Below are 57,671 nucleotides of genomic sequence, written 5' to 3' on the forward strand. Positions count from 1 at the left end.
CGGATATCCGGAAGAGCTGGTGGAACTCGACACGAATCTGGAAGCAGACCTTGGCATTGACAGTATTCGCAAGGCGCAGTTGCTGGGTGAAATCGCTGAAAATTATGAAATGACAGGTCTGGCAGGTCAGATTACCGATCTGTCACTTGACGATTTTCCAACGTTGAATTCGATTGTGGACTTCTTCGTCGGCCAGGCGGGGTCCGGGGCCGCAGCGGAACCGCTCCCCGTTCCATCAGGCCATACGCCACCTTCCACGATGGCCCCTGTCGCTCCTGCGATTCAGGCACCGACTGCTCCGACTGTTGCTATGCCGGCGATTCCGGCAGTGGCAGTACCTGTGACTCCAATGGTCCCCGTAGTTGAGACTGCACCCAAACCGGTTCCGGCAATACCGGTGGCATCAACCGACGTGAGTGTGTCGAAAGATGAACTGATGACATTCGCAATTGCTTTTGTCGTCGAACAGACCGGCTACCCGGAAGAGCTGGTTGAACCGAATGCCGACCTGGAGGCCGACCTGGGTATCGACAGCATTCGCAAAGCGCAGCTGCTTGGCGAAATTGCAGAACACTATCAGATGACAGGTCTGGCAGGTCAGATCACCGATCTGTCACTGGATGATTTTCCGACGCTGGAGGCAATTACCGATTTTTTTTTCGCAGCTGCAGGACGCACAACTGAACACGGAGCAGACACAGTAATCGACGATGTTGCGGCACCCGGACTCGATACATCAACAACCAAAAATACCGTCCCCGCAGTTGCGGGTTCGGCGGATCTGACATCTGTCGATCGACTGCCGGAGAACGATCGGATCATGCAGCGGTATATTGTCCGCTCCATACCCGAATCCCTTCGTGAGGCTTCCGATGCCGTCGGGACCACGTTTGCCGGTAAGGTCGTGATTCTGGGAGAAGATCGTGATGCTCAGGCACTCGTCCAACGGTTGCAGTCTGCAGGCAGTCTGGTCGAGATCCTTCCGGCATCCATTCATGCTCAATCAGCGGTTGCAGCGTTTGAAACAAGCTGGAAACAACAGGCTGTTGATCATTTGATTGTAATGACTTCAAACGGTGATCAGCCGGCCGACTGGGATACACTGCGTGATCAACAACTTCTGGTTCCGTACTTTGTGATCCAGAAATGGGTGCAACTCCGAACACAACTTTACGGAAAAGATTCTCCACCGGCAGGAAATCTGGCGGCAATCACACGTCTGGGTGGCGATTTTGGCATTGGCGGTCGTATTGGCAACGTTTCGGGTGCAGGACTCGCCGGGCTATTCAAAGCAATTATTCGGGAGCACGCTGAGCTCAATGCAACGGTTCTCGACGTTCCGGCTGACGAACCCGTACGACTTGTGATCGATGCTTTGTGTCGGGAAGCGGCGGCCGCTGGACCGCACGTGGAAATCGGCTGCATTCGCGGCAAACGGCATCGCCTGCACATGATCCCGCAGCCCGCTTCCGGCATCTGTCCGTCCGACGTCAGTCTGGCCGGACCGTGGGTCGTCACGGGCGGGGCTCGTGGCATCACTGCGCGTATCGCAGCAGCACTCGGTCGTTCATCCGGTGTTCGCCTGCATTTGGTTGGTCGCAGTTCGGAATCGGAAGTGGATCCAGCCTGGGTTGCGTTGGATGAAACCGGACTGGGAGAACTGAAGAAGGACGTGATGAGAAAGGCGGCAGCTGAAAACCGTAAACCAATCGACGCCTGGAATTCATTAAACAGCAAAATTACTCTGGCAAAATCGCTCCGGAAACTTCGTGAACAGGGATTGGATGTAACATACCACGCATGTGATGTGAGTCAGCGTGACTCTGTTGGCAATATGCTGCAGGCTGTTCGGCAAATGCACGGGCCAATTACCGGAGTCATTCACGGTGCCGGTGTCGAAGCGGCTGCTCGTTTTGAACGCAAGCAGGCCGATTCGGTGCGTCTGACAGTGACATCGAAAGTTGACGGGGCTCGCTGGCTGTGGGAACACACTGCGAACGACGACCTGTCGTACTTTGTGTGCTTCGGTTCCACCAGTGGCCGATTCGGTGGACTTGGTCAGACTGATTATTCTATGGCGTCCGATCTGCTGTGTCGTATGGGTTGGCAGTTTGGGATTGAGCGACCTGCCTGCCGAACGGTTGGCTTCCACTGGCCGCCATGGGGTGAAGTGGGCATGGCTGCCCGACCGGAAAGTCGCTTTGCACTGGAATCTGCCGGGTTGAAATTCGTTGAACCGGATGAAGGTGTGTCACATTTACTGGATGAACTGGATATCCGGTCCAGTGAGGGCGAAGTGGCGGTGGTCGATCGAGTCTGGGGGATGTCCGAAGAAGACGAACTTCAGGACACGAAGTTCATTGAACTGGCACACAGCACGAAATCGCGGGTTAGAAACGCGGCATTTGTCGACGCAATCATCCGGCAGTCTGAAAATTCTCTGACGACGGAGGTCGTTTTTGATCCGCTGACCCATCCGATGCTTCGTGATCATAAAGTAGACGGCATTGCCGTGGTTCCCGGGACAGTGATGCTGGAAACATGCCAGCAGGCTGCGGGTTTGCTGGATCGCGAACGTCTGATTATCGGTGTACGAGATTATCAGATTCTCAACGGTGTGCGATGTCGCAGTGGTAAACAGCGACTGGTGGTTCATGTTGTTCGAGAGACCGATGGTGTGATCCGGTGTGAAGTTACGGGTGCATTTACGGACCAGGAGGGTTGCATCGTTGATCCTGCTCGTGTGTATGCATCAGCAACAATTCTGACGGGGGCTGCACCCGTTGCCGGAACTGTTTCCAAAGTACCGCTACCTGAGAAGTGGGAAATATTACAGCAAGCCGCCGGGCCGAATGACTTCAGGTCGAATCATGTCGGTACGGTATACCACGGACCATCACTCGGGCGTCTGCGAGGTATTGCCAACATCGAAGGCAGCAGCGGGTGGTTCCGGGTCGCCGATCCGGACGGGACCTGTACTCCGGAGGGAATGGCTCGACCGGCTGTCCTGGACGCTTTCCTGCAGGGCATCGACATTATCCTGCACAGGTCTCGCGGTACCAGCCAGTTACCAACTGTTATCGGTCAGGCAGATCTGCACACGGATCAGCTGGACCAGGATGAACTGATTGTCCGTGTTGCCATGACACATGAAGCCGACGATACCAGCTACTGGACGATCGACTGCTTTTCACCGGCCGGTATTCCCGTTGTCAGCATGAAGGACGTTGAGTTCCGCAGAATGAAGTCTTCGCCGGCGACCGTACCGGTCGGTGGTGTCCGACCGGTACCTGTCGCACCGCCAGGCACGCCCTCGGTGGAAAAGATCATTCGACCAATGATGCTGCGAGCCGGTATCAATGTTGACGGCAATGCGGCCGCAGTTGCAGTTCCCGTGAATCCGCTGACGGATCGATTTTTATCCGAACACAAACTGCACAACGTACCGCTTTTGCCGGCCGTCATGGCCATCGAAATCATGGCCGAGGCAGGTGAAGTTCTTGCTGAGCCTGGAGAACGAACAATTGCGATCCGTGACATGCAGATCCTGAGCGGAATCAAATGCACGGGGACGAATGTCCGGACACTGGTGGTTCGCTGTCTGCGATCGGGGAATGATGTCACCGTACAGATGTTCAAGTCTCCGGAAGCAGAAAAACCTTCGATGACCGCAACCATCGCACTGGGGATGGAGACGCTGCCGATGGAGTCCGGATTCTCTCAGCCGCATGGCGAATTCATGGATTATCCGTATCCGAAGGATGCGCCGATTCAGCACGGACCCTCGTTCCAGACACTCCGGAAGCTAGCACCGTGGAGATTCCTGGGCACAGCTCATCTGCAGATTGGCGAGTCCTGTCTGGCAGATGACTTCCCGGCAGAAGCACAGTGGGTGATCGATCCAGCGATTCTGGACGGGGCCCTCGTGGGATGTGGATCAGATGCCTGGTTGTATTATGGATTTACTCCGGAATTACCGCATTCCTTCGATGAAATTATCGTGGGAAAAATGATCAGACCCCGCGAAGTCTGTACGGCTGAATTCAAATGCTGCACAACATTTAAGGAAGACACCACAACCTACAACATTGTTATGCAGGATTCGAAGAATCGAACGTTTATGCAGGTGAAAGGATTCTCTCTGAAGCGACTTATGCCGGTGAAACCAGGCTGGTTAACCATGGGAGGGTACTAATTGCCGGTTTCAAACTTTTGCAGGTGAGAATTATCAGTCGCTGAAATCCGGGGATGACCGAACTCTGTTCGGACCGGCTGAAGGTCTGGAAATTTCCTGCCGTTGTGAATGAGAGTGTCAGTCCTGTCAATTCAATTGCTTTGCTTGTCTATTTTGTTATGTCATTTTCAATGTTCACCAGTCCAGCCGCAGTCGACGCCGTTCAGGTGTGGCTGTCTTACGGGTTTCAGGATGTCGATCATTCTGCGTCCGGTCTGACAGCATCGGAACGGGAACTGGCAGAACGATTGACGTCGAACCCGCGTCGCCGATCATTCGAAATGGGGCGCCGACTCGGTAAGCGGGCAGTACAGGAGTTCACAGAACCGTCTGGTATCGATGCTGAACGGGTTGAAATACTGTCTGAGGACCCGGCTGCCATTACCTCGCGACCGGTAATCTGCGAGGACGGCACTCCCGTGGATTTGAAGATCTCGATCACTCACCTGGATCAGACAGTTGCCGTAGCAGTTGCCGACGGCGAACACGTCATAGGTATTGACCTGGCACGTATTCAACGGCCGTCTTCCGCTTTCAGAGATATCTGGATGAAGACTCATGAGCAGTATCAGGTCTCTCAAAGTGAGGATGTGGCACTCACTGCAACCATGAACTGGTCTGCACGAGAGGCGGCTTTCAAGGCAACGGGTATTGACAGTCACTTTCGTCCTGCACACTGGTCCGTAGCGTTTGAAGGTGATCGAGCGACATGTTTCTACCGTGGACAGCAACAGCCGGTACAACTGAGCTTTTATCGAATTCATCAGGAAATGTTGCTGACTGTGGCCGGTGACGGAACCGATGTCACGTTTCGCACCAGGTAAACCCAAACACAATACAAATTCATTTTATCTAATCGGGAACTCTGACAATGATCGACCTGAACGGCCAGACGGCGCTCGTGACGGGCAGTTCACGTGGAATCGGAAAAGCAACAGCAATCCGACTGGCAGAAGCCGGCGCTGACCTTGTACTGAACTATGCGAAGTCAAGGGCCGCTGCAGAAATGGTTGCGGAATCAATCGCTCAAATGGGGCGGAACGTTCTCGTCGTCAAAGCAGATGTTTCGGCCCGCGACGACGTTGACAGTATGATTGAAGCGGTCGACAGCGAGTTCGGCAAGCTGGACATTATTGTCAGCAATGCGGCTTCCGGCGGGTTTCGTGACCTAATGAAATCCACTGAGACGCAGTTTGATCAGACCATGAGTACCAATGTGAAGCCACTGATTTCACTTGTCCAGGCCGCCCTGCCGCTGTTCAGCAGGAGCGCCGGCTTCTCGCGAGTGATCGGTTTGAGTAGTCACGGTTCACACAGGGCACTGCCCTCCTATGGACTCATCGGCGGATCAAAAGCGGCGCTGGAAAGCGTGGCTCGTCATCTGGCTCTGGAACTGGGTGACCATGATATTCGTGTGAACATTGTTCAGGCGGGCCTGGTAGAAACAGATTCGGCCCGAATGATTCCGGGTGTCGAGGAAATGTTTGCCCACGTGGAGTCCAGAACGTGTGTTGGTTCGCGTCGCCTTCAGCCCGAAGATGTGGCGAACGTGGTCACATATCTTGCCAGCCCGATGAGTAACATGATTCAGGGACAGACGATCATTGTCGATGGCGGCGCGACAGTGTTTGCATAGCCGGTATGAATGACCCGTCAGTGCGATTCCGATGGTGAGGCATGTGTCCGTTACGACTTCGGGATCGAATGAAACAATCATGTTTGACTGACAGATTTCGGCCGTACGAGACCAGGGACCTCAGTTCATGAGTTGTATTCTTTTGACCGGAGCCACGGGGCTGCTTGGTCGCTATATCATTCGCGATCTGGTTCTTCAGGGACATTCACTGGCTGTGCTGGTACGACCGGGCAGAACGCTTTCGGCGATCGAACGCGTTGAAGAAGTGATGAAGCACTGGGAGCCGACTACCGGTCGCCTGCCGACACCCAAAGTCCTTGAAGGGAATATCACGCAGCCGAATTTGGGCCTGTGTGAAGATGATCTTAAATGGGCGAGCGGCAACTGTTCGGCCGTCATACACTGCGCGGCCAGCCTGAAATTTCAGCTCGCGGGTGATGAACCATGGAATTCCAATCTCAACGGGACACGTAACGTTGTCGAATTTTGCGAAGGAATCGGGATACCACAACTGTTTTATATTTCCACAGCATATGTCTGCGGCAAGGTTAATACTGTTGCCTACGAAACACCCGTGCCCGGGGATACGGAACCTCGCAACGTTTACGAAGCAAGCAAGCGGCAGGCCGAACAACTGGTTCTGAGCGCTGATCTGCAGATGCCACCTACGATTTTGAGGCCCAGCATCATTGTCGGGGATTCAAAAACCGGTTACACGAGTACATTCCATGGTCCGTATCTGCCGCTGCGGCTGTCGATGTCGATGCTGGCTCCCGCTGCTGAAGCCACAGGCATTCGCATTGCTCCCGATGCTTTGAAAATTTTCAAGATGATGGGACTGGAAGGTGGAGAACGCAAGAATCTGGTTACTGTCGACTGGGTCAGTCGAGGAATCACTCATGTGATCAACTCAACTGAACTTCACGGTCAAATTTACCACCTGACAACAGACCATCCGATGTCTGTACTGTCGCTGACAAAGACAACTGTAGAGTTTCTGGATGAAATGTACGGCTTTGAGGATACGGATGTCGTAGAGTTTGATGACCAGATGGAACAGTTCTTTACCGCTCAAATGGGGGTCTATCGGGAATACTGGAGGGATGACCCGGACTTCGATGCCACGAACCGAACTCTGGCAATGCCCGATGATCCTCCACCGGTCATCGATGATGCGATGCTGCGAATTATGTTTCAGTACGTCTGGGACTACGATCAGCAGCAACGAGCCGTTCCGGCCGGCTGATTTCTGTCGTCACCACTTGTCGATCGGTCCTGAGGGGACGGGTATGTGTGCATCTGTCAGTACGCCCGTGCGATTGCCGTCCACCGGGCCTTCCTCACGAATCTGTCTCAGTGCATCATCAAATTCCGGACGAGTGCGCACAAACTGAAAGTTTCCTCGCAACCGCTTGCGTACACGCATGCCTTTAAGATACCAGTGAGCCATTTTACGAAACTGCACAATTGCCCGTTGGCTGCCATATCGTTCTTCAAGAAATTCAAATTGACCAACCATCAACTGCAGACGTTCGTCAAATGTTCCCGCCGGTGCATACTGACCAGTACGTTCCCACTCGTCCAGCTGACGAAAAATCCAGGGGTTGGCCAGTGCCGTCCTGCCGATGGAAACGGCATGGCAGCCGGTTTGTTCGATCATCCGGGCTGTGTCGCCAACAGAACGAATATCTCCATTGCCAATCACCGGGATTTTATCGACAGCCTTCACCACCTCCCGAATTCCCGCCAGCGAAACAGAACCACTGAATCCCTGTTCCCGTGTACGCCCGTGAACGGCAACAGCGCAGACGCCGACCTGTTCGAAGGCACGAGCGAAGCTCGGCGCTGTAAGCTGCGTTTCATCCCAGCCCAGTCGCATTTTAACGCTCACCGGAATTCCGACAGATTCCACCACCTGCTGTACAAGTGAGACGGTGCTGTCGATATCACACATCATTCCGGCTCCTGATCCTGTGCCGGCGATGCGGCTGACCGGACAGCCCATATTGATGTCAATGGCATCAACGCCGTGTTCCTCCAGAAACCGGGCTGCGTCCGTCATCGCCTCCGGATCACTGCCGAAAATCTGGACAGCAAACGGTTTGTCACGTGGATGCGATTCGATCATGGCCATCGTGCGTTCGTTCCGGGCAAGTAACGCACGGCAGTTCACCAGGTCGGTTGTCGCCAGCCCAACACCACCTAAAGTCCGCACGATCACACGAAACGGTAATGTTGTAAAACCGGCCAGAGGCGACAGCAGGTACCGTGTCGGCAGGATCAACGATCCGAACCGTACTTCACCGCGAAATTCAGGCCGTGGAATGACCACGTCGGCTGAGGAAGAATGTTCGTCAACCGATTGTCGAAAAGTATTGGGGATGGCACTTTTGATTACCCGTACTCCTGCACGTGGCGTCCGCAAGGACTCCTTGATAACGAACTTACAGGAGCGTTGTCCAGAGCGAAGCCCGGCCAAAGCACGGAGTACTGCATCTCGCATCACTGCCAGTGATCAGTAGAGTGACGTATGCGGATTTTGGTAACGAGTCGGCCAAGTCCGGTTTAAATTTTAAAACGACGCGGAGAAATATCGGCTGGAATGACTCGTCTCGACCATACTGGTGCAGCAGTTACGGATTGTCCAGCCAATCATGCTGCTCGACGTTAACGGACCACACAAACCAGGAGGATGAACGTTCACCGAGAACACAACCATGTCGTGGGACATTACCTGTTTGTATCCCCGGGAACCCGATGACGCTGTTTCACAGACTGTAACAAAGGAGTTAGTTGAGTTCTCTTCGCCGTCCCCTGCAGACGAAACAAGGACCATGCCCGCTCTCCGGAAATTCTCTGACTGCAACCCGGACGCTCTGTGAATAGCGGAATAGCTGCACTCAGCAGGACACGAGCACCCGGCTGATTCGAAATCACAGATCCTTTTGTACTACGCGGATATTCGTCGTTGGTGCTTTTTTCCGTCTAGGGTTGTTCCTGTGCGGCGTTGACTGCCGGAATTTCGGCGTCCTGACCTCTACAGCGCAGCATGGCATAACGCAGAAAATCAGAGACACTGTCGACGTTCTGATAGAGTCTTATGGTCACATCCCAGATTTTCTGAGCCTGTTCATCTTCACCGTCGGTGGCCAGTTGTTCGGCTTGTTTCATTCGAGTGGCAAACAGGCCACGCAGACGCAGGCGATCACTGTTGAGCAGTTGTGTCCGAGCCTCCTTGCGTCGTTTGGCAAAGATAACATTCCAGATCCTGAACTCATCCATCGTGAGTGCATACGGCGGACTTTCCGTCTCCAGTCGTTCCGGCGTGAATGCGTCCAGCTGCTGAATCACGTTGTCATAACGTTCAATGGCTGCCAGTGGGTTTGGATCGATGTCCTTTTCCAGTTTGTATGCCCTTACGTATTCCCGTTCGAAGGGGTTTTCCAGATCTCCGAATCCGTCAGCCTTCTTCTCCATCTGGTGTTCTTTGATTTCCAGATTGATTTCGTCGATCCAGATGCGGGCATCGGCTGCATATGGTCCGTCAGGAGCGCGCTCAACGATTGCCAAACAATCGCCGCGTGACTCTCTTCTGACGTTCCACTCCGTGGTGTCGGCGTTCATAACCACTTTTACTCTGGCGTGGATGGAAGCGACACTTTCCGGCCACAGCAACCAGGTCGTCACTCCGATGAGTGCGAGCAGACAGGTTGCAAGGAACCATGTTTGCTCATGCACCGGAACGTTTTCCCTCCTTTTCTTTTTCTTTTTGCGAGGATGAACCCTGTCGATGCGCGTGTCAACCTGTGAGGCAGGGACTGTGGCAGTCACGCTGTTTCCTGCAGCGATTTTTTCGCGAATCTCGCCAAGTTCGGTATGGACGGCAAGTGCATCAAACGGGCGGTTGTCAGGATCTTTAGACAGCATTCGATCTACAAGACGGTCCAGCCAGATCGGACAGTCCGGAGCAAATTCTGTCACATTGTGTGGATCGTCATTGATGTGCTGCATGAGCATCTCGGCCGGGTTATCCGATACAAACGGCGTCTCACCAACCAGTACCTCATACAGCAGACACCCAAGTGCATAGAGGTCCGTTTTGCCGCAGATCGGATGTGCCCCGTTGATCTGTTCCGGGGCCATATAAGCGTACGTTCCAACGGTTTTTCCGGCCGCCGTCAGTGCGGTGGCTTCGGTGTCACGTGCAATCCCAAAATCGCCCAGCATCAGGCGGCCTTTGCGTGACAGAAACAGGTTGGCCGGTTTGAGATCCCGATGAATGATACCGGCATTGTGCGCGTGTTCGAGAGCCGAACAGACCTGACGACCCACATGAATCGCCTGTTCCCAGGTGAGTCGTCCCCGCTGTTTAATCATTTCCTGCAGTGACCCGCCATCGATGAACTGCATGGCGTAGTACCGTTGATTATTTTCTGTGCCCCCTCCGTAGTACTTAACAATATTGGGATGACTGAGCCGTTTGAGAATTTTGATTTCTCGTTCGAAACGGCTGAGGAGTTTCGGATCTTCTATCAGGCCTGGTGACAGGATTTTGACAGCAACCTTCTTATTACTTTTCGGGTAGTTCGCCCGATACACCACCCCCATTCCTCCGATACCGATCTGCTCCTCCAGAATAAACGGTCCAATTTGTCGTTTGTCCATGATCAGGGATCACTAAGTGCAGCCTGCCCCGAACGAGGGCGAATCTGAAAAACACGACATGAATCAACAATTGCTGAATCAAATGTCCATACAGTAAATCTGGTATGATTTTGAAAAGTCGAGCCCCCCCGACGGGTATCTGCATCGCACCGAAACTGGTATCTCTTTCATAGTCGATCTCCGGTTTCTTTCTCAGGAATTTCATTCATAGACGGTGATGAACGCTGTGGTAACACAGATTGAGCTGCATCGTCAAAACCATAGTCAGCAGGGGCCACACGGCTCTATGATCAAAATCGCTGTTACCGCGGGCACTGGTGAATTTTAGATTGTTTAGTCACTGTGCAACTCTTCACCCGGCTGATTGGATCCTGAGCAGCCTTCAGGTACTGCACTTGCAGAACCTCAGGGCCATGGTCGGGCGAAAAAAATTCTTCCACCGTTGAATCGGCGTCACAAATGGATGCGAAATGTCATCGGTTACCTCCGGGGAGATAAGCACTATTCCTGCAAACCCTGCAGCAAAGCAATACAAACCCGGCCGCTTCATGCTGTTTCTGCTGCCGAATCACAGAGGTAATGCAAATTGAATGCCGGAACGTGCCATGTTTCCATGTTACTCTCCATGAGTCAGCATTGTCCAATCGGCAGTTCTCTGCTGACTGGCTCCTGCACCGAAGCGACCGTCACGGTATATCAGATCCACGTCTGATACCTGATTGAGGCCCACCCCAGGTGCCCTGACCGAAACGGAATTGCGATTTTACTTTAAACTCGTCACCATCCGACTGCGGCAATGTGACCTGTCTCCGATCTGCTCTGAACTGGGGGCCAGCTATGCTGACCATCAGCGGTAAATCGAACCGAAGTCTTTGTGATGGGATTGAACGTCGAAGATTCCTGCAGGTTGGCGGACTGAGCGTGTTTGGTCTTTCGCTGACTGACCTGTTACGGGCAGAACAGCATGTTTCGGATGGCCAACCAAAGCGATCTGTCATTCTGATCTGGATGCACGGCGGTCCTTCTCAGCTTGATACTTTTGATATGAAGCCGCTGGCCCCGGCGGAGGTGCGAGGTCCCTGGAAACCTGTTGCGTCCGCTTTGCCCGGGCTTGATGTGTGCGAGCTGATGCCGGAACACGCCAAAGTGATGCAGCACTGCACTGTCATACGAAGTCTTTCGCACGGAAACGGAGAGCATTGGGCGGCCGCACACTGGATGCTTACCGGACGACGTGGTTCTACCAGTACTGACCGCAAACCGCGTCAACCTTCAATGGGTGCCGTCATTTCTCACCTGCTGGGTCCGACTCAGTCAGGGTCGTTGCCGGCAGTCAACATGAACGACGGAGGATTCGGTTTTCACGGTGGTGCATGGCTGGGAGTCGATGCAAATCCTTTCCGCTGCGGGGAATTCAGTTACGGCAATGAGGCCGGCAGACTACCGGCCGGCGACCACAAAAGCTTTTCACTTGTTGACGGGCTCAGTAATCAGCGACTGATCAATCGCGTACAGCTCCAGCGACAGTTTGATGTTCTGAGACGTCGAGTGGATTGTCATACTGATTTTGATGCCGTTGATTCTGTCGGTCAGCAGGCTCTGGATATCGTGCTTTCCGGTCGTGTTCGCCAGGCCTTTGATCTGGCCGGTGAAGACCCCGGGCTCAAGGAACGTTACGGTCCTGGCTGGGGGGAACAGGCACTGCTGTCCCGAAGGCTTGTGGAAGCCGGTGTCCGTTTTGTCTCACTGAACACCGGTTATTTCGATGATCACAGCAACATAGAAAATGCACTCAATGATAAGTTGCCCCGACATGACAAATGCGTAGGGGTTCTGATCCAGGACCTTGCAGACCGCGGGATGCTTGAGGATACGCTGGTGGTAACGGCCGGTGAGTTCGGGCATACACCGCGGATCAACAAAAAAGCGGGTCGTGATCACTGGCCTCTGGCTCAGAGTATTCTGTTTGCGGGAGGTGGCTATCGCCATGGTCAGGTCATTGGGACTACCAACGACAAGGCAGAGCATCCCACGTCACGGAAGATCGGCGTTGAAGACTTTTGCGCTACAGTCTATCACGCCGTCGGTCTGAGAGCTGATGATACGATGAATGATCTGTCCGGGCGACCCGTTCATCTGGTTCCGGGGGGAGAGGTGCCCCGCGAGATGCTGCCGGCCGGAGTGTCGTGAAAGTATCGTGAAACAGATCCCGGTTCCCACCATTATGCCACCGATCTACAATCATCAGTCGCCGTTTTCTGCAGATTGTTACCGCGACTCACCGGACAGGATGTGATGGCCCCGCAACTGACAACGTCACGTGCTTCGCGCAATCGTCGGCTGGTTGCGACTTCGATCTGGCTTTGCCTGGTTCTGACGGCGATGCTTTTGTGGAACAGCCGGACTCAGAACACGGACATTATTGACCCGTCTGAACCGATTGCATTCCTGCTGGCCGCGTTTACCTCTTTTGTCAGCCTGTTTGCCTGGATGCTGTTCAATCCTGCTCGTGGTGTATCTGCCGAAACGACTACACTCATGGCTGCGGGGGCGGCCACGCTGTTTCCTCCGTGTATTATTGCCTTCTGTGCAATGCCACTTGGGTCTCCACTGAGCTGGTGGCTGACGGCCGGGTTGTTTGTACTGCTGGTCATTGCCGTAATGAGTCCGGTACCCGAAGAATTCTTTGGTATACCGCGAGATCGGCACAGTTATTTCCGGCAGGCCAGCATGGCCGGGTTGGGTGACCAGTCTCTACTGGAACTGAATTCGGACTGGTTGCGGTCCACAGACCTGACAATTGTGGTTCCGGAGTCGGATCGACCGTCTCTGGCTCCCAGTAGGTGGCGCGATCAGGAACAACTTCTTCCACGAAGTAAACGAAAACGCAGATTCGAATCCGCAGCGGTGCCCGACGAACCTGCTGTTGAACCTCAGCCGGCAACGAAGAAGGTTTCAGTTCCAGATCAATTGACCGGGCAACAGTCAACCGTTCAACACGATGTCTCTCGAACTAACCGGATTCCACCTGTTCCGTATGACGGGCCAGGCACGTCCGGCGTGACGCGTCAGAGTATTCCGCCGACAGTTTCGTTTAAAACTGAAAAACAGGGCCAGGTCGGTTCTCGTAAAAACAGTAACGATGTTCAGGATACGGATGCGCTGAGCCGGACCACCTTCGAGCGGGTTACCGACGAGTTCGGCGGGGAATTAATCGAAGGAGTTGTTGCCATTCGATTTGACCCGGGACAAAAACGAGCCAACGTTCATGTGCCGTTTTCGCCACCCCTTTCCGGCGTTCCCGAAGTTGAGTGCGATACTGTCATTGATGAGTCGGTCCGTGTCAAAGTTCCGGAACGGAGAGCCTGGGGGCTTCGTATTGAAGGTCGTCGTACAGACACCAGCGCAGCTCAGGAGTCCGATATTTCGTTTTCAGCCGTTTACGTTCCGTCTCCGTGAACGCACGCTTGCGTCCGAATCCGCAAACTGTACAGACGAATCCAGCTGTTCCAGTCGTACGCGTTTCAGTTGCCGTTCATCGGCTTCCAGAACTGTAAGCCGTAAATTGCGCCACTGGTAAGTTTCACCCTGCCCCGGAATTCGCCCAAAACGAGACAACAGAAACCCGTTGAGTGTGTCAAAGTCAGTACCTTCGGGCAGTCCCAGCAGAAAATGTTCATTAAGGTCATCAATATGAACTCGCGCATCGGCTTCGATCACACCATCCTTCTGATGCATGAGCGTTGGTTCGTCGCGGTCAAATTCATCAGAAATCTCGCCGACGATTTCTTCCATGATGTCTTCCATCGTGACGACGCCGGCAACCCCGCTGTATTCGTCAACTACGATCGCCAGCTGGATCTTCTTTTCCTGCATTTCATCGATGAGTGCGTCAATTCGCTGAGATTCGGGTACGTAAACTGCCGGCCGCGCCACGCTCTCCACGAACTCGTTCGCCATATTGGCTCCGTCCGCCACACTTCTGAGCAAATCCCGCGCGTAAAGAACCCCGATCACATCGTCAATTCCCGCACGAATAACTGGAAATCGGGAGTAGCCACATTGCATGATCAGATGAACTGCATCGTGCAGTGTGGTGTCGGCCGATATCGTGATCAGGTCAGTACGAGGAGTCATAATGGAGGAGACGTCCGTATCGTGCAGACTAAGCAAGCCGTGGATCATGCGGGAACCGCCGGTCCAGATCACGCCGTTCCGCTGCCCTTCATTAACAAGCGTTAGTATTTCGCCGGCAAGTTGGTGCCTCGGCTGTGCTCCAGGGTCCTCAAGACCTGCGGTGCGGTATACAAGTTGATCGATGCGGCCGGCGAGGTTCCAGACCGGACTCGTCAGCCGACGAGTCACTTCAAGAACTCCCCAGCAGCGGTACAGCAGTACTCCTCCAAGGGCCCCAGCGATGGAGCGGGGAAGTGCGATCCAAAACAGAAATACCAGCAGCGCGATGCCGGCCAGTCGTAATCCCCAGGCTACGACGACGAGTGGTTCCTGTGATGATGGCCATTGAAACGACTGAAATGCCGGCAGTTGAACGGCAAGCCAGCAGCCGCAGATGATGGTCAGAATCAAAAGGAACTCAAATATCAACAGCGACGACTGACGCATTGCCAGAATCTGTCCGACGCGGTTCGGGCGTTTACGATTCCGACACACCTGTTCCAGCTGATGCATTGAGTCAACTCGAAGAGCGAAACACATCAGAGACAGAAAAAAAATGAAAGCGACAAAAGAAAACGTCGGCAGTATCCTGAGCAGTCCGCTCACTCGAGAATATCCTGGGTTAATTCGGTAGACTGTATGGCCGTATCCGGATCTCGCGGGATTTTTGGGATTCCCAGTTGTTCGAGAATGAATGTTTCTCGTGCACGCATGATCTGTTGTTGCACGATTTCCTGGTCATCATAACCACAGACGTGCAGCATTCCATGAACGGAATACAGCGTTAACTCTGACTGCAGTTCCCATCCAAGTCGTGCGGCTTCCGATTCGGCGTATTCGACGCTCACCATAATTTCACCTTCAATGTGAGCCCCTGCTGCGCGTCTCTCCGCATCGCTTTTCGGAGAGTTGCGTGTCGGGTGTCTCCAGTCCAGCTGGAAGCTGATCACATCCGTGGGGAAATCGTGCTGAAGATATGCGTGATTGACTGCATGGATTGTCTTGTTGTCGACCAGGCTGAAACTCAGTACCGCCCCCGCAACGGACTCAATGTGGAGCGCCTGGACAACAGCGTGTCGCAGCACACTGAGGTCCACGTCGAGAAATTGTGGTGTTGCGGTGATATCGACTTCATACGTCATATGCGGCAATCCGGAACATTTCGGATGAAAAATCAGGCGGTTTTTTGATCTGGGTATTTGATACGACTGTGATGGACTGCCAGCAGTGTCTTAACGACTGATTTCTGAACGATTCGCAGTTCACTCATGGTGAGTCCGCACTCATCAAATTGGCCATCCAGCAGACGTTTGAGTGTGATTTCCCGCACAAGCGTCTGAATTCTGTTGGGAGTCGGCTCGCTGAGCGTCCGACTGGCACTCTCCACGGCATCAACCAGCATCATGACACCGGTTTCCCTGGACTGAGGTTTTGGTCCCGGATAGCGAAAGGTTGATTCGTCCGCATCCGTACGATGGTCCTCGTCCGCGCGGGCCGCGGCTTCATGATAGAAATACTCTACCAGTGTGGTGCCATGATGTTGTTCAATGAAGTCGATGAGTTGCTGTGGAAGGTTATGCTGTTCGGCAAGCTCCGAGCCGTCTTTGACATGTCCGATGATAATGAGGGCACTCATTGCGGGCGTCAGATTGTCGTGCTGGCTTTCCTGCCCCTCGATCATGTTCTCGATAAAATATTCCGGCTTCAACATTTTTCCGATGTCGTGAAAATAAGCTCCAACTCGGACCAGGAGTCCGTTAGCTCCGATCGCATCCGCAGCAGCTTCGCCGATTGTTGCTACACTCAGTGAATGGTTGTAACTCCCCGGTGCCCGACGCGCCAGTTCCTGCAGAAGCGGATGGGATACATCCGTGAGACCCAGCAGGCTGATGTCGGTCACAATTCCGAATGCGCGTTCAATAAATGTCAGACTACCATGGACTACAAAGCAGCAGACCAGTGACCAGCAGGCAAGCCTGAGACTGTCCCACAGGATGGCACTGTTTTGCCAGACACCGGCCAGAGAGTTCGCCTGGAGCAGATTGAGACCCCACACCGACAGGAAACCGACAGCCGCAGCCACGAATCCGACTTTGATAATCGTTGCCTGCGACGAGATTCTGTTCAGCGGAATAGTCACAGTAACGCACAGCAGCATCAGGCAGGCAAACTGGTCCAGGCGTTCCAGTGTTGCAAATGCCACCAGAAGGGACAGGCAAAATCCGGTCACGAGTGCCAGGCCCCGACTGTAAACAATGGCCACAATAATTACTGTGGCCATTACCGGAATGACTTCCGCATGCCAGATACTCAGGATTTTCCCGGTGCCGACAGCAGCGCCGCAGATTGCGATCAAAGCCAGGAGTTGACCAGGGTCATTCAGCAGTTCCGGTTGAGAGCCGGCGAGATACATGCTCATCAGAATCACGAGCGCTACCAGCAACAGCGCAGCACCCAGTATGTGCAGGATACGCTGGCCACTCGTGATCAACGTTTCGTAAGCTTCAAATTCATGAACCAGCAGCCGCATGTATTCGCGAGTGACCCGGGCACCAGCCGGCACAATTATGCTTTCGGCAGGAAAAAAATCGTACTGAGGTTCTTCTCTTTCGGCTGCCTGCTGACGGCGTTCGTTTGTCAGTTTTTCATTGTAAACCAGATGACCATTCAGACTGGCCGAAATCCATGTCTCCACCCACGATCGAATCGGCTGAAGTGTCTCATAATTTGTCCAGGCCTTACCTAGTGTTCCGGTATCCCGAAGCTGCTCGTCAAGTTTTACACTGGACAGCGGAGCATAGCTTAGCGACGGGTGTGGATCGTCGGGACCCACAATCTCGATTCGGGTCTGTTCCCGCTGAGCAATTTGTAGATTTTCCTGACCGGTCTGCAGGTTGTAACGCCAGTTGTCCAGATCGTCTGCTGTCAGGATGCCAACGACACGAGCTTCACCCAGCCACTGAGAAAAATCAAGTGCCAGCTGATCTAGCAGCTCGCCGATGGACACAGTATCCCTCAACAAGGTGTGCAGCTGTTCAAAATTTGACTCATTCCGTATCACACCAAATGCCTGAGCCACTGACGGATCGAGCTCAGCTGATGATCCAGCATTGGCAACTGCGCTCAGATGACCGCGAAACGTTGCTGTCAGATCGTCAATCACATTGTCGTGCCTGACAAAAACCGGGTCAGCATTTTCTTCGGCATTGAGCCTTGCCTGCCGTGTTTCCAGCACATTCTCAACGCTGAAGTCGACCCGAGACAGCACGCCGTCTCTGACGAACTGCCCTTCACGATACGGAAAACGCGATTTCCACGCCTGTAGTGAAACCAGCAATACAACAACAGCAGCCACGCCGATGAGCAATTGCTTGATGGTTCTGTAGTCCCACAGGGACTCCAGCAGTCTTTCCCACCGTGAATGTGCCGGACGAAAGACTCGTGTTTGTCGGGCACGCCGTGTCCCAAAGAACGTCATTGCGTTAACTGCTGACGGAGTGACGTCCGCCTCGCTGGCCAAACTTCGTCAGACGTCTGACGAATCAGAAAACAGTCCCGGAATCCTTTTTCAGTAAAACAGCACTGCTGCTATCGGGTGGAACCGGAACCATCGTCATAGGCCGAAACAATCTCACGAACGAGTCGATGACGCACAATATCCTTTCCTGTGAGCCGAACAATGGCAACCCCCTCAATTTCGGAAAGTCGCTCCATTCCGTCAATCAGACCGCTGCGGGTTCCCTGTGGAAGATCATTTTGAGTCGAATCGCCGGTGACTACCATGCGGGAATTTACCCCCATTCTGGTCAAAAACATCTTCATCTGCGTCACTGTTGTATTTTGACCTTCATCCAGAATCATGAAGGTGTCATTCAGTGTCCGGCCTCGCATGAAAGCCAGCGGTACTACTTCAATTACATCGTTGCTCATGTATCGCCGGACCTGATCAAATTCAAGCATTTCGTTAATGGCATCCAGCAGGGGACGCAGGTACGGATTGACCTTGGCCTGCATATCACCCGGCAGAAACCCCAATTTCTCACCTGCCTCAACTGCCGGTCGTACCAGGACGACTTTGCGCACCTCTTCCTCCTGCAGTGCCTGGAGAGCCATTGCAACGGCCAGATACGTTTTTCCGGATCCGGCCGGGCCTTCACTGAATACGAGTGCATTATCCTGCATCGCTTTCATGTAGTGCTGCTGACCACTCGTTTTTGGCTGGATCGACCCGACGTGTACACATGTATGCCGTCGTGTTATTGTCGGGTCGCGAAGAGGCCCTGCGTCCGACGGGGCACTGGTACGAAGAACTTCTTCAGCTGAAATTTGTTGAGTGGTGGCGTCATTCACGTCGGGATTCAAGCTCCTGATGACATCGCTTTGCAGAAGTTCTCCGCTGCTGGCAAGAACACCCTGCCATTCCGAAAGAATCAGACAGCAGTTACTGACCTGTGACTGCGTTCCGAATACCCTGATCTCGTTTCCTCGCAGTACAATGCTCGCTTCCGTTGCCGCGCGCACGCGGCGAACATATTCATCCTGCGGCCCAAACAGTGCCCGAGCTTCATCCTGACTGCTGAGACGAATGGAAGCTTCTGCCATACATGTTTCCACCCAGCTGAAGAAGATTCAGATTCCACGGGAGAACGAACAACCTTGTATGGATGTTGAACAGTGTTGACAAGAAAAAATTCCTGTGCTCATTAAGTCATCCGTATATTCGCTACGGCGAATTTATGCGCCAGTTCTCCGATTCCCGATGACGCGGCAGAGTGAATAGTGGATTCTGAGATCATACCGATGTGCTGCGGCGAATGAGAATTCATCTGGGGTTGCACGACTGCAACAATGGATACGCTGCGCAACTGTCCAGCATCAATTGTTTCAGAAACGAAACAGATGGCAACACAGACTCATTTTGAACTATAACGCTGCAGACGGCGTAAACTGTTGTCCTGTAATATGTTCAGTTAATTTCGCCATGTTCCTGCAGGTGTGGTGCAGTGTTTGCGTTGCTGCCTTCAGACAAACCTGACAGGGAGCGGCGGAATGAACTTAAAGAAACGACAACGACTGAACATTCATCTGGACGACAATACTGCGGTCGTGGGACTCGAGCGTATTGAGATCTGGGACGGTGCAGATCTGGCACTCCTGCGAGAGGTATTGTCCGAACTGATTGAAGGTGACGGGTTTCGTTCGGTTGGTGTGGACCTAGCACCTGTAAAATATATCCCGAGCGGTTTCTTTGGAATGCTGTTCGAGTGGTACGAAACGGGAATTGAGATCCAGTTGCATTCACCTCAGAAAAATGTGGAACGGATGTTGTGGTTTCGCATGTTTTTCACTGTTCGTCCCGACGGACATTTCCAGCTTTCAGATGAAGAGGTTCGGAATCACACTCCGAACCAGCAGGTGGAATACCACAAACGGGAATTCATGGACCGGACGAGGCCTGAAGAGGATGGCACCGATTCCGTGCGCTACGGCGTTTCAACGTCCGGGAACTGATGCAGCATCCATCGATAAAATTTTGGACGCACGACTGTCCCGGAGGCTTGTTCAGCGTTCAGTTCCGGAGTCGAACGGCTGAGTCATTGCAGCGAAGTAACAACTGCAGTTGATGCGGGGCTGTCATCGAGAAGTACTCTCCGTCAATCGGTACTGCAATTCGCCGTGCTTTACGAGTCTTCCTGCTGAGACAGGGCCATCGAAACTAAATTATACATCGGACCATTGGTTGCCAAAAACAACAGATCGCGAACACAGAAGTCAGGATTGGATCGTGTGTGTTATTTAGAAGGCAAACTTGAGGACTTTTTCCGGAATTTTCTGTTATTCCAAAGTCTGTACGCTGAGCCCCGTCAAATCCTTGCACGAGTACGCTGATACCGTGATTTGCCGAAAACGCAGTTATTGGGCGCGAACCGGAAGCGATTCCTGAAGTCGACCAATCACGGTTTTTCCAATCAGCGTTGAATTGACGATCATCCAGTTAGGTCATTTCGTTGGGTGAATGCTGCGCAGTTTGGCTTTCATGCGTGAATTGTGGAAAGTTTGAGCGATGTCCGTTTCCAGACTCCTGCTGATCCTGCCCCTGGGGTTGCTGATCAGTGTTTCCGGCTGCTCCGGCAACCGTTTGCGGTATGTTTTTGCATCAGACCGTGAGTTTATGAAGCTTTCTGAACTCGATGAGTACAACGCAAAACGCGAAGCAGACTCGGATCAGGTCGAAGTGTCCGACGGAATGCTGGCGTCCGTTTCTGAAGATTCCAGCAACGAATCCAGTGAACAGGAACACGTAGATGTTTTGAGTATCAGCCGCTGGCTCAACCCAAAGCTTGAGCATGCGGTTTCACCGGATCCGTTTCTTGAAGACGAACCTGTTGAACCTGTTGATGAAAACGCAGACAGCGGTTCTGTGATGGTCGTGGGACACCCGAATGAACTGTCGGAAGAGCTGTCTTCGGGAGATGAAGATGAACAGGGTAAACAACGAACCAGGCAGGATAATGCGGATACAGTGTCATTCAACGAGCAGGAACGTCTGCCCACGTTCGCCGACATTTTGGCCGAATTTGAAGAAGACGCTGAGAAACCTGACGACCTGGATGCACAGGCGGAAGAATGGCTCGCGAACTTGAACCAAGATCAGAGTTCGTCAGCGGACGAATTCGAACCTCTGACTGGAGAGGCAATTGAGGAATCCGATCCAGCCGATGAATTCGGTGACAGTACTTCGTTTTCCGCAGTCGCCCCTTCAAAGGAACCCTCTCCTGTGCGTGATGAGGGGGAATCTCAGTTTGATCTGGTGGATATCATTGATGATTCCTCAGAGACTGTGAGCGAGGATGAGGGAGATGTCGACGACGATTTTGGGAATGAATATTTGCATGATTCTCAGAATCAGCCCGCCGGGAAAGACGTAATCGTTGACAATGAACCGTTGATCGAAGACAGCCTCTGGCACCCATCGGGCTCAATCTCCGGCTGGCGGGACACCGAGTCAATAATTGACAAGACGAAAAGTGAGCTTTCGTTTGACGAGGAGACCGGATTTCCTGATGTGACGAGGTTCAATGCAGAGCCGGTAAACCCGGTCTCCGTCAGCCGGTTGTCTTCCGTTACTCAGTCGTACGACCACACTGGTTCGGCTACTGATGTCATTACATCTGTGGATGTTGACAATGTTCCACACGGGACTCCGCAGCTCGCAATGACAGCCGAATTCCATTCTCATCTGCCGGATTCGGATCCTTTTCTCAGTGATTTTGAGTCTCAGTCTGTCGCAGGACCTGCCGGGTCAAAGACGGGAATTGTTGCCGCACTGTCGGTACGGACCTGGCTGATGCTGCTGGGGGGAGTGGTCATTGCGTATCTGCTGATTGCTCCTGAGAGACAAAATCTGCGGAACCGGAACAATCGGTGAAACACAGGGCTCCGTGTAGGTCAAGTCGCCAAGTGGAAGATGCCTGGAGCCGGAACTCGACATAGAGTCTGGCAGTCGCTGCTATTTTGGTTTTCTGTTCATGGTGCATTGACGGGTAGCCCGATTTCTGAAACCGGATGGCGTCTGAACCATTGCTGATTTTCCGTTCAGGCCAACGAAATCCGGTTTTCCGGCACGAGTTGGAAGCAAGTGCCGGCCCGGCAAAGCAGAACAGCCATACCCATTTTCAGGCGACTGCAAGCTCACTCGCGGCCGTGGGAGTTTTCTGATTCGGCCCACAATTGTAACCGGAGCCAGACATGTCGGATCCCTTTAGCCGTCCAACCATTGATGACCTGCGCACGGTGCTGGATAGTATCGGCAATCCCGATTGCACGAACCTGCGAGCTCATGAACGCCTGGAATTGTCTGTTCCCGCAGAAATCAAGACCCAGCGAGGAAATACGGTTTCCGCCATGACACGTGAAATCAGCAGAACCGGTATCGGAATGTTGCATCGCGGATCCGTTTCCCCGGGAGTTGTAACAGTTCGAATGGCCAGTGAAAGTCGCCAGTTTGAGTATCAGGTTCAACTTGAATGGTGTACTCCGTGCGATAACGGATTGTTCATGAGTGGCGGTCAATTTATCGCTGATGCGAGCTGAGCACAGGCTTATTTTACGTTTTGGATCCTGGAAGAGCACAACCGGCAATGGTGCTGCTGTCGAGCTGGGTGCTGCGTTTTTGTAAAAAATGAGTAGACCGAAGTTCCGCGGGACACACGGTTTGCCTTGTTCCGCCCGAGCGATACTGCTCATTTTAGACCGGGTGTCGAGCAGTGTTGGAAACGATCGCAAATTTGTGCCTCTGCAGCATGATCAGATTATTTGTTGTTACCTGTCCGATTCCCATCTTGCTAGCGGTTCTTGCTCGTGCAGCCGGCAATCGGGGTACATTAAAAATGATTCGGTTGACGAGGTGTCGGTTTCCTTCATAATCTTGGATCGTTCTGTTAGACAAAATCTGATGGGCACGGTGCAGCAGGCCAGTGTGGGCATTGCAGATATCTTGCAGGACGTGACAATTTGACAAATGCGGCAGTTGTCGTGTTTTTGAGATGCGGGTGTAGCTCAGTGGTAGAGCACCACGTTGCCAACGTGGATGTCGAGGGTTCAAATCCCTTCGCCCGCTCTTTTTTTGTGGCCTTGATGATGTCCTGTATCAATGTTGGATTGTTACGGAATCAGGCGGAAAAGGGACAGGCATGAGTGAAGGGCAATCGACAGTCGCTGATCCGGGAGTTCAGGACGACGCGGAGGAATCCGGCAGACTGAATCTGGATGTTCAGGTCTCAGAGGTCGGTCCCTGTCGCAAACATGTGGTTGTAACGGTGTCCGAGGCCGATATCGCGACTGTCCGCAGTGAAGCCATCAATGAGTTGGCGGAAAAGGCAGAGGTGCCCGGTTTTCGTATCGGGCGAGTTCCGTCTGCGCTGCTGGAAAAGCGATTTCGTGATGAAATCGTCAGTGATGTGAAGCAAAAGGTGCTGCTGCAGAGTCTCGAACAGTTATCTGACGACAACGATATTGATCCGATCAACCAGCCTGAGATCAATGTTGAGAGTCTGGACATACCGGATTCCGGCGATTTTCGTTATGAGTTTGACGTCGAAGTTCGGCCTGAATTCGAACTCCCTGATTACTCGTCACTTACTATTGAGCGTGCGTCCGGTGAAGTTTCCGATGAGGAATTCGCAGCCTACCGGACGCAATTTCTGTCGTCCCACGCGGAGCGGGACCGGGTTGATCGCGCAGCCCGGAAAGGTGACTTTATCGTTTGCGATATTGTCTTCCGGTACGATGGTAGAGAGCTCAGGCAGTCTGATTCCGTGTCTTTGCAGCTGCATTCGGAACTGCGGTTTCAGGACAGTGAGTTCAGTGGATTTGATGAATTGATGGCGGGAGCCTCCGTTGGGGATGTCCGCAGTGCCAAATTAACAGTTTCACTGCAGTCTTCAACGGTTGAAATGCGTGGTGAAACGGTTGAGGCAGAGTTCACTGTAAAGGAAGTCCAGCAGCAGGTCCTTCCGGTAATGGATCGTGAGTTTCTTGAACGATTGGACTGTGAATCGGAAGAAAGTCTGGACGAACGACTGCGCGAAGCGCTCGAGCGTCAAATCGAATATCAACAGCGTCAGTCGACTCGACAGCAGGTACTGGACCGGATTACTGAAGCCGCCGACTGGGATTTGCCTGAGTCACTCGTCAAACAGCAGACGGACAACGCTCTTCGGAGGGAAATGCTGGAAATGTCGCAGGCCGGGTTCACACGTGAACAAATCATGGCTCGTGAGAATGAGATTCGCCAAAATGCAATTGAGAATACCCGGCAGGCGCTCAAGGAACATTTCGTGCTGGACCGAATTGCGACTGCTGAAAATATTGAATGCGAGGACTCTGACATTGAAAATGAGCTGGCATTAATGGCGTTTCAAAGCGGCGAGTCACTACGTCGGATTCGCGCTCGTCTGATCAAGTCCGGAATGATGGACAATATGGAAGCTCAGCTGCGGGAACGCAAAGCCGTTGATCTGGTTACCGAAAAAATCTCGTTCACTGATGTTGCACGTAAGCCGTTTGCAGAAAACGACGTGGCTACGGCCGCTATTGCGATTTGCGGAAACATCACCACGACAGAGGTGGCAGACAGCGACGCGACGAGTGACGATGATGTTGACAGCGGGGACGGTTCCTGAATAGAAGCTCCTCTTACGCATTACACAGCGGCAAGCCCTGCCGTGTGCGAATGCCGCCAAATCCGGCTAATCTTCCGGCTGACGGTTTCAGATGCTTTTGCGGTCACAGACATTCATGAATGCACACGATGCACGGAGTAAAGGAAGACAGATAATGCAGGACTCGCGTACCGACTATAGTCCCATGCTCGCCCGCGACTATACCGCTCAGCGTCAAATGGGTGTCGGTGATCTGCTGCTGGACAACCGGATCATTTTTCTGGATGGTCCGATTCATGACGGCAGTGCAAACCTGGTTGTGATGAAGCTGCTGTTCCTGCAGTCAGAAAATCGGCACCAGGATATTCATCTGTATGTGAACTCACCCGGCGGATCGGTCACGGCAACACTGGCGATTTATGACATCATGCAGTTCATCGAATGTGACGTTGCCACGTATTGTGTGGGGATGTCAGCCAGTGGAGGAGCGATCCTGGTGGCCGGAGGCGCCCCAGGAAAACGATTCGCGCTGAAACATTCCAAAATGATGATTCATCAGCCCCATGGTCAGGTTGGCGGTCAGGTATCAGATATTGAAATTCAGGCGAAAGACATTCTTGAAACACGTGCACTGCTCAACGAACTGCTGGCCGGTCACACCGGCAGGTCCGTGGAACATATTGCCGATGACACACAACGCGACCATTACCTGACATCACAGGAAGCGAAGGACTACGGTCTGGTGGATGAAGTTCTGGACAAACCCGCCGGAACAAAGAAGAAGACCTGATCGGTTCCAGTTGATCTCATTATTCTCCAGCTCACCGGATGGATTCCTTTATGACTGCCTTGGTGCCCTACGTCATCGAAAAGCACGGCCGTGAAGAACGTGCGATGGACATTTACAGTCGCCTGCTCAAGGATCGGATCATCATCCTTGGCAGTGGTGTGAATGACGATGTGGCAAACAGCATTGTTGCTCAGCTTCTGTTTCTTCAGTTTGATGATTCGAAGGCAGACATTCACTTTTACATCAATTCTCCTGGCGGGTCGATCACGGCCGGCATGGCGATCTACGATACCATGCAGTACATCAGCTGTGATGTTGCGACTTACTGCATTGGTCAGGCTGCCAGTATGGGGGCTGTTCTGCTGACTGCGGGTGCTCCTGGTAAGCGTCACGCTTTACCTAATGCGCGGATTATGATTCACCAGCCTCTGGCGGGCATGGAAGGCACGGCGACAGAACTGGAAATTCATGCCAAAGAGGTGCTGCGTGTGAAACAGCGGATGAACGAAATACTGCTGAAGCACACCGGTCAGACACTTGAAAAAATTCAGGAAGACACTGACCGCGATAATTTTATGACCGCGGAAGAGGCTAAAGAATACAGCCTGATCGATGAAGTACTCGAATCACTTGCTTAGGCATTTAATCGAGTGAATGGACGAGCAGTCCGCTGCGAAGTTTGGGTTCAAACCAGGTGCTTTTTGGCGGCATGATCCGTCCAGCATCCGAAACGTTCATCAACTGTTCCATGGACGTAGGGTACATTGAAACAGCAACTGCCCAGTTGCCTGAGTCGACCAGCTTTTCCAGTTCGTCAGTACCGCGAACTCCTCCGACAAAGTCGATGCGACTATCCGTTCGCACGTCCTGAATTCCAAGAATTGGTCGTAAGACACGATCTTCCAGAATCGCCACATCCAGTGATGCAACCGGATTTGATTTGTCGATGGATTCGTCAGGTATTGTGAGGCGATGCCACTGGCTGCCGAAGTAAATACAAAAACTTCCTGCAGCGGCAGGTACCGCCGAACTGGTTTTTTCCAGCAGTCCCGTTTCAGTCAGTTGCGACTGAAATTCGGTTGCTGTCAGGCCGTTGAGATCCCTGACAACCCGATTGTACGACAGAATTCTCAGCTGATCTGACGGAAATAACACGGAGAGAAACCAATTATATTCTTCAGTGCCGGTGTGTTGCTCATTTGTATTGCGACGCAGTGTTGCAGCACGCATGGCGCTGGCTGATCGATGGTGGCCGTCTGCAACGTAGAACACCGGGACTGCCGAAAAGGCCGCCAGGTAAGGATCAGGTTCAGTGATTTTCCAGACGGTATGCTCCACACCGTCTTCCGCTGTGAAATCGTACAGTGGTTGAGTCTGTACGACCGTTTCAATCAGGGTGTTGATATTCGGGGCACTGCGGTAACTCAGGAACACGGGCCCCGCGTGAGCGTTCAGGGTCATCACGTGGCGTGTACGGTCGTCCTCTTTGGCTGGCCTCGTTTTTTCGTGTTTGCGAATCAGGTCATTTGTGTAGTCGTCGACGTGACAGCAGCAGACAAGTCCCACCTGTGGCATCCCGTTCATTATCTGGCGATACGCGTAGAGACAGCGGTCCGGATCACGCTGCAGGACAGATTCCGAAAGTAATCGGTCGAGGGCGGCCCGACCAGCAGCGTAGACCTCGTCAGCGTACGGATCTGTTTTTTCAGGGAGATCAATTTCCGGACGAATGACGTGCAAAAAACTGAGGGGATTGTCTTTGGCCATTGCAACAGCCTCGGACCGACTCACCACATCATAGGGCACTGAAGCGACGCTGGCTGCGTGTTCGCGAGCAGGGCGAATGGCATTGAATGGCTGGATGCGAGGCATAAATAAGATCCGGTGTATTATTAGTTGAATGAGACAAATGACGGCTGATCGAGATGACTCAATCGGAACAGGCGAGCCCTGACAGTATCACATTCATCTGGTTTGTCTGTTGCTTTTCTGCCAAGTTACCTGTCAACATCGATGTCGCGGGTTTCTGGATCGTCAGGGATGGATTGTTATGATGTTCTGATTCTCTTTGACAGAACACCAACGTGATGAACTCTCTGGTCGGAAAAAACGATGAAACATTGTCTGCCGTTTTTGTTTGTAACGCTGATCGGACTGGTCCATTGCGGCTGTACAGATCCAGGTTCAAATGGCAGGGAAATGTCTGATTCCGGCAGTGCGGAATCGACCGCGGCCGATTCCAGGGGCACGATCGGCTATTCAGCACTCTCGCTGACAAATCCATTCTTTCAGATTATCGCCGATACCATGACTGATGAGGCTCGTGAGCATGGCTATCAGGTGACTGTCGTCTCAGCGAATGAGGACGTTGTCCGTCAGTCTGAACAGATTGACGAGTTCATTATTCAGGGCGTGGCCGCGATTGTGCTGAATCCGGTCGATTCGGCTTCGATCGGCCAGGCAATCAAAAAAGCCAATGACGTCGGCATTCCGGTGTTTACCAACGACATTAAATATACAGGCGATGGCGGACGAGTGGTGAGTCACGTGGCCACTGATAACCTGCAGGGCGGGCGACTGGCGGGTGAGGCCATGGTGCGACTGCTTGGTGAATCCGGTGGCAAAGTCGCGGTTCTGAATTATCCGGATGTTGAATCCTGCCAGATGAGGACACAAGGTTTTCACGAGATCATTGACGCTCACAATGTGGCGACCGGTGCAGCTCAGATTGAAGTTGTTTCAGAGCTGAACGGGGGAGGTAAACGTGACGTTGGTTATGCCAAGACCCAGGACATTTTGACAGCCCACAGTGACCTCGCGGCAATTTTTGCTATTAACGATCCGTCTGCATTAGGTGCCTGTTCTGCACTGGAGGAAGCCGGCCTTCAGGATCAGATTACGGTCATCGGATTTGACGGTGAAAAAGCCGGAAAAGAAGCCATTCTTGCAGGCAGAATACTTTGCGACCCCATTCAGTTTCCAAAGAAAATGGGTCGTCGTACGATTGAGTTGATGATGCAGCACTTCGATGGCGAAGATGTGCCGGAAGAAGAGTTGATTCCCTCCAGACTGTACTACAGGGCTGATGCAGAAAGCGATCCGGAACTGCAGACCGGCAGCAGCCATGAGGACAGCAGTGTCTGACGTCACGAGAAACTGATTCTCAACATGGACCCTTCAGGGCTGCTCCATATTTCAGGGATCAGCAAGTCGTTTCCCGGTGTGCGTGCGCTGGAGAATGTGTCTCTTCGTGTCCACGCCGGTCAGGTTCTTGGCCTGGTCGGTGAAAATGGAGCCGGCAAGAGTACCTTGATCCGAATCCTTGCCGGCGCTCATCAACCGGACAGCGGCAGGCTGCTCATGGACGGGCAGCCCGTTGTGTTTCGGGATCCTGTCAGCGCCATTCGAGCGGGAATAGGAGTCATCTATCAGGAGTTCAACCTGGTGCCTGACCTGTCACCCGTTGAGAACCTGTTTCTGGGTCGTGAATCGTGGCTGCTGAATCACCGGAATGAACGACAGCACGCAGAAAATGTTTTTGACCGGCTGGGCGTTTCAGTTCCGCTGGACTCACCGTGTCGAGATTTGTCAGTAGCTCAGCAGCAGATTGTTGAAATCGCCCGGGCTCTCCTGCGGGACGTTCGCCTTCTGGTGATGGACGAACCAACCGCCGCACTGACGCCGCGGGAAGTTGACAGCCTGATGCAGATTATCCGTGAACTCACGGTGCGCGGAATCGGCATCATTTATGTCAGTCACCGTCTGGACGAAGTCTTCGCGATCTCAGACACGATCAGCGTATTGCGTGACGGCAGCCATATTTCCACAAAACCAGCCGCAGATTTTTCACGTGAGTCGCTGATTGAAATGATGGTGGGTCGTACGATCATTCACGAATATCCAAAACGCAGTGTACAGGCGGGAGATGTTCGTATGCGTGTCCGCGGGCTTACACGGCAAAAAGTCGTCAATAATGTGAGTTTCGATGTGAGTGCCGGGGAGATTCTTGGGATTACAGGACTTGTCGGTGCCGGCCGCACCGAATTACTGCGTCTGATTTTTGGAGCAGATCGTCCGAATGCAGGGACCATTGAAGTCGACGGGCAGCTGCTGAACATCAGGTCGCCGCGTGACGCAATCCGCAGCGGGATCTGCCTGTTGACCGAAGACCGGAAAAGTGAAGGACTTGTGCCGGGCCGCAGTGTGCTTGAGAATTTCTCTTTAGCCGCTCTTCCGGCATTCTCTCGGAACGGATTCATTGACAGCCGCAGGGAACACACAGCGTTTTCGAAATACACTGAGTCACTTCAGATCAGGATTGCCGGTTCCCGACAACCGGCATCCAGTCTTTCCGGCGGCAACCAGCAAAAAATTCTGCTGGCGCGATGGCTTGAGTGTGAGGCCAGAATCGTTGTGTTTGATGAACCCACTCGCGGCATTGACGTTGGCACGCGCCATGAAATATACCAACTGATGAATTCACTGGCCGCGGACGGTCGGGCGATCGTAATGGTCAGCTCAGAGTTACCGGAAATACTTGGGATGAGTGACCGGATTCTTGTGATCCATGAAGGTCAAATTGCCGGTGAAGTCAGGGACGTGTCCGCAGCGACGCAGGAACAGCTGATGACTCTGGCCATTGGCAACTCGTCAGGGATGTCCGTGTCTTCTTAAAAGCGACAGGACGCTTTGGATTGAATTCATGATGTCTGACCAGCGACCAGATCGACTTCACCGGTTTATCTCCGGATACGGGATGATCTTCGTCCTGTTGCTGTTGATGCTGCTGTTCACGATTCTTACGTGGAAAGAGCAAACACCTGTCGGCAGTGATGCAGGACGCGCAGTTGCCGAAATGATTCTGGCTCAGAATGATCAGGCGGTGGTGATCGTGGCAGCCGGAGTGTCCGACGTGGAACAGGCCTTTGTTCAGGCCGCCGAACAACATCTCAGTGCCGGCGGGGCGACTGTCGCACGGACTGTTTCGGGCGAGCCGTCCGACGCCCGTCGCACTATTACGGATGCACTGAATGACGGGGTGTCTCCGACGCACCTTGCGATTTCCGGAATCGCTGAACGCTGGACCGTTTTCGATCGGTTTGAGGCCGGCCGTCTGGGTCAGAGGGTTTCACCACAGCCTTACAGCTGGCCGGTGTTTGCCCAGACAAATAACTTGCTGAGTGTGGCGAATCAAACAGCGATCTATGCCGTCATTGCGGTGGGAATGACTATGGTCATCATCACCGGAGGAATTGATCTGAGTGTTGGTTCGCTGGTCGCTCTGGCGTCTGTGACGGCCGCGATCGTTATTCGTAAACTGGGTGGAGTAAACGCCGGTCCGGGGGCCATGCTGATCGGAGTGGCGGCTGCCCTGGGTGTCTGCAGTACTGCAGGCGGGTTTCACGGTATTATGGTGACTCGATTTCGCATTCCACCGTTTATCGTTTCACTCAGCATGATGATGATGGCCCGGGGGCTGGCGTATTTGATTGCCGATGGTGCATCGATTTCTGCTCTGCCACAAAGCTGGACGGCAGTCGGGTCCGGAACCGTCCAGGGAATTCCGATACCTGTATTGATGATGATTGTACTCTACGGCCTCGCCCATATTGTGATGACTCACACGGCGCTGGGACGGTATGTTTATGCTGTCGGTGGTAATCAGGAAGCAGCTCGGCTTTGTGGTGTACCTGTTCGACGTGTGCTGGTTACGGTCTACGTGACCTGTGGAACTCTGGCCGGAGTGGGTGGACTCATACTGTCGTCCAAACTGGCGACCGGAGACCCCAAGCTGGGCGTGATGTACGAACTGGAGGTAATCGCCGCCGTGGTTGTCGGTGGCACGTCACTGATGGGTGGTGAAGGTCGAATTCTGGGAACACTGATTGGAGCGTTCATTATCGCGGTGATTAAGAATGGAATGAATCTGCTGAATGTCGGTGCGTATGAACAGCAAATCATTCTGGGCGCCGTGTTGCTGACAGCAGTGCTGATCGATAATCTCAAGCGACGGCGTTCCGGAGGGATGTAACACGCTTCAGTGAGCAACTGTGAATTGCTCACTGACGGCCAGCCACAGGGATTCTGCATGCCAGCTAACAATCGATTTCGGCATCAATCATATCCGACGACGCCCCAAATTACGCCAACCCGTCACGTTTTGAATATGGATCCCGGTCCCGTCGATTTTGGCCGACTGCACACTCACCATTCGGTACGCCAGGTTATTGTCGTTCCCGGAACATTTGTCGGCAGCGATCCCTTTAACATTGCAGGTACTCTCAGATCTGTCCCTCGACAACTGCCGGTGATTGGTCCGCGGATTCATGCCGTTGCCGACCGAATCGAAAGAAGAATACAGGAAATCATTGATAAGGTGGCCGATGACACCGGGAACTACACAGAGGAATATACTCAGTATTTCGAGAGACTGGTCGGCGGCGATCCTGAAGTCCTCCTGCTTGATCCATCCTGGACAGGGCAGAATCACCATTTCGCCCGAGCAGACCTGGCTGTTCGGTTATTGAATCACATTGTGAGCCTCAATCTTGTTCTGCCGGAACAGGTGCTGTTGTGGGGGCATTCTCACGCCGGCAACGGTTTTGCTCTGTTGTCAAATCTGCTGGCAAATCATCGCCATTCCGTTGACCGTTTCTTTGAGGCGTGTGGCCGTCCCGATGAAGAACACTGGCGAGTTGCTTATCAAACCCTGAAGAGCAGTCAGTCACCTCACCCTCTGGCCGGAAACGTGACGGTTGCTGCCTTCGGAACACCGGTGAGGTATGGCTGGGATACAGATGGAATCAACCGGCTGTATCACATTCTGTTTGATCGCGGAGCGGACAACCCGATACAGGCCACGACACAGCCGGTGTTTCCTCCGGTTGTCAAGGACATCATCGAGGCTACCTATGGCGACTGGGTTCAGGCATTTGCCATTGCCGGAACCGATGTTGTCCCGCCGACACCTGGACAGATTGAACGGAACAGGCAAATTGCTGAACTATTAATGAACGGTCTGGAAGATCCTGCTCTTACGACCGATACAAGTTTGATTCCCGTCAGACGGTTCCGGCACCTTTGTGCGCGCTGGAAGACGGGGACACGTTGTCATACGGACGGTCAAAACCTGCTGGTGGACTATCACCCCGGTCACCCGCAGCAACTACCGGACGTCGCTGATGTCTTTGGCCACGGGATTGCCACAAAGCTTCAGTGGCTGCCCGCTCATTTGGCCCTGTTGCTGAATCGCATGGACGTTAATGCCCTGTAGCCATCAACCGTCATCCTGGATTCGCATGACAGCCGACTGCAAAGTCAGCTTCCGATCTTTGTGACTGCGAATGCTGAGTGTATTGAATGGTTTCAGCACGGTTGTGATCTCCAGTGAAATCTCGAACCATGACCCGGACTGTCGGCAGTCAGCGGCCGGAACGGACTGCCCGTTCACAGTGGCGTCGAACAACGTGGTGTCCACGGTGATGACGATGTGAACCTTACTTCTGTCAGTGAGTCCGCCGGGTTGATGGAATTTCCGGATCAGTGCTGCCGGTGGTCTGTCAGTGGAAACAGAGCACGGAAGCACAATCCGCACGGCATCGGTGCCCGCCGTTTGCTGTTCCCACGGGCCGGCAAGACGGATCGTATGAACAGTCATGGCAATGTGACCTGGAAAATTTCTTAGTGCTGATAATGCGGGGGAACGGTGCCCTTCTTTTGACTGCGTAATGGTCCGTCGGTTCAGGAAGCGGTCAGCTGTTGCGCCGCATCAAGGGCGAAGTATGTCAGAATCCCGTCTGCTCCTGCGCGTTTGAAGGCGATGAGACTTTCCAGCATCACTGCGCTGCGATCCAGCCAGCCGCGATCTGCAGCAGCACTCAGCATCGCATATTCACCACTGACCTGATACGCAAAGGTCGGCACACCAAATGTCTTCGAGACGCGTTGAACGATGTCCAGGTACGGCATGCCAGGTTTCACCATCACCATGTCTGCGCCTTCCGCGATGTCCAGTTCTACTTCACGTAACGCTTCATCTGAATTGGCGGGGTCCATTTGATACGTTTGTTTGTCTGATTTTCCAAGATTATCGGCGGAACCCACTGCATCGCGAAACGGGCCGTAGAACGCTGAGGCGTATTTTGCTGCATAGGACATGATGGCAACGCTTTCGTGTCCGGCGTTATCCAGAGCGGATCGGATTACACCGACTCGCCCGTCCATCATATCCGAAGGGGCAATGACATTACTGCCGGCAGCGGCCTGGATCAGTGCCTGCTGTGCCAGCAGTTCCAGAGATTCATCGTTCACCACATAGCCGTCTCTCAGTACACCGTCCTGGCCGTGGCTGGTGTAGGGATCGAGAGCCACATCTGCGATCAAACCGATATTGATATCCGCATTGCGAATTGCCCGTAATGTGCGGCAGATGAGATTGTCGGGATTGACGGCTTCTTTGCCCTCATCCGTTTTGAGGTCTGTTGGTGTTACCGGAAAGACAGCAACCGCGGGAATACCGATGTCTTCCGCTTCCCGAATCTGATCAATCAGACGATCGATTGTCAGCCGGCTGACACCTGGCATCGACGATACCGGTTCAGCCGTATTTTCTCCTTCAATGACAAATGTGGGTAGAATCAGATCGTTTACTGTCAGGCGATTTTCACGAACCAATCGCCGCGACCAGTCGTATCGACGGTTTCTGCGGAGACGCTGCTGAGGAAAGCGTCCAACGAAATTTGGCACATCTGGCATGGTTGAAAATTTCGGGAGAATGTCCTGTGGAAATTTGGGGAAAACTAGAATTCCCTGGAACCGGGCCAATTGTCGATGACGAACAGGTGCTCGCATCCCGGATTTGGTTGAGCGTTAAAATACCTGACTGACAGTACTCGCCGCCGGTCTGCCTGGCAAGCATCTCCGGTCGGCCGGAAACCCAGGTTTCCGGTAAATCTTTCACATATTCAACCACATGAATCGGGGCTGCTGATCGGTTGACGGACAACGTTTATGTGTCTGTTTCCTGTGGTCTGTGCGACACCTGGATGGTCGGTCATCAAATGTACGACATCGTGAAAATTTGAGTACATTCGGAATGTCTTGGCAGACGGTTTGTTTCTGCTTTGCAAGGCTCCTCATTCAATGTTTGTTTCGGGTGACTGACGTCTTCAATCGCTGGGGCGGTCTGCGACTGCAGTCGGAGGGATTCATCTGAGTATCGTCGATAACAGACTGTCCTGAGGAAACAGAACCGTCCAAGGTTAAGATCGGTTGCCGATGTTCCTGAAAGTCGACAACAATTGACAAGCTATCTCTGTATGCGGCGGTACTCACCTCTGGTTTCACTTGCGAGCAACTGAAGCCACGTCGGGTCCCGTAATTCAGGGTTTCCCGCTGCAAATTCCACGACATGAATACGAGCACCACTCGAATTTTTCCGCAGGAGCTTCCGTAGATCTGCTTTGGTCAGGCTGGCGTCCTGTCCGTCGGTTAAAAAATACACCACATCCGGATTCAGCCGAAGAGCGGCCAGCAGCGCCGGAAGATGCATCGTCCCTCCTCCGGAATCGACGGTTTCAATCGCGTCCTTTGCCAGATTGAGATTCGCAGCGGTCGCCTGATAAATGCCCTTTGTCCGACCTCTCAAACGCATTTGAATTGGTGCATCACCGTAAAAAATAACCTGAAATTCCTGATGCGCTTCCAGCATTCGAAGACTGGCCAGCAACTGTGACTGAGCCAGTTCCATGCGGCCACCATTGTTCATACTGCCCGACGTATCAATCAGATACACAAATCGCCGTCCGCTGTCGGTTATGTTCATGAAGGCCGTTCTGTCCGGACCCGAGTCGGCTGATCCTCCTGTGGAACGTCCTCCGGATGGTGAAACTAACCGGACAGGTGCATCAGCACCGGACATCAGTGTCCCGATTCCGATCAAATTTGGGATTTCCACGGATCCTGTAGGATCGACGGAGCGATGGTCCGAAAGCAATTCATCAACACTGGGAGGTGTCTCGGGGACTGCAGGATCGATTTCACCATCCTGTGGGGTAGTGAATTCGATCGATGCCGGCAGGTCTGAATCTTTGTGGACAGTCGGTTCTTCAGGAAGAAGCTGTACCAGCCCGACTGTGTGATATTCTTCGCCTCCGGCGTCTGCCGGAACTCCCTGTTGGCACCCGCGAGCTATCAGAAGGGTGGATGCGATGGCCAGGCCATGAAGCACGATGGACGCCACGCTGCTTGGAAGCAGGGACTGCAGAAACCTCGTCTCGGACGTTTTTGCCTCCGAAAGCCGGGATGGCATTGCTGTGTTTCCAGGTCACCTGGTGCCAAAAAGCAATTTATTGCGTGGATTTATCCGAATCGACGTCCTGAACCTGATTCGGGACTGAATTGGGCGCCGTGGACGTCGGGGCAACCGGCTGGCTGGCAGCCTGCTGAATCAATTCAATTGTGCGACCCGTCTCATCCAGTTCCAGTTCACCTTCGGGTGCTTCAAAGTGGAACCGACTTTCGTCCACCGTGTCGTCGATTGTCATCTCAAGAAAATCCAGCGTAATCAAGGGACGGACTTTATTCTCTTCCGGAATGGGATGGCGTTTGAGGTACTGAATCCTTCGTGGCAGCATCGCTTCTGCATCTATGTAGACACGTACATATTCGGGCATCCAGTGCGGTCGTGGAGCAGTACGATCTTCAACATTGAAATACTTCTTAAGAGATTCAGCGGTCCATCTTCCCGAGACAACCAGCAGCCTGGAATTGCCAAGCGTCTGTTCGCGGACTTTTCCAAACTCCATACCCAACTGCAGCCGGGCGATCAGTGACTGCAGACCACCCGTACCCAGATCTGCCAGCATATGATCAGGATCAAACTGCTCTGATTCTCCTGCCACTTTGAGAATTTCCTGGATATCCCGACGCGTCAGACGGGTTGAGTCTCCATTTTTCCAGTAAGTCCACAGGGCATTGCCGTCGCTGACCTGTGTCAACTCACCGGTTGGCTGCTGCTTTCCGGTGTCTTCCGGTTCCCCGTCAAGTTTGAGTGGTGCTTCATCCGTTCGGCGAACTCCGCGAATCGGAAAGATCCTGAATTCCACACGTACTCTGTTGTTGCTGGCCTGGGCATACTGCCCCCGGGCGTAGAACCTCAAGTCTGACAAATGGACGTACTCGTATAGGTTGCACTGAAGATACTGCAGGCCTTCCAGACGTTCGCGCACACTATTGAGCACATCCAGAGCGTTGAGGTCGTTGACAATAGATACAGCAGAGCTGACCGTTCCTGTTGCAGACTCTCCTGCATCATCCTGTGCGGACAAAGAAGCGGAAAAGCTGAACACCCAAGTGATAACGGCGAAAATTGCCGCAGTAAAGAGCGCTCGACAGTGTGTGAATTTGTGCAGTTTATGCTTCATGTTTGGAAAGTACTGGTTTTGCCAAAGAATTGGGTCGTTCTTACCCGACATCTAGGAGTGACAGACCGTCTTCTGTCCGCTGATACACTCCCTACATCATTGTTTTGGGTGCCGGACAGACTGCGAATTCTATCTCCAGAGGCGAGTTCTGGTCGACAGCAAACTGTCGGATCACGTCCTGATCTGTGATTCAAGTCTTCATATTCAGGTACGGTGATCTGGTCAGTAAACGTTGGTGCGAACAATCAACATCTCACGGAAGGGGTTCCAATGAGGTTTAAAATTTTGGCTTTGGGCGCCCTAACGGTTGTCTCAATGGGGTGTGCCGGCCTGGACGGAAGTGGAAGCGCCGTGCTGAAACCAAACGATTACGTTAACCCGCCGGCTGAGAGGCTTGCGCGACCAGGGCCCGGTGTAGACGGTCCTGGACCGGGTGTGCTCCAGTATACGTCCCATTCAGCTTCCCTGTTGGCTGGTCATGGACACCCGGCTTTGGCGACTCAGGTGAAATTTACCGGACAGCCAGGAATGGTTATTGGCTGGAAAGTGTCCGACGGCTGGGCCAATGACCAGTTGTTTTCCGGGAATCGCTATGATTTTCCGCAAAATGCGGTCTATCAGCTGAAATTCAGCGGGTTCTCCATGGAGGGCTATGAGGGACTACAGCTGTACCCAACCCTGGAAGTCCGTGGCACAGACCCGAACACGCGGGAATACCTTGAACACAGCGTTGTACCGGTTGAAGTCACCGAAGAAGATCTGGAACACGTCATCCATAACAATATGGTGACAAAGGTCATCTATCTGCCGGATCCAAAACATCAGTCCCGGGCGATTGCGGGTGTAGAAACATTGATTTCTACAAGACTTGCCCCTGGTGTGGACCCCGTTCAACAGGCTGAACGTATGGGCACGATCATGGCTGTGCTGCGATTCGGCAACAAGGATTTGGAAATGCCAACAGCAATGATGGCTGAAAACGGTAGTTTCCAGCAGGTCTCTCACACAGTTTACAGTGGTCAGAATGGTCAAAACGTACCACCAACGCCAATTGCGATGCTCCCGGCAGAAATTCACGGTGTACCAGGGGCTATGATTGCTGCTGGTGGTCGAGGACTTCCTGGACAGCCGGTTGGACCGGTTGCCGGAATGGGTATGACTCCTCCGTGGGGTATGACAAGTGTTGGCACACCGATCGGACTGCCCGGTCCACCTCATTTGCCTCTGGGCAGACCGGCAGGACTGCAGTCACTGACGATTCGGGACCGCAGCCACAATCAAATCTCAGCACCTGTGGACGATATGCTGATTGATGTAAAACGCAATCCGCCGATCAGGACTGTGGACCCGGTGCGACACATTCAGTACGAAGAAACTCACCCGACACACGCTCCTGGCGAATTAGCCCATCCAGGTTCAAAGACCTCGCGGGTTCTCTATTGATCTGAAAGTAGCAGTATTGATAGATCCTTTATGGGTCATCACAACTAAATAAACGCAGAGGGGCGAATCAGGGAATTCCCTGTTCGCCCTTTTTCTACTTCACGGACCGCAACCCATGGCTGACCGTTTCTTCCGACTGCTGACACTTGCTGTCGTATTCGTGACCGTGTTGCTGCTCGCCGTACCGGTCTGTGCCCAGCAGGGAAAGTTTTATCAACCGCTGAACCAGCGAACTCCGCCTGGACAGTCAGCGGCGTGGTTGACCCGTATCTGCGGCCATCAAAGCAACTGGCTTCAGCCGGTACAGATTCAGGTTCCTGGTGGCGGCCAAATTTCTATCTATTCCGGCCCGGGCAAACCTGCGGCAGTCTCATCATCTCCCGCAAGTGTTGCCGTCAATCCGGGACACGTCTACCGACTTCGGCTGGCACACATGCCTGAATTTCCGGATGCCGAACTCTATCCTTCCATCGAGATCCTCGATCGACTGCATCCACCGGCAGGGCAGGAGCATAAGTATCCGGTGCCGGTTCCGTTTTCCGGGGATGACATTCGTCTGGCATTGACCGGTCGACTGGTTACGCGAGTCATCTATCTGGAACAACCACAGCTGGCGCAACAGCTGGATCCGCTCAACCGGGAAGTCCCTCAGACTGTTCTTCCTTCGGAGAATGTACTGCAGGAGGCTGATCGTCTGGGCCGGCCGATGATCATTGTGCGACTTGGAGCACGCCGTCCATCAAAAATCCAGTCGTCTCGAATGTTCTTCGGAACGGGTGGAGCCGCACAACTGCTGGCAAATGACGAATCAGAGCAACGGTTTTCCCAGGTTTCCGTAACGGCCGAGCGCACACAGTGACAGCGGTCCGGATCAATTCACATAAGCTGGCATAACCATGATGAAATACGACACAACTTTGATCTGTCCGAAATCGGAACGGAAATATAAACGGGCGGCGGCAGGAATCGCTGTGGCTGTGTTGTTGTTCCTGCCGGCCTGCAGCTCCCGGACGGCATTTGTTAATCAACTGCAATCAGCCATTGTCAGTGACATCGAAACGAGTTCCGAACCGCAGACGGCGTTCCCGCATCAGGCGAATCCGGCACTCGTCACTCCCACAGACTCTTCTGACACTTTGAAAAATGTTGAATTAAGTGAAACACATGTCGTAACAGCCGGCCTGGTTCGAATGAGTAATTCACCTTACCATGATTCTTCTGTGATAACGGCCTTGTCCACGCAGGACCTGGATGATGAAGTATCAGGCGTAAAAATCATTCCGTTGTCACACAAAGTCGTTTCCGATGTCCGCCATGATCCTGTCCAACACTTTACGCCCGCCGAAATGCGAATCGATGCGGCATTTGGACGCATGTCCCCGTCTGAGTTGTATCCGGATGAATATTTGGCTGACGGCGGCGATCGTCGATTGCCGACGCACTACTTTGGCGGTAGTCGCAGGGGATTGGATACAGAAGATACGATCGCGGAATACACCGATCACAACGGCAGATCTCATGTTCGTGCGTCGAATCGTGTTGCCGTTTACTCACCTCGATTTGGTTCGGTGCGAGTGATCGAAGGCGCCAGTTCCGGGACCAGAGTTCACCATGCGGTCCAGGCGAAAGAGTTTTCTTCTGTTGGCAGTATGAACCGGCAGAACGGGATTCGTCAGACGATCACGGACGAGCAGTTTGTTGCCGTCGCTTCTCGTCGGCGTGCAGACGGTGCCGAGGCGCAGCAGAATTCGATTGAGTCCACAGCCACGATTCGGCCACAGCGAAATGACAAGGTTGATCAGGGTCTGCAGGCGGAATCGATCAGAGGACGACAGATTCTGGAGCGGGAACAGGGCCCCGGTTTCCATCAGGAACTGGCAAACGCTGCTGTCTGGTCACGTGATCTGTTTCCGAAGCTGTCGGGAACAACATCTCAGGCGGCCCAGACACATCGACGTGTGACAGTTCAGGCTACTGTTGGTATTGAGGATCAGCGAGCTGAGAAGAGTGAGATACACATTGTCAAACTGGCTGATCGTGAGACAGCTGAAGTCGGCGACACAATTCGCTTCACCATTCGATTTATCAACACCGGTGATTACGATCTGCATGACGTCCGCATTGTAGACAATCTGACTCCACGCCTCCGGTTCATCCCGGATAGTTTGCAAACAGACCGCAAAGGTGATGTCATCACCGAGCCTAACGGTGAAGGCAGTGAGGTGCTCACGTTTGTCCTGGACGATGGACTGGGAGCTCACGAATCCGGTACGGTCGAATTCGAAGTCCGTGTGAAATAACTCTCCGGCCCTCACAGGCGCGTAACGCAACCGGACTCTTTGAAACGGCAAAATAATGAGTTGCCGATTGAAAACCGGGACTTCCTGAACAAGGTCGAACTTTTTCGAGCTTGAATCCGGAAATTTATTGCGGTGCAGTCTTTATCCACTGACGAAGGACTTCGACAGGTCCAGATGTGGCGCATGTGGATAGTTGACAGCTTCGTAGTTGATTCCAAGCTCCGGCGTCAGCAGCTTTTTGCCATCGTTCGCACGTGAAGTCAGAAGCTGGTCCAGCAACCCTGCGGTCAACAGCGAGCGCTCGACAGGATAGGCCGGTTGTCCGGTGTGAACCATTTGCTCAATGCCCTTAAGCAGATATGAAAAATGCGGATAGCGGGGCATAGCTCGCTCTTCACCGATTCCACCGACAGGCTTTTCACCGCGGACCTTGACGACGGCCGCTATCCCGCGTGAGTATCTTGGCAACATCAGAACAGGAGCAAGCAATCCGTCTGTGTACTGAATCAGAAAAATTGTGAAGCCCTGTGGGTCGACTTTCAGCAGGTCCTGATCGGCCGTTGGTGTGACTTCCAGAATCAGCTTCAGCAGATCCGGACGAATGATATTGTTGCTGATAAGTTCCTTCAGGCGGGATCCCGGCAGACACTGCACCCAGTCGACACCCTGATGCTCACACTTTCTGCGTTCAATAATGCACTGCAGATAATCCAGTGTGTGAAAGCCATAGATATCGAGTCCTGAATATCCAATTGCAAGACAGGCTTCCAGGTCACTGCCCATCGGCAGCGTGAAATCGGGCTTCCGAAACGTCACCGGCAATGACGATCCGGCCATGAAGGGAATCTTTAGCTGTTGAGCCCGGTTGTACATCCACTTTGCGTCTTTCCACACAGGTCCTGGATGTTTGTCGTTAAACACGGGAACGATCTGATTGTACTTTTCCAGTGTATTCGTAATCTCTTCAAAGAATCGTCGCCGTGGGTAAAGGTGCTGTTCCTTTTCATTCCACGGATATTCGCCGTGCTCACCCACACTGATGATTCCATCCACGGCAACTTGGCCCTCGCCCAGGGAGATCGCCTGTTCAATCGAATCGCAGATCGGAAAGCCGTGTTTCACTGACATCTCCCGAGAGATGTCTCGAGCCATCTCTCGGTCGGGAAACTGATCAACATACATCGACGCCAGTTCCAGATCCGGTCCGGGTCCACCAGCCTGATTCCAGCCTTCCAGGATCTTGCCGATCAACACGTCTGTGTGTGAATTCTTGATGTAGATAGTAACGACTGCCGCAATCCGCTTCCTGACGCGAGGTGTGATCGTGTCGGCACCTGCGAACGGCACCATACCAAAACCCAATGCAGCCGCACTGGTCTGGATAAATGATCTACGGTCGACTGAATACCGTCCGTCGTCGGATTGTTTCATCACTATCCATGTCCAGCTGAAATAAGTAGTTCGGTGGCGTGGCTGCCGGTGCGAGTCACGGTTTTCGATACGGCCCTCGTGAGAAGGGGCGCCCTTCAGACATCCCTGGACATCGAGGGAGGGAGTCGCTCGTGTGAGGGAGAGTTATTCAACTCCAACGGGCATGCCATCGTTGCGTATTCCCAGTTTTTGGTATACACCCAGTTGTTGTCGGTCATAGTCCACTTCATTTGTCAGCTCAGACTGACTTAGACCTCCGTTACTAAAGTGAATTTCATTGCTGATGAAACGCACCGAGCTGTCGCAAAAGACGAACCAGGCTCCGCCGCTGTGAGCGCTGCTGAACCCTTCACTACAGCTGTCGCATTGGTTCGGTGACTCACGCGTAACGGGTGAATTAAGCTCTTCACTGACCCGACCTCGGTTTTGGTAAACACCCCAGTTACAACCGCCAGGCGGATTCCGACAACCTGCCCATACACCGGAAGCGCAGCGCATATCCCGTTCGCCGAGCATGAACGTGTTGCTGGTTCCGTCCCTGATGTCTTGCAGCCCGGTGACACTGCCGTTGTAGAAGACTCCGTTATTGCTGAACGAGCCACCTTTGTCATAGAGTCCTTGGCAGGCCACATAGTTCGCCGTGCCCAATTCGAGTTTTTCGGTATTGCCATCACCGTTGAAATGACGGAGTTCGGCTGGCAGCTGATCCGGGGTCGAGTCAGAGGGACACCGAAAGACCGCAATCGGAGTTTGTACCAAGCGGTTTATCCCGGGATCCTGCAATATTTCGGTCAGTCGTCGGTTCGTTACGTCGAGTTGTTCGTACAGCTGGTTTTGCTCAATTTGGGGCAGAATGAACGTTCCCCACCCCCATGATTCCTGTCTGTGTTCGTCGTCCATACAGCCTGGCGGAAACGAGCCGTGACAATCGTGATAATAATGGATGGCCAGCCCCAACTGGCGGAGATTGTTGGCGCACTGGATCCGTCGAGCGGTCTCCCTCGCTGTTTGTACGGCCGGCAACAATATCGCGATCAACACACCGATGATCGCAAAGATCACCAGCAGCTCAATCAGTGTATAACCATATCTGACTGTTTCGCCTGGGATTCCCCGCACCGCACGATGGCGATCTTGAAACAATCGTGGCCCATTGCTCATAAGAGATTCTCAATCTGTCGTAATTCTTCTGTTAATGATCAAAGCACCCCGTATTTTTCGTACGCAGCCACCGCCTTCATCCCGTCGCGAATCTCATCGCGTATTTTGTTTTCAGTGTGGACTTTGTCCCACGCGATTTGAATTGCCTTCCCTTCGATTTCCTGAGGGACCACGACCACGCCGTCAATGTCTGCGATTACCAGATCACCGGAACAGAACTTCACTCCGGCGATCTCTACCGGCACATCAGTCTCAATCACTCGCTGCCGATTCAGACTGTCGTACACACTGGTGCCCCGAGCGAAAACCGGAAAATTCATATCACGGATTTTTGTGACGTCACGTGTTGCTCCGTCCACAATCGCACCCACGCAGCCGGAATTTTGTGATGCGGTGGAAAGGAGTTCCCCCCAAAGAGCAGCATGCATGGATCCTCCGGCCGCACAAATCAGCACGCTGTCCTCTGAGCATTCATCAACCGCTTTTAGCTCAAGTTCGTATGGATTCGGATCGTTGTGATACATGTCTGCCCACAAGGTTGTCTTGCATCGACCCACCAGAACCCTTGGGGAAGTATAAGGCGTTAACGTTACGCGTGGTGACTGATGACAGTATCCAAGTCCGTCCAGGGCATCCGCAACGACCGCGGCGTACAGCGACTGTCGCATCATTTTCAGTGTAATGTTACTCATGTTATTTCCGATTCGAGTTTCCTACGATATTCACCGGCCAGTACGATTGTCCTGTTTCAGTTCGTTTCACAGGTGTTCTATGCGCGTCGGTATCATTGGTCTGCTGCATGAATCCAATACGTTTATTGCAGAAAAGACTACGCTTAAGCACTTTCAACACGACACCCTGCTGACGGGTCCGGCAATTCATGATCGATTTGCCGAAACAGGTCATGAACTGGGTGGATTTTTCGCCGGGCTGCAACAGGAGTTGATCGAACCTGTTCCGATCTTGGCAGCAAGGGCTGTCCCGTTCGGACCGATTCTCACCGAAGTATTTCAGCAGTTGCTGGAGATGATGCAAACCGAACTGGCGGGTGTCGGCCCGCTGGACGGAATTCTGGTGGCTCCGCACGGAGCGACAGTTTGTGAGTCTGTGGGTGACGCAGACGGATACTGGCTGGCAAAACTGCGTGAACAGGCCGGACCAAAAATGCCGATTATCGGTACGCTCGACGCCCATGCAAATTTGTCTCAACAAATGGTTGATGCGACCGATGCTCTGATTGCGTACCGCACCAATCCGCATTTGGATCAATTTGAGCGAGGCGTGGATGCAGCCCGACTGATGGCTCAAACGCTGCGCGGAGAAGTGTGCCCTGTTCAACGTGCACAGTTCCCGCCGCTGTCCATCAATATGGAGCGTCAGATGACGTCCGAACCGCATCTGACACCTCTATATGAAGCACTGGAAGAGTCGCACGGCAAAGCAGGAGTACTCGCCGGCAGCATCCTGCTGGGGTTCCCGTATTCCGATGTTGAGGAAATGGGCTCTTCTGTGCTGTTTGTCACTGATCGCGACCTTCAGCTTGCCGCCGATGAGTCAGAAAAGCTTGCCGAACAAATGTGGCAGAGCCGTCAGGAACTGGATGGACGGTATCTCAGTATGGATCAGGCAGTTCGCCAGGCCGCCGGCATGGACGGACCGGTGTGCCTTCTGGATATGGGCGATAATGTGGGAGGTGGGTCACCGGGTGACAGCACTCATCTGGCTCATGCCATCCGCCGGTCCGATGTTGCCAGTGCCTTGATTTGTGTCTTTGATCCCGACGCGGTCCGGGAATCGGTTGCTGTCGGGGTTGGTGGAACAGTCGAACTGAAAATCGGAGGAAAGACAGACGACCGGCACGGTGTTCCGCTCACCGGTACCTGGACGGTTCATGATATTGTTGATGGTGAGTTTACTGACAGGCAGATCCGGCACGGTGGATTTACACGATACAATCAGGGACGTTCTGCTGTGATACAAAGCACTGACGGACAGCTCACAGTTTTGTTGAATTCCAGACGAACACCGCCATTCAGCCTGGTGCAGCTCACCAGTTGCGGTCTGAATCCGACACAATACCAGATCATTGTGGCCAAGGGGGTAAACGCACCTGTGGCGGCCTATGCACCCGTTTGCCGGCACCTGATTCGCGTCAACAGTCCGGGGTGTACTACGGCAGAGATGACACAGCTGGAATTTCGATATCGAAGGAGGCCAATGTTTCCTTTTGAAAACGATGCCCTGTTCAGGTCCCGCACGGATTAACTGTCAGCGGCTGCTGCCGCGGGGAGCAGCTTCCACGTCACAAACTGAGAGTTGCCCCGTTTCAATGCAGCTGTTTGTCTTACAAATTGGTAAGGCACTCCTGCAAAGCACTCAGCAGCTGATCAATTTCCTGATCGGTGCCAATCGTAATTCGCAGTCCGTCCATTGTACTCTGACCAGATCCCGTCCCGGGAAAACTCATGTAACGTACGAGCACACGCCGCTGTTTGAGGCCAAGGTAGATCGACTCATGCTGACCGGACACGTGTTGTGTCCAGACGAAATTTGCCTGACTGGGATACACATTAAAACCAAGCTCCGTCAACGCGGTTGCCAGACGGCCACGCGTTGACAGAATTTTTGCACGGTTGGACAGCATCCAGTCCTGATCCTGGATGGCGGCAGTGGCTGCTGCAATCGATACGGCGTCACAATTGTAGCTGTCTTTGGCCTTTTGCATCTGAGATGTGAGGTCAGGATGAGCGATCGAAAACCCAAATCGAATTCCTGCGAGGCTGTACGACTTGCTGAGTGTTCGTGTGATCACCAGGCGTCGATCAAAGCGTTCGTCCTGCAGTAGTTCGCCTCGGTGCGGCGCATCCGTAAAGTCAGCGTAAGCTTCATCCAGCACCAGAAGTCCGTCGTCAGGCAGTAACTGTGCCAGCATGTCAGGCGGCCAAACATTACCGGTTGGCGAGTTGGGATTGGGAACAAAAAATACGCGTGAACGCATTCGCAGTTTTGCCGCATCTTCCGGCGACCATACGAAGGACTCATCCAGCAACAGTCGTTCCAGCCGACAGTCCTGGATCTGAGCGAGTGCTTCGTACAAAACGTAACTTGGATACGGGTACGCAATCAAATGACCTGAATCACAGGCGGTGCGTACGATGACCGTCAGATTTTCATCGCTTCCGTTGGCCGGGAGGATCCATTCGGGATCCAGATCAAAGAGTTCTGCGGCCGCAAGGCGAAATGGAGTTGCCAGAGCGTCAGGATAGATGTTCAGTCGGCTGCCGGCGGCCTGCTTAATCGCTTCGACCACATGAGGCGAGGGAGGATACGGGTTTTCGTTGGTATTCAGCTTGACCCAGCCGGATTCCTGAGGCTGTTCGCCGGGAGTGTATCCTGCAATTTGACAAATGGTATTTCGGACTGGCAAAGACATAATCCGGATGGTGACAATAATTAAAGACGGGCAGATGAAAGACTGAGCATACCGCCTGTTACGACGCTCATGCATTCCTGCTGCTGACTATTTCGGTGGAAACCTGGAACACTTGCGTGGAACAGAATTGTGGAACAGTTCATAGGACAGGACGTCGTGATCGATGTGGAGTCACAGTACGTCTTTCTGGGACGCCTGGTATCACTGACGTCCGGTTGGCTGACACTGAGGCAGGCGGATGTCCATGATCTTCGGGATTCCCAGACGACACGGGAGTTGTATGTGCTTGACTCACGCACAGACGGCATCCGTGTTAATCGCCAAGAGGTGCTCATTCCCACTGATCAGATCGTCAGTGTGTCTCGACTGGATGACGTGATCGAATGATGGCACATTTTACGAACGCTGTCGGACTGTCGCCAGAAAACGGTACTGCAGCGATTTGTGAAACCGCAGTCCGACTGATGCCGTGTTGACGGATTACTGGTCTTTGCCGGTTTGAGTTACTATTGGCTATCGCTACGGTTCAGGAGAATCGATATCCAGTCCGTCAATTCCGTCGTCCGATTTCGATTCCACCCACTCCTGAAAATTGGTGCCGATATTATCCCAAGTCGTTGATACCAGTAAATAGACGACACCAAACAGGATTGAGACTGCGATCAGCCAGATGAGCAGTCCCACGCCGCTTACCAGACCACGAAGTCTGTCGCGGCCCCAGCGCCAGCGAAGTCGTGACCGTTCTGCCCGATCTACCTGCTTGTAAAGACTCTGCATGTCTTCGTTCTTACCGGTGGCCGCCTTTCGGGCCAGTTGACGTTCGATGGCATCGGCGAACTCCGGAAACCCGGCCAGCGGAAGATACGATCCGTCTGACGAAGCCTTGGCGCGTGCTTTGGGTGTCAGCATTCCGGCATTGATCATTTTCACAACCCGACGTGATGAAAATTTTTCCATCATTGATTTGCCGTTGGGTGTATGGTACTGCACGTACCACGTTCGGGCAGACGAACCGGTTTGCCCGCCGGACGGCAGCCTCGTGAGTCCGGTTGGCTTGTTGCCCAGTGTGCTTCCCATGGCAGCAGCAGTTGACGACTGAGTCCGTCCCCCTCCAGCCGGTGGTTCCGCTCCCTCAATAAAGCTCAACGGCTCACCGTGCATCCCCAGGGCAGACAGGTCGAGCAGAACCTCTTCACACGTCTTGTAACGGTGGTTGGGATTTTTCGCCATCATTTTGTCAATGATGAGGTCAAGTCGTTCGGGGATGTCCGCTTTCAGTTTTTTCGCCGACGAGTAGATTCCTTTCTCTTTGGCAACGATCAGTTCAAGAGTCGACTCCCCCTCAAAAGGCAACTGGCCTGTCAGCAGGTGGTACAAAGAGGCGCCCAGAGCGTAAATGTCACTTCGTTGATCCACGTGTTTTGCGCTGCGTGCCTGTTCAGGAGCCATATACAGCGGTGTTCCCAGTCCCTGACCACTTTGGGTCATTGACAGGTCTTCATCCATGACCTTGGCCAGCCCAAAGTCAGCAACTTTCACGACACCCCTGCTGGTAAGCAGGATGTTATCCGGCTTAATATCACGATGAACCATGTTCTGTGAATGTGCATGACGGAGGGCTTCCGCGCACACGACGGCGATATGCACAGCGTCGGGGACAGACAGATGGGCCATTTTGTCCAGCCAGTCCTGGACACTCTTGCCATCGACGTATTCAATGGCCACGAAGTGAAGGCCCTTATAGGAATCAACCGCATAAACCTTGACCACGTTGGCATGGTCAATCTTTGCCATGGATCGGGCTTCACGCTGAAACCGTTTAACAAAATCCGGTTGCCTGGCCAGTTCCTTAGTGAGCGTCTTCAATGCGACGTTGCGATCCAGACTGACCTGTCTGGCAAGATAGACTTCCCCCATCCCGCCTTTGCCCAGACGGCGTTTCAGTTCAAAGTCACCCAGCCGGGTCACGGATTTCTTCTTTTTGACCGGGGGCGATGTCTTTTTCGGATTGTCAGTCACGCGATCAGTTCCAGCCATAATCGGCGTTCCGCAGATCGGTCAGCCGGGATATTGGGGGACGAAATTGGACCGCACGTCGTGAAATTTCCGGTACGTCAGCTGGTCAGTGCCGGACGTTCAGGACACCCAGTACTATATGACGTTCGACGCAGCTCTTCACTCTGACAAGGGGCAGATTTCCGGGCAATGGCAAATCAGCGAAAAGCCGGTGACACCCGAAATCGGTCATTCTCTGCGGCTGAAGCCGTGGTATGTCCGATCGGTCTGATCAAAATGACGCTGCGGAAGCCCTGAAAAATGGCCTGTTCTCCGATTTTACTCGCCAGGAACCGCGGCTGAACCGGGTGTTTCCCCTTCGAGATCCTGTCTCAGCCGGACCAGTGCAGCGGGATAGTCCTCAACACGGGTTTCCGGATAGTCGTGAGTCATCCAGCGGACTAACAGATCCAGTTCCATCTCTCCCAGTTTTTCCACGCTGTATGCCGGCATCCGGTTTTTAATACCGTAGTGCCGCTCCGCGTCCGGGTAACGAATGAAATCTTTCAGCCAGGCGACGGAACCGTATTTTGCCAGAGTTGGATATCCATAGGTGTCATCCGTGTCGCTAGCTGCAAACTCCTGACCGATCGTACCGTGGCAGGTTGCGCAGGATTCCAGACTCCAGTCACCGTCGATGGCGACGGCACTGCCCCGAGCAACTTTTTCAGGGTCGACATTCATGTCTTCCCGTCCGGTTTCCGCAACAAGGAACTCAATCAGGGCATCGACATCGGCTGCATTTTCCTGAGCAGTCAGCGCAGCGCTGTCTCCCGACCAGTCAGCCATTTCTGAGTTCTCGGGATCCAGTCCATCCTCATCACCATCTCTGTACCATTGTGCGTTCTTTAGCCAGGCGAAGTGTTCCGAATAGTTCAGGATGACACTTCGCATCCAGTCACGTGTTCCGAAATTTCCAAGATCGGCTGCCGTGGGCACAGCTGTATACGACTCGAATCGCTGCGGATCGTACGAATCTCCGTCCGGTGTCTTCTGTTCCCGACGATCCAGCACCATCACGCCGCGACCGTTGTGTCCGTTCCAGCGGTGGCAGGACGCGCAATGCTTCGCAAACAATCGGGGGCCTTGTGTGAACGGATCATTCCGCATCATTTCCATTGCCCCGTCTGAGGATATCCTGGATCTTCCCTCAGGTCCTGTGGCCAGTTCGTGTGCGCGATGTGCTTCGCGTTCGGCTTCGGCGAGCGCTGACTGGTGACTGACATCGGCCTGGTCTTCAAAGACGGCCAGTGCTGTCAGTCCCACAATTACGGCTGTCATGCCCCAGGTAAATGCCTTGTTCAGTCGATGACCGGATTCCCCCAGGAATTTTGCTGTCAGTGGCATTGCGGCCAGAATGCCCATGATGATACCGGGAACGATGATCGCACCAAAAGTAACTCCCAGAGCTTCAACCGCATGAAATCGCAGGAACCGAAACAGAAACAAGTAGTACCATTCCGGACGAGCAGCATCAAATTTGACGACAGGGTCTGCCGGAGCACCAAGTTCAGCTCCCCGAAAGACTGCAAACAACAGAAGCACGGTTAGAACACCCAGGCAGGCCACAGCATCTTTCAATACCTGATCCGGCCAGAACGTGGTTTCCGGAGCGTGATTTTTATCAGCCACCGTGAGCCCCTGCCGACGGAAACAGTAAATGTGCAGCGCCAGAAAGGCCACAAGCAGTGTCGGTAGAATTCCCGCATGCATGGCAAAGAATCGCGTCAAAGTCAAATGCCCGTACTGTGGTCCGCCCTGCGCCAGAATCTGGGCCGCCGGGCCGATGACGGGTGCTGAACTGACAATGTTGGTGGTCACTCTTGTGGCGTAATATCCCTTTTGGTCCCATGGAAGCAGGTAACCGGTGAGTGATAAACCCAACACAATGTTCAGCAGAATAATGCCCAGCCAGAAATTGATTTCCCGCGGTGCACGGTAAGCTCCGTCAATAACCACCTGAATCAGATGAATTCCAATCAGTACGACCATTGCCTGAGCCGCATAGTGGTGCAGTCCCCGGACAACACTCCCCAAAAACACTTCATGCTGAATGTAGTGAACACTCTCCCAGGCGCCGCGCGTGTTGGGACTGTAGAACATCCACAGCATGAAACCGGTAAGCACCTGCAGCATGAACACAAAGACCAGCGTACTGCCCCACACATACCTCCAGCGAGCTCCCCCAGGAACACGCTCATAGAGCGCTTCATGCATCACGGACCGAAATCCGGTGCGGTCATCCAGCCACTTCATCAGAGGTGTCATCAAGCTATTATCTCCCTCGGCACTCGCTGCTGTCGTGCATCAGAGCCCTGGTCACGTTTGGTTGTATGTTCACTGATGATATTTCAAGCTGAATTACGTCGACAAACACAGTTTCACCAGCTGGCCAGTGCTTCAGACTGGTTTCTTCTGTTCAGTGCCACCGAGGAATTCCTGGTAGTTCACCAGCAGTTGCCCTGAATCATCCGTCCGGATGTCGAGTTCGTCCATTCCCCGCGGAGGAATCACGTTTTTCTTCGCACCATCCAGATCGAAGGCACTGGTATGGCACGGGCAATAGAAATCATTATTGCTGGCCCGGTAATCAACAGAACAACCAAGATGCGGGCAGGTTGAGCTGAAAGCAACCAGACTGCCATCGTTTTTTTTGCGTACCCAGATGCTGCCGACGGGAACATCTTTGTACAAATTCCACGCATCCGACTGATCCGCAATCACGGTCACGGCCACGGGGGATCCATCGTTCGGAATCGTATCGCTTGTAATCCCCAGGGGGATGAAATCACCTTCTTTGCGACGACGAAACAACGGATCCAAAAAAAACATTCCGCCCAGGGTGGCCGGAATTACGTTCAACAATAGTCCCAAAAGGCCGGTCAAAATCTGTACGAAGGTACGTCGGTTCTGCGGGGTGGTTTCGAGAGTTGGATCAGGCAATGTGGGTTCATCAGCAGGCATAGTGAGACTCAGGCAACAAGGCAGGACGTCTTGCAGAAAAAGACGTATTGAAGTGGCACGAGCATTTGAATCGCTTCCGAGAGGAATCACAAGTGATCAACGCATTCGGCAAAGCTGATCCGTTGTGGGGAATACCGGAGCAATTTTATGAATCACATCAAAAATGGTGTGTTCGGTCGCAGGTGGAAATTCTTATGGATCTTCTAGGGCACTGTGGCTCTCAGTCGCGGACGGTGATTTGTGCAGCAGTTGGCGAGCGGGAACAGCACACTCTTCGGCAGCGCACAAGGAAAGGCTCCACCATTGACATGGTGGAGCCCCGTAGAATCGTGCTCGCAAAGACAGATGCTCAGGAGAACCGGTAAGCTCACCTTCCTATGAATATAAATGCGAGCGACATCTTGGGGAGTCTCGAAGTCGGGAATCCCTTCGACGGAAAATGACTGCGGAACACATTCCGACAGTGAAATAATGCCAGACAGAATGCTGCCTGACGGGTGTGATTCATTGGCACATTTTGTACCAATGTTCTGGGCCCATTCCCATGGTTCGTTTTTTTTGCGGAGTCGCAATTGAAATTGCTTTATTGGACTGGCGATTTTTCAAAAATGTTTGCAGACAAGGCTGATGTCCAGTGGCCGTAGCGTTGACCCGATAAGAAAACGTTCGCTCCGTCCTTGTCTCAATCGGCTGCGGTGGATGTATCAAACCTGTACATCTGGCCTCGTATGATTCGGTCTGTTCTTAAGGCAGACTGTTTAATATCAGTGAACCGGCCACTACTCCCGCGTTATACGCAAAGTGAAGAAACGGCATGTGATTGAGAAGCCGAACGGTTGGGCAACGGAACGGCTGAACCACGTCCCATACTGGGTTTGGTCTGCCAGCTGCTGACGTCAATGGGGAACGGCAGTGGCTGTTCTGTGGTACCGCAGGACAACTCAATAATGCGGTGGTCTTTCCAGACGCGGGTCTCGTTGTTCGGCCGGCTGCTGAATCAATTCAAGTTCGCGTTCTATGCGGGCGATCCGCAGATCCGTCTCCTGCAGGCGTTCAAGATGATGTGTCAGTGACGTGTTGATCTGTTCAATGTCCTGCTGCAAATGAGCCAGCAGGGTTTCTATTCGGACCTGGCGGTTTTCTCTGTCAGTTGTCACAGTTGCTGTCCCGACAATCGTGCAACTTCGTTCACGTCTTTGTCACCTCGTCCTGACAGGCAAACGACGACGATGTCCTCCGGGCTCCGTCGAGCGGCCACGTCGAGCGCATGCGCGATGGCATGTGACGACTCAATCGCCGGCAGGATGCCTTCGGTACGGGCCATCGTATGAAACCCCCGAAGTGCTTCATCATCGGATACACTGGTGTAGCTGACTCGACCGGACTCTTTCCAGTATGCGTGTTCGGGGCCAACGCCTGGATAGTCAAGTCCGGCTGAGATCGAATGCACGTCCTGCGTCTGGCCGTCATTGTTCTGAAGAACGTAACTGAAGCTGCCGTGAAGAATCCCTGGCTGTCCTGAAGTCAAAGTGCTGGCATGTTCCCCCGGGGCTTTGCCGCGGCCTCCGGCTTCGACTCCCGTCAGAACAACAGACCTGTCATCAACAAACGGATAAAACATTCCCGCAGAGTTTGAGCCGCCGCCGACACAGGCAATGATTTCGTCCGGAAGTCGCCCTGTTTGTTTGAGACATTGTTGCCGGGTTTCGATTCCGATCACGGACTGAAAATCACGGACCATGGCCGGGAACGGATGAGGTCCAACCACACTCCCCAGAATGTAATGAGTGTCTCGAACTGATGACATCCATTCCCGCATGGCTTCGTTGACTGCGTCTCCCAGAGTCCTCGATCCTGTCGTTACTGGTCGAACTTCAGCTCCCATCGTCTGCATATTGAACACATTGAGTTTTTGCCGACGAACGTCTTCTTCACCCATATACACAACACAGGGCAGTCCAAAGCGGGCACAGGCAGTAGCCGTGGCCACACCGTGCTGACCTGCTCCGGTTTCGGCGATGACTCGTGTTTTCCCCATGCGTTTCGTCAGCAGGATCTGACCAATTGTGTTGTTGATCTTGTGGGCGCCGGTGAGGTTCAGGTCTTCCCGTTTGAAGTATATTTGGGCTCCGCCTGAACTTTTCGTTAATCGTTCCGCGAAATAAAGCGGGTTAGGTCGGCCCACATAGTCGCGCAGCAAATCTTTGAATTGTCGATCAAATTCAGAATCATTCTTTGCGGACTGCCAGACGTCCGTGAGCTGATCCAGAGCATACATCAGTGTTTCAGGAACATAGCGGCGGCCGAATTGACCGAACCGCCCGCGTTCATCAGGAACAGAGGCAAAAGAATTTGCAGGGCTGGTTGCCATATAAGGCGTCATTCTGATGGAGGACGGATTGCGAGGGCCATCATCATGTGCATTTTCCGGTCATGAACAAGGATTGGCTAGACAGAGCCGGTAAATTCACGATTCGGCTCTAATACACCCAGTAATCCTGTCATGGCTTTGGGCGCTAAAAAACAGCTGTCTGTCGGAGCAAAACTGGCAACAACTCCTGTTGAGGGAGCTGGCACTCATTTTTGCAGCAAAAGTTTGTTATTTCGTGTCACAACTAAGCGATAGATTTCGCCATCGTGTTCGATTAACACCTGTCTTTGACCCTGAAGCAATGTAGACGAGTCGATGGGCACCGCAGTGCCTTTCGGCTTCGGCTTGTCGGACATTCTTCCTGCCTAGTCTTAATTGGGGCAACAACGGACTGAGGAGCATGATTTAACTTTGTAAGAATTCACGGCAAAAACATGGTTCTAGCCTTGTGATTCATTACATCCCTGTACCATACTGATATTGAGACTCAGTCGCAATGGTGGTGGCTGGGTCTTTCTCAACTTTCTTTCACGCCAGCCAGCCTCGATGGGGGGTCAGCCAGCAATGATCTCAGAAGGCTTACTGATGCAATTCTCAAAAAGACGTGGTTTTACTTTGATCGAACTTCTGGTGGTCATTGCCATCATCGCGGTTCTAATATCGCTGTTGCTGCCAGCGGTCCAACAGGCTCGTGAGGCTGCTCGCCGAACACAATGCAAAAACAACCTGAAGCAAATTGGACTCGCCCTTCACAATTATCTGGACGCTAACAACACATTTCCACCTGCATTTGTCTCAGATATTGCTCAGAACGCTACGCCGGGTGGGGAATGGTCGATTCACGCACGCATCATGCCGTTTCTTGACCAGGCTAATTTGTACAATACCGCAGACCTGTCGCTGGCATACGGTGATGGGGCCAATCAGGGTATCGCAACTCAGAGGATCTCGACTTATCTCTGTCCGTCCGAAGTCCTGGACAAGACTCGTCTTTCCGGTAGCACGCCGATTCATTATCCCGTTAACTACGGATATAACGCTGGTACGTGGAATGTTTGGGATAACACAACCCAAACAGCCGGAGATGGGTCGTTCGCTGTTAATTTTGCATACCAACCTCGTGACTTCTCTGACGGGATGAGCAACACTCTTGGATTTGCAGAAGTCAAAGCATATACCCCTTACAACCGCGACGGGGACAATGGAACGGCCACAATTCCGGCCACAGCTGCGGACGTTGACGCGTTAATTGCTTTGGGAGGAAGCAACAAGTCGAACAGCGGGCACACTGAATGGGTCGATGGACGCGTTCACCAGACTGGGTTTACCACGACGCTTCCACCTAATTCGAAGGTCACAGTGCCTGGTGGTGTAAGCGACGAGGGAGACTATACATCATGCCGGGAAGACAAAAGCTGTTCGACGTCGACATTTGCATCCGTGGCGTCCCGCAGTTACCACTCAGGTGGTATCGTCAATGCCCTTCTGATGGATGGCTCAGTTCGCACCTTTAGCGAAGGTCTTGACCTGGGTACCTGGCGGAAGCTCGGTTCACGAAACGATGGCGAAATCATTGGCGAATTTTAGCGCATAGTTTTCCTTTGCCGTCGCTCGACGGCATTGTGTTGACTGTGAAGGCCGGTTTTATCAGGGAACCGGCCTTTTTTATGCGCTCGTTGAGCCGGCCCAGTATAACGTCCATTTGATTTGTACAGCTACTGATGTCGGAACGGTGCTTCTGCAGTTCGCTGTTGTGGTTCCTGAAGCCACCGCTCTGCTGCTTCGCGCATCCGTTTTCTGTCGCGATCGTCGGGCTGACACTCCAGCAGGGCCTGCTGCAGAGTACGAACCGCCTGACGATTCCGTCCGCTGTCGTGATACGTCAGTGCGAGTTGCATTCTTACGACAGGCAACTGTGGTGCTTGGGTCATCGCATGATCCCACAGTGTGAATGAATTTCGCCAGACGGGTAGATGCAGTGTCGTTGCCAGCAATGCGGCCCCAACCAGTCCCAGACTCAGTGACCACCGAGTGATTTGCTTATAGCGATCTGCCGGACTGTTATGATGTTTCATGGGGCCACGGAGAATGCGATCAAGTAAGGTCGCTCCGGCAGCAAAGAACAAAATGCAGGGTAGATACAAATATCGATCGTTCATCAAGGTGGTGATGCGGAAGAAATTAAGTACAGGCAGCAACAGCAGCAGGAAGCACGACAGACACCACAACAGCGTCGGACTGCGGTATCTCAAACGCCACGCTACCATGGCCACCAGAATCCAGGCCGCTCCGGAAACAACAATGGTGCCGGCGATCCCCGACGTCGGTGGGTCGTACAGAACGCACAGACGGGTCGGCCAGATCATCATGCCGACGTATTGCCACAGTATCGTGGCGTCCACGCCAATGATCTGCAGGAGGCTGAGATCAAAATGTCCGCGAAGTCCACCCAGGACACTCTGCTGTGAGGCCATGGTTCTGAACAACAGGATCAGGCTCATCAAACCTGGAATAATCTGCCGTACCAGGGCATCACTGAATTTACGGCGAGCAATTAATACATCATACAATAGTACAATCGGCGGAACGATGACCGCCAGTGCCTTGGAAAGAAGTGCTGCCGCCAGCCAGATGATGTACCACAGATCCTGCATTGGATCGGTGTCAGCCGTTCCGGCTATAGTGGCTGGTTTCAGTCGAACGATCAAAGCGGCGAGTATGAATGTCGCCGATAACAGCCCTTTGCGTGACGATATCCAGGCAACTGTTTCGATTTGCACCGGATGGACCAAAAACAGAGCTGCGGTGAGCCATCCGACGAAGCGGTTTCGGGTTAGCTGATGCGTTAATACGTAAACCAGAATCCCGTTGAGCAGGTGCAGCAGTACATTTGTGGCATGGTAACCGCCGGGCTGCATACCCCATAAAGTATGATCAATAAGCAAGGTGCCGATCGTCAGAGGAGCGTAGTTCCGCGTGACTGTTTCCGTGGCCACTCCGTACAGCGTGGATGGTGACCAACTTTTGATCAGGTCGTTGTTCCAGACATAGGCCGGATCATCCCAGTTGACAAAGTCGAACCACACACTTGGCCAGAAAGCGAGCAGACCAATGAAAACCAGTGTTCCCCACGCCGTCCACTCCGGTCGGAGGTCCCGCAGACCGGGTTTCGGTGAATTCATGCGATACATCCTGCCACAGGGAATTGACTTTCCGCACTCTGCAAGCATGTCATCCGGATTGCCTCCGGGCGTTGCGAATGCGCAGTAGTCTGCTGGTTTTGTGCCGCCAGTGATCAGCAGAACCGATGCAACCGTTACAGAAAGCCTGTCGGATCGGAACCGCCAACAGAAAATCCCGTTCGGGCGGCTTCACCGACTACTGGTGGCGTGACCGGGCATGCTGGTTCGGGCATCGTTTTGACTG

Annotated in this window: 45 protein-coding genes and 1 tRNA gene (1 of these 46 cut by a window edge); 24 read left to right on the forward strand and 22 right to left on the reverse strand. The window is 53.1% G+C overall.

The features are described from left to right. The 4 genes from MK110_01480 to MK110_01495 all read left to right on the forward strand — a co-directional run. On the forward strand, positions 1 to 4,195 hold the 3' portion of the coding sequence (locus tag MK110_01480) for a polyketide synthase dehydratase domain-containing protein (protein MCH2209945.1). Its footprint begins 5,138 nt before the window's first position; only the last 4,195 of its 9,333 coding nucleotides appear in the window; its start codon lies beyond the left edge, outside the window; it ends in the stop codon at positions 4,193 to 4,195. A gap of 53 nt (positions 4,196 to 4,248) precedes the next feature. Continuing rightward, positions 4,249 to 5,058, forward strand: coding sequence for a 4'-phosphopantetheinyl transferase superfamily protein (locus MK110_01485; protein ID MCH2209946.1), 810 nt, complete (start codon positions 4,249 to 4,251; stop codon positions 5,056 to 5,058). Between the two features lie 47 nt (positions 5,059 to 5,105). Beyond that, entirely contained in the window at positions 5,106 to 5,870 is a 765-nt protein-coding gene (locus MK110_01490; GenBank protein MCH2209947.1) for an SDR family oxidoreductase, read from the forward strand. A 127-nt stretch (positions 5,871 to 5,997) separates the two neighbouring features. Next, a complete protein-coding gene (locus MK110_01495) occupies positions 5,998 to 7,116 on the forward strand; it encodes an SDR family oxidoreductase (GenBank protein MCH2209948.1) in 1,119 nt (372 codons plus the stop codon). Between the two features lie 9 nt (positions 7,117 to 7,125). Here MK110_01495 and dusB read toward each other — a convergent pair whose 3' ends face one another. Then, positions 7,126 to 8,295 (reverse strand): tRNA dihydrouridine synthase DusB, encoded by a 1,170-nt coding sequence (dusB, locus tag MK110_01500; protein MCH2209949.1) that lies wholly within the window; start codon positions 8,293 to 8,295, stop codon positions 7,126 to 7,128. A 560-nt stretch (positions 8,296 to 8,855) separates the two neighbouring features. After that, on the reverse strand, positions 8,856 to 10,535 hold the full coding sequence (locus MK110_01505) for a serine/threonine protein kinase (protein MCH2209950.1): 1,680 nt from the start codon (positions 10,533 to 10,535) through the stop codon (positions 8,856 to 8,858). Between the two features lie 837 nt (positions 10,536 to 11,372). Between MK110_01505 and MK110_01510 the strand changes: the two genes are divergently transcribed. Both MK110_01510 and MK110_01515 read left to right on the forward strand, forming a co-directional pair. Then, positions 11,373 to 12,725, forward strand: coding sequence for a DUF1501 domain-containing protein (locus tag MK110_01510; GenBank protein MCH2209951.1), 1,353 nt, complete (start codon positions 11,373 to 11,375; stop codon positions 12,723 to 12,725). 105 nt (positions 12,726 to 12,830) lie between these two features. After that, positions 12,831 to 13,994 (forward strand): hypothetical protein, encoded by a 1,164-nt coding sequence (locus MK110_01515; protein ID MCH2209952.1) that lies wholly within the window; start codon positions 12,831 to 12,833, stop codon positions 13,992 to 13,994. On the opposite strand, the gene MK110_01520 is transcribed toward MK110_01515, so the two are convergent. From MK110_01520 to MK110_01535, 4 genes are all read right to left on the reverse strand, one after another. Beyond that, positions 13,968 to 15,317 (reverse strand): hemolysin family protein, encoded by a 1,350-nt coding sequence (locus tag MK110_01520; protein MCH2209953.1) that lies wholly within the window; start codon positions 15,315 to 15,317, stop codon positions 13,968 to 13,970. The two genes, MK110_01515 and MK110_01520, sit on opposite strands and share 27 nt — an antisense overlap. Continuing rightward, complete coding sequence (gene ybeY, locus MK110_01525) at positions 15,314 to 15,853, reverse strand: rRNA maturation RNase YbeY (GenBank protein MCH2209954.1); 540 nt, start codon at positions 15,851 to 15,853, stop codon at positions 15,314 to 15,316. Before ybeY ends, MK110_01520 begins: the two co-directional genes overlap by 4 nt. 32 nt (positions 15,854 to 15,885) lie before the next feature. Further along, positions 15,886 to 18,189 carry an HDIG domain-containing protein gene (locus MK110_01530; GenBank protein MCH2209955.1) on the reverse strand — a complete coding sequence of 768 codons (2,304 nt, stop codon included), beginning with the start codon at positions 18,187 to 18,189 and terminating at the stop codon, positions 15,886 to 15,888. A gap of 110 nt (positions 18,190 to 18,299) precedes the next feature. Continuing rightward, positions 18,300 to 19,313 (reverse strand): PhoH family protein, encoded by a 1,014-nt coding sequence (locus MK110_01535; protein ID MCH2209956.1) that lies wholly within the window; start codon positions 19,311 to 19,313, stop codon positions 18,300 to 18,302. A gap of 447 nt (positions 19,314 to 19,760) precedes the next feature. On the opposite strand from MK110_01535, the gene MK110_01540 reads away from it, so the two are divergent. The 7 genes from MK110_01540 to clpP all read left to right on the forward strand — a co-directional run bounded on the left by MK110_01540 (position 19,761) and on the right by clpP (position 26,302). Further along, positions 19,761 to 20,222, forward strand: a complete 462-nt coding sequence (locus MK110_01540) for a hypothetical protein (protein ID MCH2209957.1) — start codon at positions 19,761 to 19,763, stop codon at positions 20,220 to 20,222. Positions 20,223 to 20,775: 553 nt separating this feature from the next. After that, positions 20,776 to 22,140: a hypothetical protein gene (locus tag MK110_01545; GenBank protein MCH2209958.1), complete on the forward strand. Its 1,365-nt coding sequence runs from the start codon at positions 20,776 to 20,778 to the stop codon at positions 22,138 to 22,140. 320 nt (positions 22,141 to 22,460) lie between these two features. After that, positions 22,461 to 22,805 (forward strand): PilZ domain-containing protein, encoded by a 345-nt coding sequence (locus MK110_01550; GenBank protein MCH2209959.1) that lies wholly within the window; start codon positions 22,461 to 22,463, stop codon positions 22,803 to 22,805. 454 nt (positions 22,806 to 23,259) lie between these two features. Further along, positions 23,260 to 23,331, forward strand: a tRNA-Gly gene (locus MK110_01555). Between the two features lie 73 nt (positions 23,332 to 23,404). Continuing rightward, entirely contained in the window at positions 23,405 to 24,895 is a 1,491-nt protein-coding gene (gene tig, locus MK110_01560) for a trigger factor (GenBank protein MCH2209960.1), read from the forward strand. Between the two features lie 154 nt (positions 24,896 to 25,049). Continuing rightward, positions 25,050 to 25,664 (forward strand): ATP-dependent Clp protease proteolytic subunit, encoded by a 615-nt coding sequence (locus MK110_01565; GenBank protein MCH2209961.1) that lies wholly within the window; start codon positions 25,050 to 25,052, stop codon positions 25,662 to 25,664. A 50-nt stretch (positions 25,665 to 25,714) separates the two neighbouring features. Then, positions 25,715 to 26,302 carry an ATP-dependent Clp endopeptidase proteolytic subunit ClpP gene (gene clpP / locus MK110_01570; protein ID MCH2209962.1) on the forward strand — a complete coding sequence of 196 codons (588 nt, stop codon included), beginning with the start codon at positions 25,715 to 25,717 and terminating at the stop codon, positions 26,300 to 26,302. 4 nt (positions 26,303 to 26,306) lie between these two features. Here clpP and MK110_01575 read toward each other — a convergent pair whose 3' ends face one another. After that, the gene (locus MK110_01575; protein ID MCH2209963.1) at positions 26,307 to 27,536 is read right to left on the reverse strand and encodes a DUF1015 family protein; all 1,230 of its coding nucleotides are present in this window, start codon (positions 27,534 to 27,536) and stop codon (positions 26,307 to 26,309) included. Positions 27,537 to 27,776: 240 nt separating this feature from the next. Here MK110_01575 and MK110_01580 point away from each other — a divergent pair, with 240 nt between their 5' ends. The 4 genes from MK110_01580 to MK110_01595 are packed head-to-tail and all read left to right on the forward strand — an operon-like array spanning position 27,777 to position 32,937. Beyond that, positions 27,777 to 28,808 carry a substrate-binding domain-containing protein gene (locus tag MK110_01580; protein ID MCH2209964.1) on the forward strand — a complete coding sequence of 344 codons (1,032 nt, stop codon included), beginning with the start codon at positions 27,777 to 27,779 and terminating at the stop codon, positions 28,806 to 28,808. 24 nt (positions 28,809 to 28,832) lie between these two features. Next, the gene (locus tag MK110_01585; protein ID MCH2209965.1) at positions 28,833 to 30,338 is read left to right on the forward strand and encodes a sugar ABC transporter ATP-binding protein; all 1,506 of its coding nucleotides are present in this window, start codon (positions 28,833 to 28,835) and stop codon (positions 30,336 to 30,338) included. A 31-nt stretch (positions 30,339 to 30,369) separates the two neighbouring features. Beyond that, complete coding sequence (locus MK110_01590; protein ID MCH2209966.1) at positions 30,370 to 31,695, forward strand: ABC transporter permease; 1,326 nt, start codon at positions 30,370 to 30,372, stop codon at positions 31,693 to 31,695. A gap of 57 nt (positions 31,696 to 31,752) precedes the next feature. Beyond that, positions 31,753 to 32,937, forward strand: coding sequence for a hypothetical protein (locus MK110_01595; protein ID MCH2209967.1), 1,185 nt, complete (start codon positions 31,753 to 31,755; stop codon positions 32,935 to 32,937). Between the two features lie 3 nt (positions 32,938 to 32,940). Here the strand turns inward: MK110_01595 and MK110_01600 are convergent, their stop codons facing one another. The 4 genes from MK110_01600 to MK110_01615 form a co-directional block, all read right to left on the reverse strand. Beyond that, positions 32,941 to 33,321: a hypothetical protein gene (locus MK110_01600; GenBank protein ID MCH2209968.1), complete on the reverse strand. Its 381-nt coding sequence runs from the start codon at positions 33,319 to 33,321 to the stop codon at positions 32,941 to 32,943. 83 nt (positions 33,322 to 33,404) lie between these two features. Next, complete coding sequence (gene hemB, locus MK110_01605) at positions 33,405 to 34,418, reverse strand: porphobilinogen synthase (protein MCH2209969.1); 1,014 nt, start codon at positions 34,416 to 34,418, stop codon at positions 33,405 to 33,407. A 553-nt stretch (positions 34,419 to 34,971) separates the two neighbouring features. Continuing rightward, positions 34,972 to 35,973 (reverse strand): hypothetical protein, encoded by a 1,002-nt coding sequence (locus MK110_01610; GenBank protein MCH2209970.1) that lies wholly within the window; start codon positions 35,971 to 35,973, stop codon positions 34,972 to 34,974. A gap of 37 nt (positions 35,974 to 36,010) precedes the next feature. Beyond that, positions 36,011 to 37,087 carry a hypothetical protein gene (locus MK110_01615; GenBank protein ID MCH2209971.1) on the reverse strand — a complete coding sequence of 359 codons (1,077 nt, stop codon included), beginning with the start codon at positions 37,085 to 37,087 and terminating at the stop codon, positions 36,011 to 36,013. A 270-nt stretch (positions 37,088 to 37,357) separates the two neighbouring features. On the opposite strand from MK110_01615, the gene MK110_01620 reads away from it, so the two are divergent. The 3 genes from MK110_01620 to MK110_01630 all read left to right on the forward strand — a co-directional run bounded on the left by MK110_01620 (position 37,358) and on the right by MK110_01630 (position 40,830). Continuing rightward, positions 37,358 to 38,530, forward strand: a complete 1,173-nt coding sequence (locus MK110_01620) for a hypothetical protein (GenBank protein MCH2209972.1) — start codon at positions 37,358 to 37,360, stop codon at positions 38,528 to 38,530. 115 nt (positions 38,531 to 38,645) lie between these two features. Beyond that, the gene (locus MK110_01625; protein MCH2209973.1) at positions 38,646 to 39,389 is read left to right on the forward strand and encodes a hypothetical protein; all 744 of its coding nucleotides are present in this window, start codon (positions 38,646 to 38,648) and stop codon (positions 39,387 to 39,389) included. A gap of 40 nt (positions 39,390 to 39,429) precedes the next feature. After that, positions 39,430 to 40,830: a DUF11 domain-containing protein gene (locus tag MK110_01630; protein ID MCH2209974.1), complete on the forward strand. Its 1,401-nt coding sequence runs from the start codon at positions 39,430 to 39,432 to the stop codon at positions 40,828 to 40,830. 141 nt (positions 40,831 to 40,971) lie between these two features. Here MK110_01630 and MK110_01635 read toward each other — a convergent pair whose 3' ends face one another. The 3 genes from MK110_01635 to MK110_01645 form a co-directional block, all read right to left on the reverse strand. Next, positions 40,972 to 42,261 carry a hypothetical protein gene (locus MK110_01635; GenBank protein ID MCH2209975.1) on the reverse strand — a complete coding sequence of 430 codons (1,290 nt, stop codon included), beginning with the start codon at positions 42,259 to 42,261 and terminating at the stop codon, positions 40,972 to 40,974. 144 nt (positions 42,262 to 42,405) lie between these two features. Then, the gene (locus tag MK110_01640; GenBank protein ID MCH2209976.1) at positions 42,406 to 43,422 is read right to left on the reverse strand and encodes a DUF1559 domain-containing protein; all 1,017 of its coding nucleotides are present in this window, start codon (positions 43,420 to 43,422) and stop codon (positions 42,406 to 42,408) included. A gap of 38 nt (positions 43,423 to 43,460) precedes the next feature. After that, complete coding sequence (locus MK110_01645) at positions 43,461 to 44,114, reverse strand: RraA family protein (protein MCH2209977.1); 654 nt, start codon at positions 44,112 to 44,114, stop codon at positions 43,461 to 43,463. A 79-nt stretch (positions 44,115 to 44,193) separates the two neighbouring features. On the opposite strand from MK110_01645, the gene MK110_01650 reads away from it, so the two are divergent. Continuing rightward, positions 44,194 to 45,687, forward strand: a complete 1,494-nt coding sequence (locus MK110_01650; protein ID MCH2209978.1) for a M81 family metallopeptidase — start codon at positions 44,194 to 44,196, stop codon at positions 45,685 to 45,687. A 79-nt stretch (positions 45,688 to 45,766) separates the two neighbouring features. Here MK110_01650 and MK110_01655 read toward each other — a convergent pair whose 3' ends face one another. After that, positions 45,767 to 46,855 (reverse strand): aminotransferase class I/II-fold pyridoxal phosphate-dependent enzyme, encoded by a 1,089-nt coding sequence (locus MK110_01655; GenBank protein ID MCH2209979.1) that lies wholly within the window; start codon positions 46,853 to 46,855, stop codon positions 45,767 to 45,769. Between the two features lie 129 nt (positions 46,856 to 46,984). Here MK110_01655 and MK110_01660 point away from each other — a divergent pair, with 129 nt between their 5' ends. Beyond that, positions 46,985 to 47,242 carry a hypothetical protein gene (locus MK110_01660; GenBank protein ID MCH2209980.1) on the forward strand — a complete coding sequence of 86 codons (258 nt, stop codon included), beginning with the start codon at positions 46,985 to 46,987 and terminating at the stop codon, positions 47,240 to 47,242. A gap of 132 nt (positions 47,243 to 47,374) precedes the next feature. Here the strand turns inward: MK110_01660 and MK110_01665 are convergent, their stop codons facing one another. The 3 genes from MK110_01665 to MK110_01675 all read right to left on the reverse strand — a co-directional run bounded on the left by MK110_01665 (position 47,375) and on the right by MK110_01675 (position 51,874). Beyond that, a complete protein-coding gene (locus MK110_01665) occupies positions 47,375 to 48,892 on the reverse strand; it encodes a serine/threonine protein kinase (protein ID MCH2209981.1) in 1,518 nt (505 codons plus the stop codon). A gap of 297 nt (positions 48,893 to 49,189) precedes the next feature. After that, positions 49,190 to 51,178, reverse strand: a complete 1,989-nt coding sequence (locus MK110_01670; GenBank protein MCH2209982.1) for a cytochrome b N-terminal domain-containing protein — start codon at positions 51,176 to 51,178, stop codon at positions 49,190 to 49,192. Between the two features lie 132 nt (positions 51,179 to 51,310). Then, positions 51,311 to 51,874, reverse strand: a complete 564-nt coding sequence (locus MK110_01675) for a Rieske 2Fe-2S domain-containing protein (GenBank protein MCH2209983.1) — start codon at positions 51,872 to 51,874, stop codon at positions 51,311 to 51,313. A 92-nt stretch (positions 51,875 to 51,966) separates the two neighbouring features. Here MK110_01675 and MK110_01680 point away from each other — a divergent pair, with 92 nt between their 5' ends. Further along, complete coding sequence (locus tag MK110_01680) at positions 51,967 to 52,239, forward strand: hypothetical protein (GenBank protein MCH2209984.1); 273 nt, start codon at positions 51,967 to 51,969, stop codon at positions 52,237 to 52,239. Positions 52,240 to 52,815: 576 nt separating this feature from the next. Here MK110_01680 and MK110_01685 read toward each other — a convergent pair. From MK110_01685 to MK110_01695, 3 genes are all read right to left on the reverse strand, one after another. After that, positions 52,816 to 53,031 (reverse strand): SlyX family protein, encoded by a 216-nt coding sequence (locus tag MK110_01685; GenBank protein ID MCH2209985.1) that lies wholly within the window; start codon positions 53,029 to 53,031, stop codon positions 52,816 to 52,818. After that, positions 53,028 to 54,245, reverse strand: a complete 1,218-nt coding sequence (gene trpB, locus MK110_01690) for a tryptophan synthase subunit beta (protein MCH2209986.1) — start codon at positions 54,243 to 54,245, stop codon at positions 53,028 to 53,030. The genes MK110_01685 and trpB overlap by 4 nt, the downstream gene beginning before the upstream one ends. 206 nt (positions 54,246 to 54,451) lie before the next feature. Further along, on the reverse strand, positions 54,452 to 54,601 hold the full coding sequence (locus tag MK110_01695; protein MCH2209987.1) for a hemin uptake protein HemP: 150 nt from the start codon (positions 54,599 to 54,601) through the stop codon (positions 54,452 to 54,454). A gap of 229 nt (positions 54,602 to 54,830) precedes the next feature. Here MK110_01695 and MK110_01700 point away from each other — a divergent pair, with 229 nt between their 5' ends. Continuing rightward, positions 54,831 to 55,832, forward strand: coding sequence for a DUF1559 domain-containing protein (locus MK110_01700; protein ID MCH2209988.1), 1,002 nt, complete (start codon positions 54,831 to 54,833; stop codon positions 55,830 to 55,832). A gap of 128 nt (positions 55,833 to 55,960) precedes the next feature. Here MK110_01700 and MK110_01705 read toward each other — a convergent pair whose 3' ends face one another. After that, positions 55,961 to 57,427 carry a hypothetical protein gene (locus MK110_01705; GenBank protein ID MCH2209989.1) on the reverse strand — a complete coding sequence of 489 codons (1,467 nt, stop codon included), beginning with the start codon at positions 57,425 to 57,427 and terminating at the stop codon, positions 55,961 to 55,963. Positions 57,428 to 57,671: the final 244 nt, after the last annotated feature.

Origin of the sequence: Fuerstiella sp. (assembly GCA_022447225.1) — a bacterium.
Taxonomy (GTDB): domain Bacteria; phylum Planctomycetota; class Planctomycetia; order Planctomycetales; family Planctomycetaceae; genus S139-18.

Excerpts from the sequence above, each read along its gene's own strand:
- MK110_01625 (MCH2209973.1), top strand. The coding sequence starts at position 38,646 with ATGGCTGACCGTTTCTTCCGACTGCTGACACTTGCTGTCGTATTCGTG.
- MK110_01535 (MCH2209956.1), bottom strand. The coding sequence starts at position 19,313 with ATGGCAGAAGCTTCCATTCGTCTCAGCAGTCAGGATGAAGCTCGGGCA.
- MK110_01540 (MCH2209957.1), top strand. The coding sequence starts at position 19,761 with ATGAACTTAAAGAAACGACAACGACTGAACATTCATCTGGACGACAAT.
- MK110_01640 (MCH2209976.1), bottom strand. The coding sequence starts at position 43,422 with ATGAGCAATGGGCCACGATTGTTTCAAGATCGCCATCGTGCGGTGCGG.
- MK110_01515 (MCH2209952.1), top strand. The coding sequence starts at position 12,831 with ATGGCCCCGCAACTGACAACGTCACGTGCTTCGCGCAATCGTCGGCTG.
- ybeY (MCH2209954.1), bottom strand. The coding sequence starts at position 15,853 with ATGACGTATGAAGTCGATATCACCGCAACACCACAATTTCTCGACGTG.
- MK110_01675 (MCH2209983.1), bottom strand. The coding sequence starts at position 51,874 with ATGCCTGCTGATGAACCCACATTGCCTGATCCAACTCTCGAAACCACC.
- MK110_01545 (MCH2209958.1), top strand. The coding sequence starts at position 20,776 with ATGTCCGTTTCCAGACTCCTGCTGATCCTGCCCCTGGGGTTGCTGATC.
- MK110_01670 (MCH2209982.1), bottom strand. The coding sequence starts at position 51,178 with ATGACACCTCTGATGAAGTGGCTGGATGACCGCACCGGATTTCGGTCC.
- MK110_01510 (MCH2209951.1), top strand. The coding sequence starts at position 11,373 with ATGCTGACCATCAGCGGTAAATCGAACCGAAGTCTTTGTGATGGGATT.
- MK110_01595 (MCH2209967.1), top strand. The coding sequence starts at position 31,753 with ATGCCAGCTAACAATCGATTTCGGCATCAATCATATCCGACGACGCCC.
- tig (MCH2209960.1), top strand. The coding sequence starts at position 23,405 with ATGAGTGAAGGGCAATCGACAGTCGCTGATCCGGGAGTTCAGGACGAC.
- MK110_01590 (MCH2209966.1), top strand. The coding sequence starts at position 30,370 with ATGTCTGACCAGCGACCAGATCGACTTCACCGGTTTATCTCCGGATAC.
- MK110_01620 (MCH2209972.1), top strand. The coding sequence starts at position 37,358 with ATGAGGTTTAAAATTTTGGCTTTGGGCGCCCTAACGGTTGTCTCAATG.
- clpP (MCH2209962.1), top strand. The coding sequence starts at position 25,715 with ATGACTGCCTTGGTGCCCTACGTCATCGAAAAGCACGGCCGTGAAGAA.
- MK110_01700 (MCH2209988.1), top strand. The coding sequence starts at position 54,831 with ATGCAATTCTCAAAAAGACGTGGTTTTACTTTGATCGAACTTCTGGTG.
- MK110_01635 (MCH2209975.1), bottom strand. The coding sequence starts at position 42,261 with ATGAAACAATCCGACGACGGACGGTATTCAGTCGACCGTAGATCATTT.
- MK110_01645 (MCH2209977.1), bottom strand. The coding sequence starts at position 44,114 with ATGAGTAACATTACACTGAAAATGATGCGACAGTCGCTGTACGCCGCG.
- MK110_01565 (MCH2209961.1), top strand. The coding sequence starts at position 25,050 with ATGCAGGACTCGCGTACCGACTATAGTCCCATGCTCGCCCGCGACTAT.
- MK110_01695 (MCH2209987.1), bottom strand. The coding sequence starts at position 54,601 with ATGTCCGACAAGCCGAAGCCGAAAGGCACTGCGGTGCCCATCGACTCG.
- MK110_01650 (MCH2209978.1), top strand. The coding sequence starts at position 44,194 with ATGCGCGTCGGTATCATTGGTCTGCTGCATGAATCCAATACGTTTATT.
- MK110_01495 (MCH2209948.1), top strand. The coding sequence starts at position 5,998 with ATGAGTTGTATTCTTTTGACCGGAGCCACGGGGCTGCTTGGTCGCTAT.
- MK110_01530 (MCH2209955.1), bottom strand. The coding sequence starts at position 18,189 with ATGACGTTCTTTGGGACACGGCGTGCCCGACAAACACGAGTCTTTCGT.
- MK110_01615 (MCH2209971.1), bottom strand. The coding sequence starts at position 37,087 with ATGAAGCATAAACTGCACAAATTCACACACTGTCGAGCGCTCTTTACT.
- MK110_01610 (MCH2209970.1), bottom strand. The coding sequence starts at position 35,973 with ATGCCATCCCGGCTTTCGGAGGCAAAAACGTCCGAGACGAGGTTTCTG.
- MK110_01705 (MCH2209989.1), bottom strand. The coding sequence starts at position 57,427 with ATGAATTCACCGAAACCCGGTCTGCGGGACCTCCGACCGGAGTGGACG.
- trpB (MCH2209986.1), bottom strand. The coding sequence starts at position 54,245 with ATGGCAACCAGCCCTGCAAATTCTTTTGCCTCTGTTCCTGATGAACGC.
- MK110_01505 (MCH2209950.1), bottom strand. The coding sequence starts at position 10,535 with ATGGACAAACGACAAATTGGACCGTTTATTCTGGAGGAGCAGATCGGT.
- MK110_01655 (MCH2209979.1), bottom strand. The coding sequence starts at position 46,855 with ATGTCTTTGCCAGTCCGAAATACCATTTGTCAAATTGCAGGATACACT.
- hemB (MCH2209969.1), bottom strand. The coding sequence starts at position 34,418 with ATGCCAGATGTGCCAAATTTCGTTGGACGCTTTCCTCAGCAGCGTCTC.
- MK110_01665 (MCH2209981.1), bottom strand. The coding sequence starts at position 48,892 with ATGGCTGGAACTGATCGCGTGACTGACAATCCGAAAAAGACATCGCCC.
- MK110_01580 (MCH2209964.1), top strand. The coding sequence starts at position 27,777 with ATGAAACATTGTCTGCCGTTTTTGTTTGTAACGCTGATCGGACTGGTC.
- MK110_01630 (MCH2209974.1), top strand. The coding sequence starts at position 39,430 with ATGAAATACGACACAACTTTGATCTGTCCGAAATCGGAACGGAAATAT.
- MK110_01585 (MCH2209965.1), top strand. The coding sequence starts at position 28,833 with ATGGACCCTTCAGGGCTGCTCCATATTTCAGGGATCAGCAAGTCGTTT.
- MK110_01600 (MCH2209968.1), bottom strand. The coding sequence starts at position 33,321 with ATGACTGTTCATACGATCCGTCTTGCCGGCCCGTGGGAACAGCAAACG.
- MK110_01485 (MCH2209946.1), top strand. The coding sequence starts at position 4,249 with ATGACCGAACTCTGTTCGGACCGGCTGAAGGTCTGGAAATTTCCTGCC.
- MK110_01490 (MCH2209947.1), top strand. The coding sequence starts at position 5,106 with ATGATCGACCTGAACGGCCAGACGGCGCTCGTGACGGGCAGTTCACGT.
- MK110_01575 (MCH2209963.1), bottom strand. The coding sequence starts at position 27,536 with ATGCCTCGCATCCAGCCATTCAATGCCATTCGCCCTGCTCGCGAACAC.
- MK110_01550 (MCH2209959.1), top strand. The coding sequence starts at position 22,461 with ATGTCGGATCCCTTTAGCCGTCCAACCATTGATGACCTGCGCACGGTG.